This window comes from Corynebacterium sp. HMSC28B08, from assembly GCF_001806865.1.
In the GTDB taxonomy this organism is placed as follows: domain Bacteria; phylum Actinomycetota; class Actinomycetes; order Mycobacteriales; family Mycobacteriaceae; genus Corynebacterium; species Corynebacterium auriscanis.
Map to the genome: position 1 here is coordinate 1 of NZ_KV786165.1, position 57,671 is coordinate 57,671.

Genomic DNA, 57,671 nt, shown 5'->3' on the forward strand with positions numbered 1-57,671 from the left:
CGCCCCCGCCATGCTAGCCCAGCCCCCGCCATGCTAGCCCACCCTCTCTGAGGCACTCAGCCTAGCCGCTCTGAGGCGCTAGCCTAGCCCCCGCCATGCTAGCCCCCCCTCTCTGAGGTGCTAACTCACCCGCTCTGAGATGCTAGCCCGCCCGCTCTGAGGTGCTGATAAATTTCTGAGGAATTCTTCTAAGAAACTATTGACTGGTTCGTACAGTCGTTCTAATATCGGGGTAGCAAAGGGAACGAAACGGGGGAAACGTGAGTAATCACAAAGACTTCAACGACCATCAAGATTCACCGCCACAACAGCATTCCACCTCAACCAACGCACCATACGGTAAATCCGCAGCTCAGTCCGGGCCCACCCCAGAGGGGAAACATCAAAGCCAAGAACCCATTCCTGAAATGGATAATTTCGAACAAAATAGCGTCCCGCCAGGGAGTGGCCTGTCTGACGAACCTCCCCATGGACGACTACCCGAGCCACCGGATGAGGAGCTGCCCGAAGAGCTCGCTCTCATCCTGGAGCAGCTGGAACCGCAGTGGCGTCATCCAGAAGCCTCATGGCGTGTAGACGACCCAAGCGATCCTGTCAGCCTGGCTTCCAAGACCATCAATGCACTTCACGTTTACCTCGCCTATCTGACATTGCCCCGCATGGAGGACCTGATTGACGACCACACCACCCGCGTTCACGCGCGGACGGGTTTGACGGCGTGGAAAGCCGAACAGATCGCGATGGTTGGACTGACCCTCACGAATTTCCCTCGGTTCGCCCACCTAGTCAGTGGTGGCGCGTTTCATTTCCAGCTGGTATTCCGCCTTTGCGAGCACCTATCCATTGTTAAAACCAACCATCGGAAACTGGTGGATCATGCGGTGGTCAAACTGCTGGAACCGACGGTGCCTAATCAAGCGATGCGCTCCCTCAAATGGATCGATGACACATTCGCGCGCCTCATGGAGTTCATCGACCCCTTAGCGGTCCCAGTCCCGAAAGACACCCCTGACACGGATGCCGGCACTGATACCGGCACTGATGGTGATGCGGATGCCGGCGCTGATGCTGACACTGATAACACCGGCATCAACCCCGATGACGTCCCACCCATGGATGAGGATACCTACCACGATGGTGTGAGTTCCTTTAGCTACGACAACCGCGACCCGAACTACACCACCTTCACTCTCACCGTCGATGCCATCACCGGCGTCGAACTACTCAAAGCCATCAACAACGCCGCCACCACCAATAACACCACCCAAGGCCAAGCCTTCCTCGGGCTGCTACGCGGCCAGACCACCGCATCGATCACCCTCAACCTCTACAAAAACACCTTCGGCCTGCCACTGGACGACGTCTTCGGCGAAGGTCACTGGCTCACCACCGCCGCCTCCGCCGCCTGGCTCGACCGCATCACCCACCTCGCCGGCGCCGGCACCAGCGACAACAACGGCTACCAACCATCCGCCCGCACCGCTGCCATGGTCGCCGGACGAGACGGACACTGCCGATTCCCCGGCTGCACCATCCCCGCCCACCGATGCCAAATCGACCACGTCCACCGCTACGACCACACCAACCCCACCACGTCGGGGCCGACGTCCACCGACAATTTGCACTTGCTGTGCGCTAAGCACCACCGGTTGAAAACCGCCGGAAACTGGGATGTAACCCTCCACCCCGACGGCACAGAAACCTGGACCAGCCACGGAGACGGCCACACCATCACCACCACCAGCGACGGCCCCCTCGGCCGCGAAACATTCCAACACAAAGCCACACGAAGGGTGGCGGTGGTGAGGAGCTACAACGAGGAAAGACTAGAACAGGAACGGATAAGAAGGCAGGAGAGCGAACGGCACGAAGACCCGCCCTTCTAGTTGAGTAGGCCTATTTCTGTGTGCTTCGGCACGAGGGAATAGAATTGTTCTCTGAACCACAGCCCATCCTGGAAAGGGATCCCCGTGAACGTTGATCAAACAGTCAAGGAATACTACGACCAGATTCTGCAGCGAAACGCGGGCGAGCCTGAGTTTCATCAGGCTGTCGCAGAAGTGCTTCAAAGTTTGAAGTATGTTCTCCACAAGGACAGCACATACGGGGAGTATGGCCTCATCGAGCGCATGTGTGAGCCCGAGCGCCAGATCATCTTCCGTGTGCCGTGGATCGATGACCAAGGAAATGTCCGCGTTAACCGCGGTTTCCGCGTGCAGTTCAACTCTGTGCTGGGCCCATACAAGGGTGGCCTGCGTTTCCACCCCAGCGTGAACCTTGGCATCATCAAGTTTCTGGGTTTCGAGCAAATCTTCAAGAACTCACTAACCGGCCTGCCCATCGGCGGCGGCAAGGGTGGCTCCGACTTTGACCCCAAAGGTAAGTCGGACCGGGAGATTATGGCGTTCTGCCAATCCTTCATGACCGAGTTGCAACGACACATTGGCGACAAGGTGGACGTCCCGGCTGGCGATATTGGCGTTGGCTCTCGGGAGATCGGCTTTCTGTTCGGGCAATACCGACGCATCAACGGTCGTCACGAAAACGGTGTCCTTACGGGCAAGGGCCTCAACTGGGGTGGCTCCCTCGTGCGTACCGAGGCCACAGGCTACGGTTGCGTTTACTTCACCCAGGAGATGATGGCTGCCCGTGGCAAGCGACTGGACGGCGCTCGCGTGATCGTTTCCGGTTCCGGCAACGTGGCCATCTATGCCATTGAAAAAGCCCAGGAACTGGGTGCCACGGTCGTGGCGTTCTCGGATTCCTCGGGATATGTTTACTGCCCTGAGGGGGTGGACGTGGAATTGCTGCGCGAGGTCAAGGAAGTTCAGCGTGGCCGCGTATCGGATTACGCGAACGCCATCGACCACGCAGAGTTCCGCGAAAACGGCAACATCTGGGAAGTGGAGGCCGAGGTGGCCCTCCCATGTGCCACCCAGAACGAACTGGACGGTGAATCCGCTAAGATTCTCGCCGACAACGGTTGCATGTTCGTCGCCGAGGGCGCCAACATGCCTTGTACTCCAGAGGCCATTGAAGTCTTCCGTAAACGCAAGATGAGCTTCGCCCCAGGTAAAGCCGCCAATGCCGGTGGCGTGGCCACGTCTGCACTGGAAATGCAGCAGAATGCATCCCGCGATTCTTGGAGCTTTGAGTACACCGACAAGCGTCTGCGCAACATCATGCGCAACATCTTTAAAGTCACTGCCGAGACCGCAGAAGAGTTTGACCAGCCAGGTAACTACGCGGCGGGCGCGAACATCGCCGGTTTCCGCAAGGTAGCGGATGCCATGCTGGCTCAGGGCGTGATCTAACATCGATACCCAGTTGCAGATCGGGCGCGTTATCAAGCCCCACGGCGTACGTGGCGAATTGGTGGTAGAAGCAACGACGGACCACCCCGAGTTGCGTTTCGCAGTTGGCACCGAGCTGACGGGAAAGCAAGCGGGAAAGACCCGAACTCTTACCATCGCCAAGGTGCGCCCACACCAGGGTCGCCTGCTGGTGACTTTTGAGGAGATCGCCGATCGCACCGAAGCGGAAACCCTCCGTGGCCTGCGATTCTTCGCAGACCCAGTGGAAGATCTAGACGAGGAGGCCTTTTACGACCACCAACTAGAGGGCCTCCGCGTGCTGAACTGTGGCAACGTGGACGCGGAAACCGCCAACGCCCGCGCCTACGAAGGCGCGCAACCGGAACCCCTGGATATCGGCGAGGTCACAGGCGTGCTCCACACACCTGCAGGCACCACATTGGAAGTAACCATCGACGCGGACACCCCATTGCCGACTGCTGGGCTTACGGTACTCGTCCCCTTCCGCCACGCTATCGTGCCCATCGTTGATTTGGATAACGACGCCCTCGTCATCACCCCACCCGACGGCCTCTTGGAGCTAATGTGACAACTGGTCCCGCCTCGCAGGTAAAACCGACCATGCGAATCGATGTGGTAACGATCTTCCCCGAATACCTCGATCCCTTCCGCCATGCCCTCCTCGGCAAAGCGATAGAAAACGGGATCTTGCAAGTCGGCGTGCATAACCTGCGCCAGTGGACCCATGATGTGCATCAAGCAGTGGACTCCACTCCCTGTGGCGGGGGCCCCGGCATGGTCATGAAGCCGGATGTGTGGGGGCCAGCGCTGGACGACGTTGCCGCGGGGACGGGCCCAGCGGCCGCGACTGCAGACCTCGTGAGTGCCACGCCGCATAAGGGTGCGGTGACAGCGGGGGGCGTCGAATTAAAAAGGCCAGAAGCCCCACAAGGCGATAAACCCCTGCTTGTCGTACCCACACCGGCCGGGGCGCAGTTCACACAGGAGATGGCGGCGCGATGGTCTCAGGAGCGTCACGTGGTTTTTGCGTGCGGTCGCTACGAGGGGATCGACCAGCGCGTGGTGGAGGATGCAGAAAACCGCTACCGGGTGGAGGAAGTGAGTATCGGCGATTACGTGCTGATCGGGGGAGAAGTCGCTGTGCTGGTGATGGCTGAGGCGATGGTGCGACTCATTCCCGGAGTGCTGGGCAACCGCGCTAGCCACGAGGAAGACAGCTTCCAAGACGGTCTGCTGGAAGGCCCTAGTTACACCCGGCCCCGAGAGTGGCGGGGGCTGGAGGTCCCAGAGGTCCTGTTTAGTGGAAACCACGCCAAGATCGAGCAGTGGCGCCGGGAGCAGTCCCTGCTGCGGACACGGCAAAGGCGACCGGAGTTGCTGGACCAAGTGGAGCTCAGCACATCCGATCGCCAAGTCTTGGGCTGGGATTAACCCCGCATTCTAGTGGTCAGCCCCGGGGATCGCTTGAATGTGATCGCGGACGGCCTCACCTTCGGCGTACAAAGGCATATCCTTACCCGCCTGGTAGAACGGCACGTTAATCGGATCCAGTGGTTGCTTGCCCTGAATCAGATCGGCGGCCTTCTCGGCGAGCATCATCACTGGCGCGTAGATATTGCCGTTGGTGATGATTGGCATCGCGGAGGCATCCACCACGTGCAGCCCTTCAACACCGTGGACCTGCATCGTCTCGGGGTCGACAACCGCCATGTCGTCATCGGCTGCGCCCATCTTTGCGGTGCAGGAAGGGTGCAGAGCGGTTTCGGCATCGTTGCGGACCCACTCCAGAATCTCCTCGTCGGTCTCCACGGATGGGCCGGGGGAGATCTCGCCGTCTGTGTATTCCTTCATGGCTGGGGTATCCAGCAAGCGACGGGATACGCGCACGGCCTCTACCCACTCGCGACGATCTTGGTCGGTTGCGAGGTAGTTGAAGATGATCTCCGGCTTTTCCTTCGGATCAGCGGACTTGATGTGCACGTGTCCCTGCGTATCGGAGTACATCGGGCCCACGTGGAACTGGAATCCGTGCTCACCTTCCGGTTGGGAACCGTCGTAGCGGATCGCCATTGGCAGGAAGTGGAACATGAGGTTCGGGTAGGCCTCTTTCTCGTTGGAACGCGCGAAGCCACCGGCCTCGAAGTGCGAGGATGCTACCGGTCCCTTCTTCGTTAGCAGCCACTGCAAGCCGATCTTTGGGCGATTGATCATCTTGTAGTACGGCTGGGAGCTCACAGGCTGGGTGCAGTTGTACTGCACGTACACCTCAAGGTGGTCCTGAAGGTTGGCGCCCACGCCTGGCAGGTGCTTCTTTACCTCGACGCCGGCCCGCTCCAGCACGGTTCGGTCGCCGATGCCGGACAGCTGCAGTAGCTGTGGGGTATTGAAGGCACCACCGCTGAGGATGATCTTGTCGGCGTAGACGCGGTGCTTCTTGCCCTTCCACTCGTACTCCACGCCTGTGGCTTTAGCGGCACCGGTGGCAGCGTTGGTCTCGACGAGAACCTTGGTGACGAAAGCACGCGTGCGGACGTCCAGGTTCTTGCGGTTCAAGATGGGGTGCAGGTAGGCGCGGGCCGCAGACATGCGCTTGCCGTGGAAGATGTTGCGGTCGAAAGGAGCGAAACCCTCCTGGCGGTAGCCGTTCACATCGTTAGTCAGGTTGTAGCCCGCCTGTTGTGCGGAGCGGAAGAATGCCTGAAAAAGTGGGCTGGTCGCGGGGCCGCGCGTCAGCTTTAGGGGACCGTTGTGGCCGCGGCGTGGATCGTTTGGATCAGCGGCGAGTGCGGTTTCCATCTTGTTGAAGTACGGCAATACGTGGGCGTAATCCCACTTCTCCAATCCTGGAAGCTTGCCCCACTTCTCGTAGTCCATCGGGTTACCCCGTTGGAAGATCATGCCGTTGACGGAACTGGATCCACCCAACACCTTGCCGCGGGCGTGGTAGATGCGGCGACCGTTCATCTCTGGTTCTGGCTCGGACTCGTAGGCCCAGTCGTAGTACTTGTTACCGATGGGAAAGGAGAAGGCGGCGGGCATGTGGATGAACAAATCCCACAACGAATCGGGGCGGCCTGCCTCCAACACCATGACGTCTTCACTGCCGGATTCGGTCAGGCGGTTCGCCATAACGGAGCCAGCGGAACCGCCACCAACGATGACGTAGTCGCGCTTGCGGTCTTCGACGATTTCGCCGGTTGTGTCATTCTTCTTGAAATTAAAAAAACCCATTTATCCCTCTCTGCAAAACAAAAAAGCCGATAGGCAGATGCCTATATTTTGACATAGGTAGCATAGGGTGTGCAAAGTGGCTTTATAAGGTAAACGATAATATGGCATATGTCTCATCTATGTGTACTATCTGTATTTGCCTAATAAGTGACGAGAAGTGAAACAGAGCGAGTACGAGGGTCGAATGAGTGAAACAGGAGATAAACTCGAAGTATTGGTGGGATCATTCAATACTCAAGAAAAAGATGCCTATCACGGCAAAGAAATAACACCACCACGAGCGAATATTCCGGTCTTTGCTATATCGGCCCTCATCATCCTCTTGGTCGCCGGGTGGGCTCTCATCGCTCGCGAAGGCGCAGCCGAACAATTGGGGGCAGTGACGGGCTGGATCTCTACCAACCTCGGCTGGTTCTACATCCTCACAGCCACCGTCGTGGTGGTATTCGTGTTGGTTGTTGCGCTGTCCAAGGCCGGTGGTGTGCGCATGGGGCCCGATCACTCTAAGCCTCAGTTCCGTTTGTTTTCTTGGTCCGCCATGCTCTTCGCCGCTGGTATCGGCGTGGACCTCATGTTTTTCGCCGTGGCGGAACCCGTGCAACAGTACCTGGCCCCACCAGAGGTGGAGCCCGAATCCCTGCAGGCTGCCAAGGATGCCGTCGTGTGGGCCCTGTTCCACTACGGCTTCACTGGCTGGGCAATGTATGCGCTCATGGGCATGGCTTTTGGCTACTACGCCTATCGCTTGAACATGCCGTTGGCCATCCGCAGTGCCCTGTACCCGCTCATCGGTAAGCGCGTGCACGGCCCGGTGGGGGATGCAGTTGATATCGCGGCGGTGCTGGGCACCGTCTTCGGTATCGCCGCGTCCTTGGGCATCGGCGTGGTTCAGCTGAACTACGGTATCCACCTCGTATTCGGCGTGGAAGAAGGGCCCATCGGGCAGATTGTCCTAGTCATCGTCAGTGTCCTGGTCGCCACCTTGTCGGCTGTATCTGGCGTCGACAAAGGAATTAAAAGGCTGAGTGAGCTCAACGTGTTGCTCGCCATCGGCCTGGTGGCGTACATCGTCGTGACTGGAAAAACGGCCTACCTGTTCAATGGTTTTGTCATGAACATCGGCGACTACGTGTCCCAGTTCCCAGGCATGACCATGAACACTTTCGCCTTCGCCGAGGATTCCGCAGCGGTTTCCGAATGGATGGGCGCATGGACGCTGTTTTTCTGGGCATGGTGGGTGGCTTGGGCACCATTCGTGGGCCTGTTCCTGGCGCGCATCTCCCGTGGCCGTACCCTGCGGCAGTTCGTTTTCGGCACGCTTACTATTCCGTTCTTGTTCATCCTGGCCTGGATGAGCTTCTTCGGCAACACCGCGTTGGATCGCCTGCGTGGTGGCGATACGGCCTTCGGCGAAGCAGTCATGGCTAAACCCGAGCAAGGATTCTACGAGCTGTTGGCCCAGAACCCCGGCGGTACCTTCCTGGTTGGCCTGGCCACCCTCGTAGGCCTGTTGCTGTACATCACCTCGGCTGATTCCGGTGCGCTGGTGACCGCCAACTTCACTTCGCGAATCACGGATAGCCAACAGGACGGGCCCGTGTGGGCGCGCGTGTTCTGGTCAGTACTTATCGCGATCCTCACCATCGTGATGCTTCGCATCGATGGCGTAGCGACCGTACAAGCCGCGACCATCGTGATGGGCTTGCCATTCACGATCGTGATGTACATGATCATGATGGGATTGATCCGATCGTTGCGCCTAGAGGTCTACCAGGCCGACGCCCGGGCCGTCTCCATCCACTCCGCCATGTCTGGGCGTACCGATACTGCAACTCCGGTGTCCAATATGGGTTGGCGCAAGCGCCTTAGCCGGGCATCCACGTGGCCAAGTGCTCGCTCTGCCAACCAGTTCCTCACTTCGGTGGCCAAGCCGGCATTGGAAAAGGTCGCGAACGAGTTGCAATCTGAGGGTCTCGACGCCTCCCTGGTCATCGCCGATGTTCCCGATCAGGAAGTTGGTCAGATCGACCTCACGGTCAAGCTGGGGGAGGAGCAGGACTTCCGGTACCAGATCTACCCCACGGAGTGCCCCGTGCCTTCCTTCACAAAGAACACCGCCGGAGGGGAGAAATACTATCGGATGGAGATCTATGACCTCACCGGATCGATGGGTTACGACGTGTACGGATACACCCAGGAGCAGCTGATCAACAACGTCATCGACCTGTATGAGCGGCACTTGGAATTCATCCACATGCAACGTGATCTGCCCGGCACCTCCGATATGTCCGGCGGTGCAGATCCGATACGCACCTGGGAAGTCGAGTAGAAAGGGAAAACATGACCCAGAAGTTTTTCGATCCAACCACAGCCAAATTCCTTGACGGTGCATTCACCAACGGCACCGATCAGCCCGCCACCTGCTACATCGACGGGAAGTGGCAACCAGCCACCAGCGGCAACACACGCACCATCATTTGCCCTGCGGACGGCACCGAAGTGGGTAAGGTCTCTGAGGCCAGTGAAGAAGACACCAACCGTGCTATCGCCGCGGCTCGCAAGGCTTTTGACTCCGGCGTATGGTCTAACGTGCCCGCCGTGGAGCGTGGCAAGCTGCTGCTGCGCGTGGCCGAACTGATCCGGGAGAACAAAGACGAATTCGCCCGCGCCGAATCCGCGGATACAGGCAAGCGCATCGTCGAGTCCGGGCTGGACATGGATGACATCGCCAACTCTTTTGAATACTTCGGCACCTTGTCCCAGCATGCCGCAGGCCGGGTCGTGGATCCAGGGGACGCGAACGTTCGCTCCCGCATTGAGGCCGAGCCCGTGGGAGTGTGCGGACTCATCACGCCGTGGAACTACCCGCTGCTGCAAGTCGCATGGAAGGTCGCCCCGGCCCTCGCCGCGGGAAATACGTTCGTGCTCAAGCAAGCAGAGCTCACACCTCACACCGCGATGATGCTCATGGGCGTTCTGGCTGAGGCCGGTCTGCCCAGCGGTGTAGCCAACCTCATCACCGGAGCCGGCGCTGATTGTGGTAACCCACTGTCCACCAACCCAGACGTGGATATGGTGAGCTTCACCGGTGGATTGGTCACCGGTAAAATCATCGCCAAGAACGCAGCAGAAACAGTCAAGCGCGTTGCTTTGGAACTTGGCGGCAAGAACCCCAATGTGATCTTCGCCGATGCGGACTTCGACGCTGCGGTGGATAACGCACTCAATGCAGCGTTCGTCCACTCCGGTCAGGTATGTTCCGCTGGCGCGCGCCTGGTTGTGGAAGAATCCATCCACGACAAGTTCGTCGAGGAACTGGCCCGCCGCGCCAAGCTGATCAAGCTGGGTGGCCCGCAAGACGATGCCGCGGAGACCGGGCCGCTGATCAGCGCGGAGCACCGGGAGAAGGTGGCGTCGTATGTGGAAAAGGCAAAGCAACAGGGGGCAAAGGTTCTCAGTGGTGGTCGCATTCCTACCGCAGAGGACAACGAATCGGATCACGCGACCGGGCAGACTGATCTGACCGAGGGCATGTTTTACCTGCCGACCATCCTAGATGGCTGCGATCAATCCATGGACTGCGTTCACGACGAGGCCTTCGGGCCCACTGTCACCGTGGAGACGTTCCGCTCCGAAGAAGAAGCCATCGCGATCGGTAACGATACCGAGTATGGCTTAGCTGGCGCTGTGTGGACCACTGACGCCGGAAAGGCAGAGCGGATCGCTGCGAAGCTCCGACACGGAACCATCTGGATCAATGACTTCCACCCCTACCTGCCCCAGGCGGAATGGGGAGGTATGAAGCAGTCGGGTAACGGGCGCGAGCTGGGGCCCACTGGTTTGGCTGAATACCAGGAATTCAAACACGTCTACACTAACATTGCGCCGGCGGTTACTGGGTGGTTCAAGGGGTAATAGAGGCCAGCTCTACAATATGGGGAATGACCGATAGCATCGCTAGCATCATTGCCCGTGAACTTGGGGTGGAGACCTCCCGTGTGGAGGCCACCATTGCCTTGCTCGACGAAGGCAACACAGTTCCCTTTATCGCCCGCTACCGCAAGGAAGTCACGGGCGGACTCGATGACAGCCAACTGCGTACGCTAGAAACCCGCCTGAACTACCTGCGGGAACTAGCGGAGCGGAAGCAAGTTGTGCTCGCGGCCATTGAAGATCAGGGCAAACTCACGGAGGAGTTAAAACAGCGGATTCTAGGCGTCGAGGCAAAAGCACGCCTAGAAGACCTGTACCTTCCCTACAAAACAACGAGACGCACCAAGGCCACGATTGCGCGCGAGGCCGAGCTGGAGCCGCTGGCGGAGCAACTGCTGAGTGGTACCGATACCGCTCCGGCGGAGCTGGCAGCCGGTTACGTCACGGAAGGATTTGACGACGCTAAAGCGGTTCTCGCGGGGGCCCGAGCCATTGTGGTGGAAAACCTAGCGACGAACGCTGATCTGGTGGGGGAGATCCGCGAAGAGTACTTCAAGCGGGGGCGCGTGGAATCAGCAGTCGTGGAAGGGCAGGAGAGCGCGGGGGCAAAGTATCGCGATTACTTCGAATTCGACGAGCCCTTTGAGAAGCTACCGAGCCACCGGATTCTGGCACTGCTGCGCGGGGAATCCGAAGGGGTTTTGCGGGTGAACTTCGCCGCAGGTGACGACGATAGCTTCTACGAGGGACTCATCGCGGAACGGGCTGGTTTGCAACCACAAGGAGATGCTGCCGATAAGTTCCGCGCCGAGTGCGCCCGCTTTGGGTGGCGTACCAAGCTGGCAGTGAGTTCCGCGGTGGATGTGCGGATGCGGTTAAAGGAGAGGGCCGACCAAGCAGCCGTGGACGTGTTTTCCCGGAACCTACGCGACTTGCTGCTGGCCGCGCCCGCTGGTCAGCGCGCCACCCTGGGTTTGGACCCGGGGTACCGCAACGGTGTGAAGTGCGCGGTGGTTGATGCGACGGGCAAGGTGCTGGACACGATCGTGGTGTACCCGCACACCGGCGCGGGCAGATGGGATGAATCCCGCGCAGCGTTGGCCCAACTGGTGGCCAAGCACAAGGTGGAACTGCTGGCGGTCGGCAATGGAACCGCCAGCCGCGAGACGGAGAAACTGGCGCGCGAGGTCTCGGACCTCATTGCCCAAGCTGGCGGTGAAAAACCACAGGCCGTCATCGTGAGTGAATCTGGCGCCAGTGTGTACTCCGCTAGCGAGGTGGCCGCGAGGGAATTCCCCGACATGGATGTATCACTTCGTGGCGCGGTCTCTATCGCGCGACGTTTGCAGGATCCGCTGGCAGAGTTGGTCAAAATCGACCCCAAGTCCATCGGAGTGGGCCAGTACCAACACGATGTAAATCAAGCCCTGCTGGCCCAAGGCCTGGATTCCGTGGTGGAATCAGCCGTGAACTCCGTAGGCGTGGACCTGAACTCCGCCAGCGCCCAGCTGCTCGGCCGCGTGGCCGGTGTGAGCAGCACCGTGGCGGACAATATCGTGGCATATCGCGACGAAAACGGCGCGTTTACGTCCCGCAAGGAATTGCTCAAAGTGCCTCGGTTGGGGCCAAAGGCGTTTGAACAGGCCGCGGGATTCTTGCGCATCCGGGGTGGTGCGGACCCACTGGATGCCTCCGCCGTGCACCCCGAGGCTTACCCGCTGGTGCGCGACATCGTGGAACGTACGGGAGTGGCCATCGAGGACTTGGTGGGCAACTCGACGGTGCTGTCGAAGCTGAAGCCAGTGGATCTGGCGACCGAGCAATACGGTGTGCCAACAGTTACCGATGTTCTAGCGGAACTCCTTAAGCCCGGTCGCGATCCGCGCCCTACCTTCAAAACAGCCAACCTCGCAGATGGTGTGGAAAAGATCAGTGACCTCAAGGTGGGCATGGTGCTGGAGGGCACGGTCACCAATGTGGCGGCATTCGGTGCGTTCGTGGATATTGGTGTACATCAGGACGGGCTGGTGCACGTCTCTGCCATGAGCCACAAATTCGTGCGTGATCCGCATGACGTCGTTAGCTCCGGCCAAGTGGTTAAGGTGAAAGTAATGGAGGTCGATGAAGCTCGGCAGCGCGTGGGCCTATCGCTACGCTTGGATGATGAACCGGGTGGGCGTCACAAGAAGAAAGCCCCCACGCCAGCCCCGGCGGCCCGCGGCGGTATGGCTGCAGCGCTCAAGCGCGCGGGATTTGGTGGATCCTAGAAACGATGCCATACTATTCGGGTTAAACCTGTTGTGGGTACGAACCCGTAGGCGCACCAATAGGAGTGAAAAGCCGCGTGGGTCCTCTATCCAGACGAACGTAAGGATTACACATCCATGAATATTCTTGACAAGGTCGATGCAGCATTCCTGCGAGACGACATCCCAGAATTCCGCGCCGGTGACACCCTTGACGTGCACGTCAAGGTTATCGAGGGCTCCAAGTCTCGTGTCCAGGTCTTCCGCGGTGTAGTTATCCGTCGCCAGAACTCCGGTGTACGTGAGACCTTCACTGTCCGCAAGATCTCCTTCGGCATCGCCGTGGAGCGCACCTTCCCAGTGCACTCTCCGAACATCGATCACATCGACGTTCTATCCCGCGGTAAGGTTCGCCGTGCGAAGCTGTACTACCTGCGCAACCTGCGCGGCAAGGCAGCCAAGATCAAGGAAAAGCGCTAAACAATCATCGCTTAATTCGCTTGAATGCAACCCCAGCCCACTGTTGCTCCCCACGCCGGGAGCCAAGGGCTGGGGTTTTTGCTGTGAATGGTATCCTCAACAACCGTGTCACATGAATCTGAAGCTGCCCCAGCGAAGCCCGAGAAGCAAAAAAAGACCTACCCATGGTGGGTAGAAATGCCGATCATCATCGTCGTGACGATGCTGTTACTAGGCGCCTTTAACACCTTTGTCGGGCGTATGTACCTCATCCCGTCGGAATCGATGGAACCCACCTTGCATGGCTGCGCAGGTTGCACGCCTGACCGTATCTTCGTGAATAAGCTGGCCTACCGTGGCGATAAGCAACCCGAGGCCGGTGACGTGATCGTGTTCGTGGGGACGGATTCGTGGAACGAGACTTATACCTCCAAGCGCAGCTCCAATGCCGTGGTGGGTGGACTGCAGACTGCTGGGGAAAAGATCGGCCTGCTGGCTCCAGATGAAAACACTCTAGTCAAGCGCGTGATCGCCACGGAGGGGCAGACCGTGCAGTGCCGCAAGGGTGACCCGGGGATTATGGTCAATGGCAAAAAGATCGACGATTCCTACACTATGAACCCGCCGGTCAACCCGATTGATACCACTCGGGGTTCCCGCGAATGCCAGGGCAACTACTTTGGCCCCATCACCATTCCGGATAACTCCCTGTGGATGATGGGGGACAACCGCACGAACTCCTTCGATTCCCGCGGTCACATTGGGGATCAGTACCAGGGCACGATTCCGGTGGATAACGTCGTGGGCCGAGTGGAATCTATCGTCTTACCGTTCAGCCGGATCGGTGGCGTGGATAGTCTGCCCATCCAGCAGTAGACCACCCCACCGGTAATATCACCATGGATATGGAGGCGGAGCTCACCGCTGCCGGCCTGGGGCCCGTAGCGGGCGTGGATGAAGCTGGTCGGGGCGCGTGTTGCGGTCCCATCAGCATTGCGGCGTGCATCCTGCCGGAGGGGGACTTGCCCGAGCTGACGCGACTCACGGATTCCAAAAAGCTCACGGAAAAGCGGCGTGAGGAACTTTTTGGCGTCATTAAAAAAGTAGCCACGGCCTACGCCATCGTGCACATTCCGGCAGAAGAAATCGACAAGCTGGGCATTCAGCACGCCAATGTGTCCGGTATGCGGCGGGCAGTGGCGAAGCTGGATGTGATTCCGGGGTATGTGCTGACGGACGCGATGCGCGTGCCAGGGCTAGCTCAGCCGCATTTGCCGGTACTGAAGGGCGATCAGATGGCGCGGTGCATTAGTGCTGCGAGTGTGCTGGCCAAAGTTAGTCGCGACCGGTTAATGAGGGAGATTGATCAGCAGTATCCCGGTTATGGTTTAGCAGGTCACAAAGGTTATGGCACGAAGGCTCACATGGACGCGGTGAGTCTACACGGTGGCACCCCATATCACCGCTACACTTACTCAAATGTGGCCGCAGCACAGGCGGTGTGGCTGAACAATGGTGGTTAAATACTGGTGGTTAAACATCGAGGCGAGGAAGGGCTGATCTGAGCGTGAGCGCTGAGGAACTGGACGACTACGAAGCTAATGTTGAGCTGTCCATGTACCGCGAGTATCGCGACGTGGTGAGCCAATTTTCCTATGTGGTGGAAACCGAACGCCGGTTTTACCTCGCCAATGCTGTGGAGCTGATCCCCCGCAATTCCGGCGGGGAGGTTTACTACGAGGTGCGGATGTCCGACGCGTGGGTGTGGGACATGTACCGCCCCGCCCGTTTCGTACGCTACGTGCGGGTTATCACCTACAAGGATGTCAACATCGAGGAGCTGGACAAGCCCGAGCTGAACTTCCCTGAGTAGGTAAATTTACAGGTTTTTCGTTGTCCACAGGTTGTAGCTTATTCACAACCTCGTGGGTGTTTGCGGCCGTGGGTGCCTTTTTTATCTCGACGCCACGCTGTGCCCCGCTACGTTATTGATGGAAACACTAGTAACGCGCAAGGGGGAAAGATGGCACACTCACGAGCAGTGGGGGCCGCGGGGGAACAGCAAGCGGTGCACTACTTGGAGAAACAGGGATATCAACTGTTGCAGCGCAATTACCACTGTCGCGTTGGGGAGTTGGATGCGATTGCTAGAGCACCCGGTGGGGAAGTGGTGTTCATCGAAATCAAATGGCGCGCCCATGAGTGTGATGGGGGTGGGTTAGCTGCCGTCAACCGGGCGAAGTTGCAGCGTATGCGCGTGGCCGCTACGCATTGGATGGCGGAAAAACCCCAGTGGACAAAAGAGGCGACTGGGCTGCGCTTCGATGTCATCGATGTAGGGCCTCACGGGGTACGCGAGCACGTCCAGGGGGTGTGGTGACATGAGTGTGGGAACCAGTTACTCCATGGCTCTGGAAGGCATGGAAGGACGGTTGGTCACCGTGGAGTGCGACGTGAGCCGCGGATTGCCGGGAATCAGCGTGGTTGGATTGGGCGATGCAGCGGTGCTGCAGGCTAAAGAGCGTATTCGCGCGGCGTTGGGGAATTCTGGCATCAACTGGCCGGGTTCACGAACCGTCATGAGTTTGTCCCCGGCTTCACTGCCGAAGGCGGGCGCGGGGTATGACCTGGCGATGGTTCTGGCAATGCTGGCTGCGAAAGGTTGCACGACAGGGACTAAGCAACGCTTGGGCTCGGCGGTGATTGTGGGGGAACTAGGGCTGGAGGGCGATGTCCGCCCCGTCGATGGCGTGCTGGCCATTGTGTTGAGCGCAATGAAGCAAGGCTTCGGCACCATTGTGATTCCACAAGGGAATGCCGAGGAGGCCGCGCGCGTGAGCAAGGTTATGTCCGCGACTACGGAAGTGGTGTGCGTGGAGCACCTGAAAGATGCCATTGAATGGATGCACGGGGCGCAACTGCCCGCCGCCGCCATGGTGGCCCCTCTGCAGGACACGCAGATGAGGCACTCGCGCGTGGACTTGGCGGACGTGGTGGGCCAACCGGAGGCCAAGCGCGCCGTGGAAATCGCCGCTGCCGGCGGGCATGCACTCATGTTCACCGGGCCGCCGGGCTCCGGAAAATCCATGCTGGCAGGCTGCATTCCGGGCATCCTGCCGCCCATGACAACCATGGAGCAGGTTGAGGCTGCTGCGGTGCACTCTGTGGCGGGTTCGAAAGGAAACCCCGGTGCGATTTGGGCGGGGCAGCGACCATTCGTGGCTCCACACCACACGGTGACGCATGCCGCTTTGATCGGAGGTGGCAATACCCCACGGCCGGGTGCAGTTTCTTTGGCCCACCACGGGGTGTTGTTCATCGACGAAGTCGCCGAAGCCAAGGCCAGTGTCCTCGATGGTCTGCGCGTGCCGATGGAGACTCGATCCGTGGAGCTTGTACGCCAGCGCCACATCGTGCGCTACCCAGCCCACTTCCAATTGATCCTCGCTGCCAACCCCTGCCCGTGTGGCGCGGAATTCGCTGCAGAATGCACGTGCCCAGGCGCGGTCAGGGCACGCTATCAGGCCAAACTTTCGGGTCCATTGCGTGACCGCATCGACATCTTTGCTCGGACCCGCACGACCACCAGCGCCACGCTGACTGCAGAAACCCCGGAGACCACATCTGCGGTGGCTGAGCGCGTGGCTGAGGCCCGGCAGCGGGCCCTTGCTCGTTGGGGGCAGGTAAACGCCGCAGTTCCCGGCAAACTCCTGCGCGCGCAACACCCCGCCACCGATGAGGCCATGCTGGTGTTACAGGATATGCTGCGTACGAAAACTCTCACTCAGCGGGGTGTGGATCGTGCTCTACGGGTGGCCTGGACCCTGGCCGATTGGTCCGGCTGCCCCAAACCCGGCTTAGAACAAGTCTGCGATGCGGTAGACATGTATCGCGATGGAGCGGAAGTGCACGCATGACCAGCCGACAGATGGCGTGGATATATCTGCGCCGAGTTATTGAAGCCAGCCGGACAGAGGTCCTCGAACTGCTGTGGGACGGCGCTGATTCACCCGACCCCGAAAAGCTCGCCCACCGCATACGCACGCGCGATGCCACGTTGCCCGAAACGCTCCTTTCCATCACCGAACAGCGCTGGGATTGCACACCCGAACGGGATGCCGAACTAGCTAAGGCGCGAGGCTACCGCCTGGTTACGCCGGACGACGATGAATGGCCCAGCACCATGGATGCGGCCTTTGCGCGAATGGGTAACGCCGGCGCGGAGATGGAGGCCAACGTCAGAGGCCAGTCGGCTCCACCATTTGCACTGTGGGTCGCAGGGCCCAATCGATTGGATACCAGTGTGCAACGGGCGGTCACTGTCGTAGGGACCAGGGCGGCGTCGAATTATGGAAAAGAAGTGACTAAAAGTATCGCCACGCAGCTGGCGCAAGACAATGTAACCGTGGTGTCCGGCGGGGCAATGGGGATCGATACGTATGCACATACCGCGGCGCTGCATGCCGGTGGCACGACCGTCGCGGTGATGGCATGCGGATTGGACGTGGATTATCCCCGTGCAAATTCGCATCTGTTTCGCCACATTGAGCGCTCCGGCTTGCGCGTGAGTGAATACGCACCGGGAACCGCGCCCGCGCGGCATCGATTTCTCACCCGCAACCGGCTGGTGGCCTCCTTAGGACAGGTGGCGGTGATGGTGGAAGCCGCACTGCGCTCCGGTGCCATTAACACGATGAACTGGGCCGAGGCCATGGTTATACCCAACCTGGTGGTGCCGGGGCAGATCACCCACGTGAACGCGCAAGGCTGTCTGGTCCGCGCACAACAAAACCGCGCGGAGTTGCTGCGCAGGTACGAAGACATCCTGGTACTCCTAGACCCGCTTGGAGACCAACTGGAACTGGGCTTGCCCACCACGGAGAAAATGCTGAGCTGGGAACAAACCGCGGTCTTCGATGCGTGCGGGGAAGGGGGCGGGGAACTCGCGGACATCGTGGGTAACACCGGGATGGCCGCCCAACCGGTGATTCGGGCGCTGCGGGCCTTAGAAACAGCCGGGCTCATCACCCGGGTGGGCGCTAAGTGGAGGCGGGTGGAATAGATCCCTACAATTCCTAGGCATGACCGCCACACCACCCACCCTGTCACAGGCTCTCGATGCCTATGAGGAACACCTGCAATACGTGGTGGGGCGCTCCTCGAATACCATTACCGCCTATCGCAAGGACCTCGCAGCGGCACTCGAGGGATTAGAGGAGATCAGTGAGTTCACGCTCAACCACGCTCGCGATGTGTTGGGCTGGTCGCTAGATGCAGGTCACAGCCGAGCCAGTATGGCCCGCATGGTATCCAGCCTCAAGGGGTTCGGTGCATTCCTCGCCCACAAAGGCTGGGTGGCTGCCAACCCGGTAGCGGCCCTGCGCGCGCCCAAACTGGAACGCACCCTGCCGCGGGTATTGCGCGCCGACCAAGCCACGCGGGTTTTGGATCTGGCCCGGGAGCGCGCCACCAGTGAACCCGATAATCCCATCGCCACACGGGACTGGGCCATGGCCGAAGTGCTTTTCGCCACCGGCATGCGTGTATCCGAACTAACCGGCGCTGACGTGGACGATGTGGACTTCACCAACAACGTTGTGCGCGTGCTGGGTAAAGGTAACAAGCAACGCGTGGTTCCATTCGGGCCCACCGCGCGCAATGCCCTCGAACAGTGGCTGAGCCGCAGGGAAGAAATCAGGCGGGGTGACATCAGTCGCGACAGGAGCGCACTTTTCCTCGGCACGCGCGGCGGACGGATCAACCAACGCCAAGTGCGCACAGTGATAAACAACATGACGGGCTCCACTGATGTGCCCCGCCTGTCCCCCCACGGATTGCGCCACTCCACGGCAACCGCGGTCCTCGAAGGCGGAGCTGACCTGCGTGTGGTCCAAGAGATGCTGGGCCACGCCAGCATGCAAACAACCCAGATCTACACACACGTGGGTACCGAGCGCCTCAAAGCGGTGTTCAATCAGGCACACCCGCGGGCTGGGAACCCTCCGGAATAAGTCGCACCACTGCTGGGCCCAGCAGCTCCATGGGATCCACATAAACCCACTGCGTGCTCCCACCGCCCGGTACTTTCGCTCCCCAGGACAGTCCCGGATCGCGCCGGGCCGTCTGCGGTAGTTTGTTCGTATCCGCCAGCGTTCCAATCACCTGGCCCCGTCGGACCTTGGTTCCTGCGCGCACAACCGCCCGCACTGGCTCATATGTGGTGCGCACCCCACTGTGGTGATCCACGCTGACCACGGGCGTTCCCGCCACCACACCGGCGAACGTAACTATTCCGGTCGCGCTGGCTACCACCTTGTCGCCTGGCAGGGCCTTAATATCGACGCCCCGGTGTCCCGGCCTCCAGTTCTGCTCTGGAATATCGGCGGGTTTGAGCACGAAGGTGGCTGGATCGGCGCTCACCGGGATACCCGCCACAGGCACCCGGTGAATCCGAACCAGCGGCGGGGCAGTTCTGTGTGGCGCGGTTTCTGCGACCCCCGCATGCGCTGCGAGGAAAAGCGAACAAAGAATGGCACTGATACGAGTCCTCATAGGACTCATGGTTCAGCGTGGCGTCGGAATAGAATAGGTACACAAGCGGTGAGACGAAAAAGCTGTGGAAATAGGCGCAATTGTCCACAAGACAAAAAGAAAAAATTTGCGGTGCGCAAAGTTGTATCCTGCGTGGGGCAGGCGGTAAGCTGATGGGCGCAGTATGTCCGGCGACGGGCTGTAGGAGGCTAAACCTCCAACAACCGGTGCCAACGCGAACGGCACTGTTCGGCCGCTGGGCTGCTGACTACGCGTAGATGTTCGCACCCCGACACATCACGGCTCAACCTGCTACGGTCCCGCACCACAACAACGAGTGTGGGTGTCAAGGCTGGCCACAGCTATAACGGGGAAATCTGCCAGGACGAGGCATAAGCCACGGGGTACAATCCGTGTCGAGTGCGTCGTAAGAAAACCGTCAAAACCCAAACTTTCGAAAGCGAGGAAGGGACGGCAGCTACAGCACAAAAGCCGTCCCTGTAACACTATGGCTGTTGTTACAATGCGCGAACTGCTGGACGCTGGTGTGCACTTCGGTCACCAGACCCGTCGTTGGAACCCGAAGATGAAGCGCTTCATCTTCACCGACCGCAACGGCATTTACATCATCGACCTGCAGCAAACCCTAACCTTCATCGACGAGGCTTACGAGTTCGTCAAGGAGACCGTTGCCCACGGTGGCAACATCCTCTACGTCGGTACCAAGAAGCAGGCACAGGAAGCCGTTGCTACCGAGGCTGAGCGCGTCGGTATGCCATACGTCAACCACCGCTGGCTCGGCGGTATGCTGACCAACTTCCAGACCGTTGCTAAGCGTCTGCACCGCCTGAAGGAACTGCAGGCTATGGACGCAGCAGAGGACGGCTACAAGGGCCGTACGAAGAAGGAAATCCTGATGCTGACCCGCGAGCGCAACAAGCTGGAGCGCGTTCTCGGCGGTATCGCAGACATGAACAAGGTTCCTTCCGCTCTGTGGATCGTGGACACCAACAAGGAGCACATCGCGGTTGCCGAGGCTCAGAAGCTGCGCATCCCAGTTGTGGCTGTCTTGGACACCAACTGTGACCCAGATGTTGTTGACTTCCCAATCCCAGGCAACGATGACTCCATCGGTTCCGCTGCTCTGCTCACCCGCGTAATCTCCTCCGCAGTTGAGGAAGGCCGCAAGGCTCGCGCTGAGCGTCAGGAAGCAGCCGCTAAGGAAGCAGCGGGGGATGCCCCAGCTGCGGAAGAAGCTCCCGCAGCTGATGAGGCTCCGGCAGCTGAGGCCGAGGCGCAGACCGACAACGCTTAAAAAGCATGGGCGTTAATTGTCACCTAGGCTGAATAACAGTCGCATAAGATGACAAACGCATTAGAAACTTCCACCCGAAGGAGGATCGCCCAACATGGCGAACTACACCGCTGCAGACGTTAAGAAGCTCCGCGAGATTACCGGCGCAGGCATGATGGACTGCAAGAAGGCTCTCGAGGAAGCCGCTGGCGACTTCGATAAGGCTATCGAGATTCTGCGCATCAAGGGTGCTAAGGACGTGGGCAAGCGCGCTGAGCGCTCCGCTTCTGAGGGCCTGATTGCCGTTTCTGGCAACACCATGATCGAGGTCAACGCTGAGACCGACTTCGTGGCCAAGAACCAAGAGTTCATTGACTTCGCCAACAAGGTCGCCGAGGCTGCGGCTGAGGCCAAGGCTAACTCCCGTGAGGAGCTAGAGGCGGTTCAGGTCGATGGTCAGTCCGCAGCCGACGCTCTTCAGCAGCTCTCCGCCAAGATTGGTGAGAAGCTGGAGCTGAAGCGTGCCGTTACCGTTGAAGGTGACAAGGTTGCTGTTTACCTACACCACCGTTCCGCCGACCTGCCACCGGCAGTTGGCGTACTGGTCACCTACGAAGGTGATAACGCGGACGCCGCACGTGCCGCTGCTATGCAGGTTGCCGCGTTGAAGGCTAAGTACCTGAACTCTGACGAGGTTCCAGCCGAGACCGTGGCCAAGGAGCGCGAGATTGCTGAGGCTACCGCCCGCGAAGAGGGTAAGCCGGAAAAGGCTCTGCCAAACATCATTGAAGGTCGCCTGAAGGGCTACTTCAAGGACGTTTGCTTGCTGGATCAGCCATCCGTCACCGAGTCCAAGAAGACCGTGAAGCAGGTTATGGACGAGGCCGGCGTCACCCTGACCGGCTTCGAGCGCTTCGAGGTTGGCCAGGCGTAACCCGCCGCCACCTTCTGGCTCTTTTAACTCGACGCCCAGCTCGTCCCCATATCGGGGGCTGGCTGGGCGTTTTGTTCTGCGTGGGGTTAGTCGTTACGAAGGTGGAGCAGGCGCGCTGATAAACTCGATCAACGACAAACGACGATAGACGAAGCGCGCTTGCAGCCTCGTAAAATCCCCCATCGAAGGAGAATCGTGAGCACTGACGAGACAACAACCGGGTTCAAACGTGTAATGCTGAAGTTGGGTGGAGAGATGTTCGGTGGGGGCAATGTCGGCATTGACCCGGACGTCGTGCAAAACGTGGCGCGTCAAATCGCGGAGGTATCCAAGAACGGTACGGAGGTGGCCGTCGTTATCGGTGGCGGAAACTTCTTCCGTGGGGCTCAGCTGCAGCAGCGCGGGCTGGATCGGTCTCGCTCCGACTACATGGGTATGTTGGGCACCGTGATGAACTGCCTGGCGCTGCAGGACTTCCTCGAGCAAGAGGGCGTTGATTGCCGTGTGCAGACCGCGATTCAGATGACGCAGGTGGCGGAACCATACCTGCCACTACGTGCGGACCGGCACTTGGAAAAGGGGCGCGTGGTCATTTTCGGCGCGGGCATGGGTATGCCTTACTTCTCCACGGACACCACAGCTGCACAGCGTGCTCTGGAGATCGGCTGCGACGTACTGTTGATGGCGAAGGCCGTGGATGGTGTGTACAGCGACGACCCACGCACCAACCCTGATGCGGAGCTGTTTACCAATATCACCCCTCGTGAGGTCATCGAGAAGGGGCTGCGCGTCGCCGATGCCACCGCGTTCTCCCTCTGCATGGACAACAACATGCCGATCTTGGTTTTCAACCTGCTCGCTGAGGGCAATATTGCACGGGCCGTTTCCGGTGAGCGTATTGGTACTTATGTTGGTTCCGACGCCGCGGAGCGCTAACCCCAGCCTGTCCACTGGACCCTACGACAACCGAAACTGGTAGATTTTTAATTATGATCGACGACATTCTGCTTGAATCCGAAGAGCGTATGGCAAGCTCCGTTGAGCACGCCCGTGAAGAGCTCACGACTATCCGTACCGGTCGTGCCAACCCGGCGATGTTCAACGGCATCATCGCCGAGTACTACGGGGTGCCAACCCCTATTACCCAGATGGCAACGATCAGCGTGCCTGAGCCGCGCATGTTGATCATCAAGCCCTATGAAGCATCCACGATGAATGACATCGAGAACGCCATCCGTAACTCCGACCTCGGCGTGAACCCCACCAATGACGGCCAGGTCCTGCGCGTTACGGTTCCACAGTTGACCGAGGAGCGCCGTCGAGATTTGGTGAAGGTTGCCAAGTCCAAGGGCGAGGATGCCAAGATCGCCATTCGCAACATTCGCCGCAAGGGCATGGAAGGCCTGAGCCGGATTCAGAAAGATGGCGAAGCCGGTGAAGATGAAGTCAAGGCTGCTGAGAAGGAGCTGGAGAAGGTCACCCACAACCACGTGGAACAGGTTGACGGGCTGGTAGAGCACAAGGAACAGGAGCTCATGGAGGTCTAAACCTCCATTGGTTTTTGACCTGCCGTCACCAGGCGCACGTATAGAAGGGGAATGAGAAAGGCCGTGGCCTTACCTAAGCCGAAGAATAACGCTGGGCGTAACCTGACCCAGGCGGTCTCCGTCGGAGTTCTTCTAGGGGGACTGGCCATCGGCGCACTCCTGAACCCGTTCTTGTGGTACCCCCTGGTGGCGATTGCGTTGGGCTTGGCGGTCTACGAGGTCTGGCGGCGGCTGTACGAAACTGGCTACGTGTTGAGCCTCATCGTGCTGAGCATCGGCGCGCAGGTCATGGTGTGGCTATCGTGGCCGTTCGGCACCACCGGTTTGGTCGCCGGTTATGTGACCAGCGTGCTGTTATTGATGATCACACGGCTTTTCCACCACGGCAGGCATTCCCCGCCACACAACTATGTGCGCGATGTGGCCGTGGGCGTGTTCGTTCTTACGTGGATTCCGCTCTTTGGTTCCTTCGCGGCAATGCTCTCGCGGATGGAAACCGAGACCGCCAGTGGCGTGGCCTTCATCTTGACGTTCATGGCTTGCGTGGTGGCGTCGGATGTAGGTGGGGATATATTTGGGGTGTTCTTCGGCAGTCATTCAATGGCGCCGGCGGTGAGTCCAAAGAAGTCGTGGGAGGGGTTTGCCGGGTCGGTGCTGCTATCAACCGTGGTGGGTATTGCCACTGTGACGTTGATGCTGGGGGCGCCGTTTTGGGTGGGCGTACTGCTGGGCGTGGGCCTAGCAGTGTGCGCCACCTTGGGGGACTTGGTCGAGAGTCAGTTCAAACGCGACCTGGGGATTAAAGACATGTCCGGCATGTTGCCGGGGCACGGTGGGCTGATGGATCGCCTAGACGGCATGCTGCCAGCAGCGATGATCACATGGGTGGTCCTCAATATGATCAGTGGCAGCTAGCCGCAACTAGGCGCGCTTAACTTGGCGGCGAAGCTGGATAATGCGCACGCCACCCACGAGGGCCATGATCAGGGCGCCGAGGATGGCGGAGAGCAATATGCCCACGCCGATGGGCAATTGGATAGACCAAGCGAACAATTGCAAGTCGAACTTCTCTTGGTTCTGCAAGATGAAGGTCAGCAGAATGATCAGTAGCAGCACACCGATGATCAGGGCTACCCAGGTACCACCCGCTGTAGAACCCTTGACGCGACGCTGGGGATCGCGACCGGCGGTTTCGCTAGGGGCAACGGGGGAGTCGTAGGAGTTGAAGTCCGGAGACTCGTTCAATGGAGGGGTGTTGTTCGACATATCACCTATTCAACTGCAAAAGTGACCGAAGTGCCACCGGCGTGCAATAATAGCCTGCATCATGGCTGAACCAGTGAAATTGACGTTTACCGCTCCACGCAGGGGAAAGCCGCCGGTACACCTGGCGGATATGAGCCGCGAAGAAGTCAAAAATGCAGTTGAAGAATTGGGATTGCCCAAGTTTCGTGCGGACCAGTTGGCGCGGCAGTACTACGGGCGCCTGTTGGCGAATCCCGAGGATATGACAGACTTGCCGGAGAATAAGCGCAAGCCGGTACGGGACGCGCTCTTCCCGGAGTTGATGACTCCATTGCGTCACCTCAATACCGATGATGGGGAAACGCGCAAAACGTTGTGGCGGCTGTTCGACGGAACGTTGTTGGAATCAGTTTTGATGCGCTACCCGGGCCGCGCGACCTTGTGTATTTCCTCGCAGGCAGGGTGCGGTATGGCCTGCCCATTTTGTGCTACCGGGCAGGGTGGATTGGACCGCAACCTCTCGGTGGGGGAAATGGTGGAACAGGTTCGTTTCGCCGCCGCCGCGATGCGTGATGGGGAAGTGGAAGGCGGGGAAGGGCGACTGTCCAACATCGTGTTCATGGGTATGGGCGAACCGCTGGCCAACTACAAGCGTGTAGTGGATACGGTCCGCAAGATTACTTCTCCTCCGCCATTGGGATTTGGTATCTCTCAGCGTAACGTGACCGTCTCCACAGTCGGATTGGCTCCGGCCATTCGAAAGCTGGCTGACGAAGGAATGACGGTGCGCTTGGCCGTTTCACTGCATACCCCCGATGATGAGCTACGCGACGAGTTAGTGCCGGTGAACAATCGCTGGTCAGTGGATGAGGTGCTGGATGCCGCGCGATACTACGCGGATACTTCCGGTCGGCGTGTGTCAATCGAATATGCCCTTATTCGCGATATGAATGACCAACCGTGGCGGGCCGAGCTACTGGGCAAGAAGTTGCGTGGGGCGCTGGGGTCTAAGGTGCACGTCAATGTGATACCTCTAAACCCAACCCCCGGTTCTAAGTGGGATGCCTCCCCAAAGGAAGTGCAAGACGAGTTCGTTCGCCGAGTGGAAGCCCAGGGCGTGCCGTGTACCGTGCGCGATACGAAGGGCCAAGAAATTGCGGCGGCTTGTGGGCAGCTCGCCGCTGAAGAGAATTAAGAGACTTAGGCTACCCTGAGCTGGTTTCAGCTACGCCTATCCTTGCTGGCGGGAAGGCGTGCGCTACCCATATAGTCGCTATCATGCTTGAAACCATCGCAGGTATTCCTGCGCACGCCCTTCTTGTTCATGCAGCGGTGGCCTTTCTGCCCACCACCGCCAGCACCGTATGTGCTCGGAGTTCCGGGGAGGCCATGCTTCCTCTGCTGGGTTTGTCTGAGGAAAACCCTGGTGAGGTCGGAGTCTAAAGAAATGCATAGCGTTGACGCACCACATGTTGCTGAAGCGCACAACTCGGCCATTAATTCCAAACTGAATTGGTTGCGCGCCGGTGTGCTCGGCGCCAACGATGGCATCGTCTCCACTGCCTGCATCCTGCTCGGCGTGATCGCGGCAGGTAGTAGTACTTCCGCGATTATGATTGCTGGCGTGGCAGCCGCTGTGGCGGGTGCTGTCTCCATGGCGCTAGGCGAGTACGTATCGGTATCCGCACAGCGCGACTCTGAACGCCATTTCATTCATTTGGAGAACTCCGAACTGCGGGACTACCCAGTAGAAGAACACCGCGAATTAGTGGAAATTCTGCAGGGGTATGGCGTATCCCATGACATCGCCGACCGTGCTGTGACCGACATTGAAGCAAAAGACCCACTCAAAGCTCACTTGAAGTTGGAATTGGGTATCGATAGCGAGGACCTTACGAACCCATGGGCTGCGGCGTTGTCGTCGGCCGTTGCGTTTACTTTGGGTGCGTTGCTCCCTATCCTGTCCGTGATTTTGGCGCCTGCCTCGTCCCGAGGGCTCACGGTGACTATCGTGACCTTAGCTACTTTGGTTCTCACGGGCTACGTTTCGGCGCGAATCTCCGATACCAATAGGGGACGTTCCATGCTGAGACTGCTCATTGGCGGTGCCTTAGGCCTGATCGTCACCTATGGAGTGGGTTTGTTATTCGGTACAGGAGTTGCTTAACCAAACAAGAAGTCCCTCGTCTAGAAAGGCGAGGGACTTTGGCTTTCCGGTGAAAAAACCGGGGGCCTAATTAGTTCTGAACCGTTTCGGTGCTTTTGTAGTTGTGGTTCAGTGCTGCGGACTGCTCAGGGGTGAGGTTTGCGTAAACTCCGGTGCGGTTGAGCTGATCGGCAGCCCAGTCAGGCTCGATGTGGCCGACTGGCTTGTTGCGAGCAGTCACGGTCTTCTTCACCTTGCCGCGGGAACCCATGGCCCACTTCGCGGTACCGGCGAAGACTAGAATTGCTAGGCCAATCAGCCAGATGTTCTCCACATTGCCCCGGTGGTTGCCGAAGAGCATGCCCAGCAGGAACAGGCCACCAATGAGACCGGCAAGAATGATGGAGCGCTTGGATAGCTCACTCCAGCCCCAGCCTGCGGATGGAACATCCTTGGTAGAAACGCCGTTGAACACTTCGTGCTTTACAGTGTGGTTGTCGTGCGGGTGTGCGACCGCGTGAGCGCCCGAGTGGTCGTGTGCACCGTCGTGATCGATAGCAACAGCTTCGGAAGTTGCCTTAGCGTGGGATCCCACCGTTTCCTCCTGATGTCAAAGGTAAACCATTCTGCGAGGAGCTCACGCACCGCGAGTTGGCACCTGCAGATATAACTTGAAACCATTTTGGCATATTGTGGCCACAAACACGCCATTGACTGCAGCCCTGCACCCCTAAATGTGACCATTTGGCACGTGGGTGCGCAGAAATGACTGAGCCAAACGGGAATGTCTGATTCATATGGAACAATGTTCGTTGTGAACACTCGTGTTGTAGTACTCGGAAGCACTGGATCCATAGGCACACAGGCTCTGGAGATCATTTCGGAGAACCCAGACCGGTTCCGGTTGATAGGTATCTCGGCGCACGGCAGCAAACCAGAATTACTGCTGGAGCAGGCCAAGAAGTTTAACCTGCCCGCCGATAGGGTCGCAGTGGCAAGTGATGTGGCCGCGGATTTCATCGAGGCCGAAATTGGTGGGCACACCATTCGCGGTACAGATTCTGCCCGGGAATTGGTCGAAGCCGTTGCTGATGAACTCACCGAAGATGATGTGATTCTCAACGCGTTGGTTGGTTCATTGGGTCTGGATGCCACTTTGAAGAGTCTCGAAACTCCTGCGAAGCTGGCCCTTGCCAACAAGGAATCGCTCGTCGCTGGTGGACAGTTGGTGCTGAAAAACGCCAACCCTGGGCAGCTCATTCCCGTGGATTCGGAGCACTCGGCCATTGCCCAATGCCTGCGGGCTGGCAAGGCGGACGAAGTCAATACGCTGGTTCTTACTGCCTCCGGTGGTCCTTTTCGTGGATGGACCCGCGCCCAGCTGGAACCGGTCACACCCCTGCAGGCAGCGGCCCATCCAACGTGGTCCATGGGGCAGATGAACACCTTGAATTCCGCCACCATGGTGAACAAGGGCTTGGAGCTCATTGAAGCCAGCCTGTTGTTCGGCATCCCATCCGATCGCATCGAAGTGACCGTGCACCCGCAGTCCATCGTTCACTCAATGGTCACGTTCGTGGATGGCTCGACGATTGCCCAAGCCTCCCCTCCATCGATGCGTTTGCCGATTTCCCTGGCTTTGGGATGGCCGGACCGCATCGAAGGGGCACACCGCAAGCTCGACTTCACCAAGGCCGGCACGTGGGAGTTCGAACCACTGGACGAAACAGTTTTCCCCGCAGTGGAGCTCGCGCGTCAAGCCGTTGCTACCGGTGGGGCGATGCCTGCTGTTTACAACGCGGCTAACGAGGAAGCTGCTGTGGAATTTCTGGCCGGCACTCTGTCATTCCCGCGCATCGTCGATACGGTTGCTGCGGTCATGGAAGATTGCGAGCACCTCAAATCCGAACCCGTTGATCTCGAGGAAGTTCTCGCCGCCGAACGCGAAGCCCGCAATAAGGCTCACGAGAGGATGGCTCAATGGCTTTCGCACTAGGCATCATCCTCTTCGGGCTGGGAATCGCTATCTCCATTGCCTTGCACGAAGCCGGCCATATGTATGCCGCGCGGTGGACGGGGATGCGCGTGCGCCGCTACTTCATCGGTTTTGGGCCGACCTTGTGGTCCACCACCAAGCACAGCGCGAAGCATGGGCAAACCGAGTACGGTCTCAAAGCCATCCCCCTCGGCGGTTTCTGCGATATCGCCGGCATGACCAAGCTCGACGAGATGACGGCGGAGGAGCGGCCCTACGCCATGTACGACCGCCCCGCCCGTGCGCGCATATTCGTCATGCTGGGCGGCATCATCATGAACATCATTCTGGCGCTGGGCCTGATCTACGCCGTGGCGCTGGCATGGGGACTGCCTGACCGCAGTGTGCAATTCACGCCAACCGTCGCATCTACAGCCTGTGCCGCTCCCCAACAAAATCCGGACGGCACTCTGGCAGCGTGTTCCGGCGCGGGGCCCGCGGCCGAGTCTGGGATCCAACCCGGGGACACTTTCGTGAGTATCAACGGCGAACAGGTCGCCGACTTCCCAGCGTTTTCCAAGCAAGTATCCCAACTGGGCAAAGATGCCAACGCGAATCAGGGCAAGCAACCGGGCGATACCATCACTGTTCCCGCGGAAGTCCAACGCGGAGACTCCGCCGTGCCCGTGGACTTGAAAATCCAGATCGTGGAGCGGATTAACTCCGCAGGGAACACGATGGTGGTTGGAGCGGTGGGCGTCAAAGCGAAGGTGCCGGAGTATCGAGTACAGCATTACAACCCGGCAACGGCCGTGGGTGGCACCCTGAGTTTCACGGGGATGGCAGTGAAGGAAACCGCGAGGGGTCTCGCGGAGCTGCCGCAGCGTTTTCCTGGCGTGGTGGCCAGCATTTTCGGTGGCGACCGCGCCGATGATTCCCCCATGAGCGTGGTGGGAGCCTCCCGTCTTGGTGGCGAATTGGTCAAGTACGACCAGTGGGCCAGCTTCTTCATGGCGTTGGCCAGCCTGAACCTCTTCCTCGCTGCGTTTAACCTCGTACCGCTGCCACCGCTGGACGGTGGACACATAGCTGTGGTGTTGTGGGAAAAGGTGCGGGATTTTTTCCGACGCCGAAAGGGGCTGGCTCCCGGCGGTCCCGCGGACTACACGCGCCTGATGCCGGTGACCTACGCAGCGTCATTGATACTGCTGTTATTCGGTGTGACGGTGATCGTAGCGGACGTCGTCAACCCGATCCGCCTGTTCTAGTTTCTCGCGCGTAGACTGGTCGAGAGATTTATCGTTCCTTCGAAAGGTGCTGAGGACTAACTTCATGACTGGCATTTCCCTGGGGATCCCCGACGGCCCACCACCCACCCTGGCGCCACGGCGCAAGACCCGCCAGCTAATGGTTGGGAATGTGGGCGTGGGTAGTGATTACCCAATTTCGGTACAGTCCATGACCACCACGAAAACACACGACGTTAATGCCACTTTGCAGCAGATCGCGCAGCTGACTGCGTCGGGCTGTGACATCGTGCGCGTCGCGTGTCCTAAGACCGTGGATGCGGAAGCTCTTCCGGCGATTGCGCGCAAGTCGCCGATCCCGGTGATTGCCGACATTCACTTCCAGCCCAAGTACATTTTTGCAGCTATCGATGCGGGTTGCGCGGCCGTGCGTGTGAATCCGGGCAACATCAAGGAATTCGATGGGCGAGTCAAGGAAGTCGCGAAGGCCGCCGGTGATGCGGGAGTTCCAATTCGCATCGGAGTGAACGCCGGTTCCCTGGATAAACGCATCATGGAAAAGTACGGCAAAGCCACGCCTGAGGCATTGGTTGAATCCGCGCTGTGGGAAGCCGGTTTGTTCGAAGACTGCGGATTTGGGGACATCGCTATTTCCGTGAAGCACAACGACCCAGTGATTATGGTGGAGGCCTACCGTCAGTTGGCGGAAAAGTCTGATTATCCGCTGCACCTAGGGGTGACCGAGGCCGGACCGGCATTCCAGGGCACCATTAAGTCCTCTGTGGCTTTCGGTGCGCTGCTGAGCCAAGGGATCGGCGATACCATCCGCGTATCCCTGTCAGCGGACCCCGTGGAAGAGATCAAGGTCGGCGACCAAATTCTGCAGTCGCTGAACCTCCGTCCGCGCAAGCTAGAGATCGTGTCCTGTCCATCGTGTGGTCGTGCGCAAGTGGATGTGTACAAGCTGGCCGAGGAAGTGACCGCCGGCTTGGAGGGGATGGAATTCCCACTGCGCGTGGCCGTCATGGGATGTGTCGTGAATGGCCCAGGTGAGGCCCGCGATGCGGACCTCGGGGTGGCCTCCGGCAATGGAAAGGGTCAGATTTTCGTGAAGGGTGAGGTCATTAAGACCGTGCCCGAGGACCAGATTGTGGAAACCCTCATCGAGGAAGCAATGCGCATTGCCGACGAAGAGGGCATGGAAGCGATCGAAGGCCAAAAGGCCGAGGTTCGCGTTACTAAGTAGTAGCTCCATCCACAATCGTCGCTCCATCCACAATCGTCATCGTGCGATCCAGCGATTGCAGCTGGTCTTGGTCGTGGGAGACGTACAGCGCGGGAATGCTCCGATCGTGGGCGAGGCTCTTGATCAAGGCCGTCACTTCGGTGGCGGCTTTGGTGTCCAGCGCGGCGGTGGGCTCATCGACCAGCAACAGCTCGGGATTATTCATAAATGCCCGGGCTAGATTCACTCGTGCCTGTTGACCACCGGACAGCTCGCCCGTCTTGGCTCGAGCTTTATCCCCGAGGCCCACGGCCTCCAGTAATTCCCGTGCCCTCCTCTTGTCTTCGCTCTTGTTCCCACGGAATAGCTTCCCGAGATGGCGCATCATCAGCAACTGTTCTTCGGCGGTGAGCGCGGGCAGCAAGTTCGGCTGCTGGAAAACGATTCCGAGGCTGTCCCGCCGGATTCGAGCTGCCTGCGCACCACGGGCGGCAGCCAGGTCTATCGAACCTTGCGCCGTATTGAGCACAGCGCGACCTGAGGTGGGCTCTTGCAAACACCCCACCACCGCCAACAGCGTGGACTTCCCGGAACCAGAGGGGCCGGTGATGCCGACCACTTCGCCGCCATCCACGGTGAAGCTCACGTTGCTGAGGATGCGGCGGGTCGTGGTGCCATCTTGCACATCGAGGGTGAGCCCCTCGGTCACTAGGGCTGCGTTTTGTGTAGACATATTGAACCTTCTTTCGTGAGGGGAGGGGGATGGGATTTACCCGGCCGCCAGCGCGGTACGCGGGGAGACTTTCAAAACGGGACGTATGGAAATCGTGGCTCCCAGCAGCCCGGCAGCCGCCAGGATCACTGCGGGCTGCGCCAAGGTTGTAGCGTTCAAGGTGATTGGCATTGCCGACGCCAACGCGGACCCCGCTATGAATGTGATCAAAACTCCTGCGACGATCCCGCCGGCGAGGATGACAAGGGCCTGTCCCAACGAGTCGCCAATCAACACGCGTCGCGAGGCTCCGAGGGCGGAAGAAATGGCCACCCCACGCAGGCGTTGCATAGTCCAGACGGTGAAAAATGCGCCCAGCACAAGTGCTGAGATCACGTACAGCAGTACGACCATCATGTTCAGGGAGGTCTGTTCGCCCTGATAGCTGGCAGAAGCATTCCACCGCTCCTTGCCTTTCAGCATGACGGTGCCACTGGGTGCTGCGAAATCCTCGCTCACCAAAGCCGCGGTGGACGCACTTGGGTCATCTTTGAGGTCGCGAGGGTTCACACTCAAGACTGGTTGATGATCCAAGTAAACCTCATCGGAAACTGTGACCACGGACTTCTCAGGCATCGCAGCCTGGGCATCGTTGTACAGCGCCTCGGGTACCTCGACGGTGCCGGGTTTGATCTGCGCGTCGCTGAGAAGCACGACGGTAGAAGTGCCCACCTTGGCACGGGACATGTACAGCGCTTCGCCACCAGCGGCCTCGACAGCCTGCAGCTGGTTCGGGGTCAATCGCGAAGAAGCTAGGGAGCTGGTGCCGCTATCTTGTAGCAGAAGAGCTTGATTGGACTGGGTGGCGTCGGAATTAAAACGAGCCTGCAACGCCGAGACGGATTCGAAAGACAAACCAGCAGCCAGCGATGAAAGGAAGGTGACCATGATGGTGATCATTCCGACGGTAATGGTGATCAACGCTGTGCGGCCTTTGGCGGACCGGAGTTCTCTTATTCCCTGAAACATACTTCAATGATCGTTTGACGTGCGCGTTTACACATCGGGCGCAAGGCTGGACTTTGCTTCCTACTAAAGTTGGAACAATGATCGGTAGAAGGGTCCTAGGAACGCACGAGGCGGCGCGCAGACGCGTGGATCAACTCGACCGAGTGTGGACGGCACTAGGGCATTCGCTGCACTTGCTGGTTTTCATCCTGCTGGTGGTGACAGTCGTGGTCGACGGGATGTCTTGGCAGGTCGTTGCGTTCGCGTTGGCGTACAGCTCGGGGCGCATGATCCCGCAGCGGTCGGTGTGGATCGCGCTGGTTCTGGCTACGTGGGTGCTGCTGTTCGTTCGGGGCGAGTCGGCTGTCTACTTGGTGTTTGCGTTGTTCTTTGTGGTGCTGGGGGTGTTCCGTCCGCGTTTTTCGGTGCCGTTAGTATTCGTGATGACGGGTCTGGCGGTGTACGGCATCGCACGCAATGTTGGGTGGACCGTCGGTGGGATCATCGGCCCGATCATCGGCGCACTGGTCGCGATCGCCTTGGGGTTAGGATTCCGGATGCTACGTGTGGAGGCTCAAGCGCGCGAAGAAGAATCCCACCGCGCGGGCGAAATGCAGGAACGCGCGCGAATTGCCGGGGACATTCACGACACGATCGCGCAGGGTTTGAGCTCCATCAACATGTTGTTGCATTCGATTGAAGGGCAAATCTCTTTACTCGACGCCACCACGTTGGATCCCGGAACCCGAGAGCAGCTGGGGCGCCAGATTCGCCTGGCCCAGACCACCGCGCAGGAAAACCTGCTGGAGACCCGGCGTATCATCGCGGCTTTGCAACCGAGTCCGATGATGGGGGCGGATCTGCCGGTCGCGTTGGCCCGTGTCGCTAGCTCCACCGCGATGGGGCAGGCCATCACGTTCGACGTGGACGGGGAACCGCGCAATGTCAGCGCGGCCGTGGAGCAGGAATTGGTGCGAATCGGGCAATCGCTGGTCAGCAACATCGCCCGTCATGCCAATGCCACGCGAGGGCGGGTGACACTGACTTTCCAACCAGACCAAGTGGTGCTGGATGTAGTGGATAATGGCGATGGTTTCGATGTGGCGAGTATGCATGAACTGGGGTTGCGTACGCACCGCTCCCAAGATGGGACCGTATTGGTGGATGCGGCACACCCCGGACAGCAACTGGATGCGACGGGGTTGGCGGGTGTGCTGCGCCGCGTGAAAGCAGTGGGGGGAACGATGGCGCTAGAAACCGAACCGGGTGGCGGGTGCGGTGTTGCTGTGCAGATCCCGACAGGTGGGCGCGAGTAGTCTGGAGCACCATGGCCGACCAACAATCCCCTGTGCGCGTAATTCTCGCTGACGACCATCCGGTGATCCGGGCGGGTTTGGAAGCGATGTTAGCGACGGCATCGGACATTGAGGTGGTGGCTACTGTCGATACTGCGCAGGGGGCGATCGACTACGTACGCGCTTCGCTGGCCGGGGAGCAACCTCGCGTGGATGTGGTGCTCATGGATCTGCGCTTTGCCCAGCAGGTTGGCGCTGGGGAGGCCGGGGGAGTTTATGCCACGAGGGAAATCCGGTCCATACCAGGCGCACCACAGGTGTTGGTGGTGACCAACTATTCCACGGACGGGGAAGTCGTTGGGGCGGTGTCCGCAGGTGCCGTGGGTTACTTACTAAAAGACTGCCCGCCTGCGGAGCTGACTGAGGGGATCAGGAAAGCGGCCCGTGGGCAATCCGTGATGAGCTCGCCAGTCATGGGCAAGCTCATGGAGAATATGAACCGTCCCATGGAAACCCTTACAGCCCGTGAAATCGATGTACTGCGGTTAGTGGGGCAGGGGTGGTCCAATCGGCAAATCGCCAAGGAGCTCATCTTGACGGAGGCCACTATCAAATCCCATATGGGCAGGGTTTTCACCAAGCTTGGTGTGAGCAATCGAACTGCCGCAGTTGCTGTGGCGCGGGAGCGCGGAATTCTTTAAAACGCTTGCTAGCATGACCGCATGCGACGTGCCCTCACTTCTGCCATTGCCATTTCTAGCTTGGTGTTTTCGCTGGGTGCTTGTACCCCGCGCCCAGATGTTGCCGATGCCGCCGCGGCGTCGTTCCTCGAAGCGCTAGCGGGGCACCAGGATGCAGCAAAGCAGACCGACAACCCGACAGCAGCGGGAGATGTCATCAAGAAAACATGGGATTCGTTGCAGGCCGAAGGGTTGTCGACGCAACTGCAGGACGTACACACCAATGGCGATGTGGCCACGGCGAAGTACCACATGAAGTGGGATCTCCCGGGGGATCGTGAACTTGATTACGACTCGCAGATGGTGTTGACGAAGTCGGGTGAGGCGTGGAGCGTGCGGTGGCAGCCTTCGCTATTGCACCCCGAACTCGGCACGAATCAGCACCTGGAATTGCGTACCGTGCCTGCGAAAATCGCCAGCGTAGTCGGCTCGGACGGGGCCGTTTTGCTCAAGCCGGGCACGAAGTGGCGCGTGTTCGTGGATACTACTACCACCGACGATGTGGGCGCCGTGATGCGTCGTATTGGTGCAGAACTAGACGGCGTGCGCGGGCAGTTGCCGGATGTTCCCGAGTTTGATGTGGACGAAAAAACCAAGGAAGCCCAAGCAGTGGACGGAGAGTTCTCCGCGCTCATCCTTAATGCAGAGCAGGGCAGCAAACTCAAGGACGTGCTGAACAATATCAAGGGCGTACGAATGAATGAAGAGGCCGCGTTAGTGCGCCCCGACCCAGGCTTCGCGCCGGACATCATGGCACGGGTCTCCGGACTTGTCGAAAAGGACCTGCAGGGCAAGAACGGGTGGAAGGTCGTTGTGGCTACCGCGGAGGGGGCCGAGGTGAGGGACGTGGCTACCCAGGAGGCCAGCGCTGCACCTAGCGTGAACATCAGCCTGTCCCACAAGGTGCAGAAGGCCGCACAAGAAGCCGTGAACACCCGCAAGGATGCGCAGGCCATGATGGTTGTGATGCGTCCATCTACAGGCGAGATCCTAGCCGTGGCCCAAACCCCCAAGGCCGATGAGAAGGGCGACGTGGCCCTGATGGGGCAGTACCCACCGGGGTCCACGTTCAAGATGCTGACGGCCTACGCGGGGATGGATAAGCAAGGCCTCAATCCGGATTCCATCGTGGGCTGCCCAGGCACGCAGGATATTGGCGGGCGCATTGTGACGAACTACAACTCGTTCTCCTTAGGCGATACGCCCTTGGAGAATGCCTTTGCGAAGTCCTGCAACACCACGTTCGCGGATATCTCGACCAAACTCAAGCCCGGCGAATTGCAGGATTACGCCAAAAAATTTGGGCTGGGTGTGGACTTCCAGATCGACGGATTGGATACGATCACGGGTTCAGTGCCGAAGGGCGAGGTCATGCTTGACCGCACGGAGGCGGGTTACGGCCAGGGCCACGATCTCGCCAGCCCATTCGGTATGGCCATGGTCGCTGCCACGGCCGCGGTTGGAAAGCGCCCCACCCCGTATCTCATTGCCGGCAAGGACCACAAGACCGACAGCAAAAATCAGTCCACGGACGACCTGAATCCGAAGACGGTCAAGGAGTTACGCCGACTCATGCGCGCGGTAGTGACCAACGGATCGGGCTCGGCGATATCTGGCGCGGGTGAGGTTTACGCCAAAACCGGTGAGGCCGAAATCAATGAAGGATCCCATGCTTGGTTTGCTGGCTATAGAGGCGATCTGGCCTTTGCCACCCTCGTTGTACTGGGCGGGGGATCTGAGCATGCGGTGGCGGTGACGGATACCTTCTTCAAGAATCTAGATGGAGCAAAGCCGGAGGCTCCTCGGCCTGAGCAATAGGAGGGGCGAGTACCATCGGGATACATGACTAGAGCTCCACTTATTCCCGGTAACCCAACCCCCATCCGCGATGTCCCCGCCCACATCCAGCGGCCAGAATATGCGTGGAAGGACGAGGTTCAGGAAAACGTCGGTGAGCCGTGGATTCAGACTCCCGAGACTATCGAGGCTATGCGCGAGGCGAGCCGAATTGCAGCCGAGGCCCTGCGGGAGGCTGGCCGCGCGGTGGCTCCGGGCGTCACGACAGATGAAGTAGACAGGGTGGCCCACGAGTATATGTGTGACCACGGTGCGTATCCATCCACCCTGGGATATCGGCATTTCCCCAAGTCCTCGTGCGTGAGTTTGAATGAAATCATTTGTCATGGCATTCCGGATACGACCGTGATCGAGGACGGCGATATCGTCAATATTGACGTCACCGCGTACAAAAACGGTGTGCACGGTGATACCAATGCCACGTTCCTCGCCGGCAATGTCTCTGAGGAACACCGCTTGTTGGTGGAACGCACGAAGAACTCCCTGGACCGCGCCATCAAGGCCGTCAAACCGGGCCGCGAGATCAATGTGATCGGCCGTGTGATCGAGTCTTACGCTAGGCGCTTCGGGTATAACGTTGTAGAGGATTTTACCGGCCACGGCGTGGGTACCACTTTCCACAACGGGTTGGCAGTGCTGCACTACGATAACCCGCAGAACACCACGTTGCTGGAGCCGGGCATGACCCTCACCATCGAGCCCATGATCAATTTGGGTAGCTTGGCCTACGACATTTGGGATGACGGGTGGACCGTGCAAACTCGCGACAAGCAGTGGACCGCCCAGTTTGAGCACACGTTGGTTGTCACCGATGATGGGTGTGAAGTTCTCACGATTCCCGGCGACGAGTAGTTAAACCAACTAGCATCTCCTGAGGTATGGAGGACAAAACTACTCTCGGCCCCGGCCCCGTGTCGCGCGGCCAGCATCTGCGCCAGCTCGGCCCGTTCGGAACTCTCGCTACACGCGTTGGGGCGCGCATTACGGGCAAAAAGAATCTCGGTGTGTTCGCCACCATCGGTCGCGCTCCACGGTTGTTCCGATTCTGGTTGCTCTACGGCGCCTCGATGATGCCTTTTGGCTATCTTTCCCGCCAGGAAACCGAAATGATCATTCTGCGCGTTGCTTACTTGCGTGGCAGCGCGTATGAGGCTGATCAACACCGTGCCATCGCCGCGCGGGCCGGGGTTTCTTCTTCTGATATCGACGCCCTCTTCCTCCCCGAGCACGGCATCACCGGGCGCCGGGGCCTGTTGTTGGATGCGACCGAGCAGATTGTTCGCAACCAGGGATTGACCGCCACAATGGCGCAGCGATTGCGTGAGCTTCTCAGCGAGCGCGAGCAGGTCGCGTTCGTGATGCTCGTGTGCAACTACGACGGGCTTGCTACCGCACTGGACATCATGGCGGTCCCGGTCGACGAGAATCGCTAGAACGGTGGCTGGTCGTTCGGGTTTTGTTGCATCTTTCTCCGGTTATATTCATGGACGGCCAGCGTGCGCCGAACTGCGCGGTGTTGGAAGGTCTGCCGGCCCAGCGGGCCGTTCGGAGCGGTCATCACGGTGTGGCCGTCACCGAGGCTCGTCCAGGTCTCTTTACCATCGGGATGAATAGTGACATCCCAGGCGCCCGCGGTCTTTACGTTGTGGTGCTTGGAACATAATGCATGGAGATTCTGGGTGCTCGTCGGGCCTCCTTCCGTAGGGTTGTCGTGGTTATAGCGTTGGACGTGGTCCAATTGGCATTTGTGGGCGGGTACGCTGCAGCCTGGGAAACGGCACGTGCCATCGCGCCCTTCAACGCTGGCGCGCACTAACGGGGTAGGGGCATAGCCGTTGTTGCTGGCCACACCCGGAGCTTGAACGTGGGTGACACGTTTCATCCATTCAGGGGTGGCCAACGTGCTCACCCACCCGCCAGCAGCCCAGATCTGCGAATTCGGCTCATCCACGCTGCGATAGAGGTTCAGGGTGACTTCCGCTTTGGTTTCTGCACGCACGAGCATCATCAGCGCTTCGGCCCGGGAGCAGACGCTGTCTTTACGTACGCTGTTGAGGGCTTGGATTAGCTCGAGCCCTTCGAGTTTCGGGAGCGTGAGGCGAAATTCAGTGACGTCATCGAGGTAGTCATCAATCACCAGTCGGGTGATTGGGCCCGTATCGTCATCGTCGTGGCGTGGGAGCAGGTCGTCGTCATCAGTGAGTGAATCGTTGTCATCCAAATCAATGGGGGTCGCGAGTGGATCGTAATCGTGGACAATTTTCTCCAGCCGGTTTCGGATGGTCGCTCTGGCTAGCATTGCCTGATTGGGCACAGTAGGGGACAGCGCCTGAAAAATTTTTTCCTCCATGATGTCGGGGGCTTCTTCGCTGACCGCCGATAGGCATTCCGTTACGCATCGCCACAGGTCAAGTGAATATGCGCCCGATTTTCCTAATTCGATCAGGCTAGGGAACCGTCGCAACATGTGTCCGAGGTCTACCAACGTGAGTGCACGGTATTCCGTCAAACCCAGCCGCACACACAGGCGGGTGGTGATGTCCGAAACGCACTCATCCATCGCTGGGGCACAGGCTAAAGCCAGATTGATATGCCCCCGATTCACGTCGCAGATCGCCACGCTCAATGGATCATGTGGGTCCGTGACGCGCCAGCTGGGTAGTTTGTTCGGTGTGGTGGATTCGTTGTGCATGGTTTCCCCTTGGTGATTGTGGATGATGCAGAGTCTGATTAGCAGGTGTGCTCTCGATTGAATATTCGGTGACAGGTCGTGGTGCTGACAAGCGTGTTAGTGCTTGTTCTAACGTTCGGGAACAGTATAAAAAGGGTCTCAGACACTACCTCCCGTTTGGTGCTCCAAAATCGAACATAAGCTGGGAATAGTTTTCTGCACCGCCCGGCCAGTAGCGATCCACCCAGGTAAGCTGGATAGCCAAACCCGCAAAGCTTTTGCTGAGGCACCGCCCCGACTCAGGAGCAGACCTAGAGGTACTAGCATGATGACGAATAACGATGAACCCACCCAGCCACCGCGCGCCGAAAAAATTTTTACGCCAGCTGAAATCCAGGGTTACCCACACCGCGCGGGATCAATTTCTCTCGTCGCGACCGTCGCTGCGTTGGTAGTCTTCCTGCTTGCTGCCGGGGTGACAGCCCTGAACTGGGACACCATCCCCGATCGCTTTGCAACCCATTTCAGCGGTTCCGATTTTGAACCCGACAGTTGGGCCGATAAGTCGGTCGGCAGCGTGTTCTTTGCGACATTTTTCGGCCTCGTACTAACTCTCGTCTTCGCGCTGCTGAGCTACGGGATGCTGCGGTCAGAAATCCCCGCGCGCACCGACCCAGCGTGGCGCTCCAAGTTGCGCCAACACATTATCCTACGCACGACTGCTATGTGGCTGGCTGTGATGAATCTGACGTTGGCCCTATTGTTTGCGGGTATCCAACTGTGCACCACAATTCCTGCGTTCATGGGTTGGATGCCCGCCACCATTCTGGGCGGGCTCGTCTTGGTTGTAGGTACGTCCCTCGGCATGGTGGTGGCCCTAGTCATGAAGCAACCTACCGTGGAAGCCACAGTCCAATCACTCGCGCAGTCAAACCCAGACAGAATCCCCCAGGAAGCCCCAGAAAGCACACGTGACAGTAAGTACTACAAGTGGGACATGTTTTATTACAACCCGGATGATCCCGCGATCATCGTGGAGAAGCGTTACGGGGTAGGCGTGGATTTCAACTATGCGCACTGGCAGGGCAAAGCCTTCATGGTCTTCGTTGCGTTGGTGTTGGCTGGTTCCATCGCTCTGCCTTTTTTACTTTGACTTTTTACTTTGACTTTTTACTTTGACGCCCAACGGAACCCCGCATTGAGAGCCCGCATGGCGCCCCGGTAGGCCCACGGCGCGTTGACTTGAGCCCAGCGCGCCACCGGAATGTCACCGCTGGTGTTGATCAGGTACTTACCCTTGTCCACACCCTTCAGAATTTTTTGGGCGGCCTCTGTAGGGGAAACTGCATGGCTCTGGAACAAAGCTGTCGCCTTCTCGATGCGTGGTTTGCTACGGTCCACCCCGTGAATATCGATCGTCCGGACGAGGGGAGTATCTACGGCCCCAGGTACCACCGCGTGTACGTCAACCCCGTAGGGGGCCATATCGAAACGCAGGACTTCGCACATACCCAGCACACCACCTTTGGACGCGGAATAGGCCGCGTGCCACGGAAGCCCGATGATCCCGGCAGCAGAGGAGACAAAGACGAATTTCCGCTGATAGTGGCGCTGGAATGGGCGGCGCCGCACAGGCTCAGCCGTCATGAGTAGTGGCGCGAAGGCCTCCACCATGTGCACGGATCCCATGAGATTGATATCGATCACGCGCTGCCACTTCTCATGGGGCATGAACCGCACATCACCCCAGATGGCAACCCCGGCGACGTGGTGCACGTGATCCGGCGTTCCGTGTGTGGCACAAATGTCCGTGGCCCAAGTTTTCACGGCGTGGACATCAGTCACATCCACCACGCGACTATCGGCTACCGTCCCACCGGCGGAGCGTATGGCCTTCGCGGTGTGGGCCAAGCCCGCTTCATCGCGGTCACTAATTGCGAGCGAGTATCCGCGCTGCGCGAGGAGCAAAGCCACCTCCCGTCCGATTCCCGAGGCGGCTCCCGTGACGACTGCGAACATGGCCTAAGCTCCTTGACCTTTTTGGTTAGCTAGGGGGATGTTTGGTTAGCTAGGGGATGCCCGCTGTTATCTAGGCATCGAACTCCAACCCCAGCAGGGCATTCTCTACCAATTCTGTCAAAGCCGGGTGGGGCCAGAACTGGTTTTCAGCAAAATCGCGCGCATGGATGCCGAAGGACATGGCGCTGACGAAGGATTGGATGAGAGTACTGGCTTCCGGTCCCATGATGTGGGCGCCGAGAATCTCACCCGTGGACCGATCGGCGATGACTTTGCAGAACCCAGTAGTATCCTCCATCGCCCAGCCGTAGGCGATATCCGCGTAACGCTGAACCTTGATGGTTAGTGGCCGGCCTGTGAGTCTGGCTTCTTCCTCTGTCATTCCCACGATACCGATCTGCGGATGTGTAAAGATCCCGCCCGGGATGAAGCGATGATTGACCTTTTGCAGGTCATCGGGAAAGGCAATGTTGTGTTTGACTACCCGAGATTCGTGGTTGGCTACATGCTTGAGCTCAATCTCGTTGGCGGCATCGCCCAGTGCCCACACACCCTCGGCCGTCGTGCGGCCATATTCATCGACGACGATGGTTCCACGTGCTGTAACCTCGACGCCCCCCGCTTCCACATTCAACGTATCGGAGTTGTTTTCCCGTCCCAGAGCGACCAAGATTTCATCTGCTTCTACCTGGGTGCCGTCATCCAACGTGATTTTGATTCGGCCGTCGTGGGTTTCCTCGGCGGCCTCTACGGTGCGTCCCAAATGATTAGTCCATTGCGTTTTAGCCTGCTCGGTAAAGGCCTCGGAAATGTCGTGATCGGCCATGCGAAGCAAACGCTCAAAGCGATTCACAACGGTCACCTTGGTGCCGAAGGCTGAAAACACTGCCGCAAACTCCACCGCGACGATGCCACCGCCGAGGATGATCAGTGACTCGGGGAGTTTTTCCAACCGCATGATGTCCTCGTTGGTGCGGTAACGTATACCGGATTCCTTGATGACTGGGTGGATCCATGGGCGCCGACCAGTAGCGAGAATGACATCCTTGCCCCGGATAATGGGCGCCTCAGGCCCATCGCCAATGCGCAGGGTTCGCGGTGCTACGAAGGAGGCAGCTTCTCCGTGAAAAAGGGTGATATTGGGAGTTTTATCACCAGCACGGTATTCGGCTCCGGCCTTCGATATGGGATCGATGCGCTCGCCGAATACGCGACGTTGAATGTCCTTCCAATCCACGTTCTGCAATTCGCCGGTAAGGCTTAACGCGCCTGCATGGCTGAATTCGCGGGCGACATCCGCGGTGTGGACAAACATTTTCGTGGGAATGCAACCCACATTGGAGCAGGTGCCACCAAAGACACCCTTCTCGACAATGGCCACGGTCTTGTTTCTGGTGGTGCGACCGGGAATCATGTTGCCGGATCCGGTGCCGACAATGACCATGTCGAAATCTTGGATGCTATCTTCAGAGAATTGCTGGAACAAGATGGAATTCCTTTCTTAAGAAGCCTTAGAGGCTGAAGCCTTAAAAAGTTGTTGTAAGGGGGTCGCGTGCGCTTTAAGTTAGAGCAGAAGGTGTGGTGGTTTTATTCCGAAGCCAATTGGTGGTGGCAAGGAAAGCGCGATTACGGACCGGCTGACGGGAAAGAAATACATCGTGGGTAGCCCCGGGAATCACTTCGATGTGCGCGTAAGGGGAAACCTTGGGTGCGACTTCCCACATTTGGTGGGGCATGAGGATCGGATCGTTCACGTAGGTCTCATCCGATAGTTCGCGGCCAAAGTAGTGCCCATCGCTAGTGAGGATGAGTGTGGGCAGACCCGTGGAATGCTGTCCGGAGCGCAGCTTGCGGATCTCCTGGGCCACGCTGACGAGCCACGGCACGTATTTCTTCCGGGGCAGAATCGGTTTCAATTCCAGGTTGTAATTCCATTCTCCAGCATATTCGGAGTGGAGGGAATAACCGTAGCTGGGATTAATCCCACCCGGCAAGGGCATGTGGGGAGCGATTTTCGCGAGGACAGGGAATATGCGGTTGATGATGAAGCGGGTAGGCCCATCGAATTGCAAACCGTACCAAGGGGAGTTACACACAATCGCGGCCAGGTGGCGATGAAGCACTGCGGAGCCTGAATTGGGATGGCGCGTGGCGGCGTCGAACAAACGAGTTGCCCACATGGTGACATCCAAGCCACCGGTGGAATGTCCGACGGGTACGACCTGGCGATGTGCGGCGGCGAGGAGGGCGGTGGTGATGGTGATGTCTTCGTCGTACAACGCCTGGCTGGTGACGTGGTGCCAGGTCTGCCCATCGCGCCAAGCACGACCGCACTTGCGTAGGTCGAGACCGTAGACGGCGTAACCCTGCGAGTGGAAATACCGAGCCACGTGATCTTGGAAGAAATAATCGGTCATTCCGTGGACGAATAACAGGGCGGGGCGGGAGAAGAAGTCATCCCCGGAGTCAGTGGGTCGATACCGCACCACAGCGCACCGAACAGGCGCCTCGCCATCCGGATCTGCACCCATTTCCACGTAGTGCACGCCGAAGCCTTCTCCCAGTTCATCAGGGGCGAAAACAAGGTCTGCTGCGGAACGCGAAAGGGGGGTGGCCAACACTTCGTCGGCGGTCAAAACTGAAACAGAGTCGTTGTTCACGGTTTCTACTCTAACTGTGCTGATGGACATTCATCGCGGGGCATTGTGCGGATCCCCGGTGAGCAGGCGTATGGTTGGAAAGAGTTTTAGGACTCTTCCCCGTAAGGATTGAACGAAACGTGGTTTCCAACAACACACAGACCGATACGGTCGACGTCCTTCTTGTAGGCGCCGGCGTTATTTCCAGCACACTGTCCGTTATGCTCAAGGAGCTGCAGCCCAGCTGGAGCCAGCTCATTGTGGAGCGTTTGGACGTACCAGGCGCGGAATCCTCCGACCCGTGGAACAATGCGGGTACGGGCCACTCCGCCCTGTGTGAATTGAACTACACGCCCGAAGTCAACGGCAAGGTCGATATTTCCAAGGCCGTGGGCGTGAACGAAAAATTCCAGGTATCCCGCCAGTTCTGGAGCTACCTGGTGGAAAACGGCATCCTGGGTGACCCCAGTGAATTCATCAACCGTGTTCCCCACGTCTCCTTCGCGCACGGTTTGCAGCAGGTGGATTACCTCAAGGCCCGTTACGAGGCACTGAAGGATCACCCGCTGTTCCCGAACATGCAGTTCTCCGACAGCGAGGAGAAGTTCCGTGAGTCCCTGCCTCTGATGGCAAAGGGCCGTGACTTCAACGATCCCGTGGCGATTTCTTGGTTCAACGACGGAACCGACATCAACTATGGCGCGCTGACCCGCCAGTACCTGGATGCGGTCACCTCCAAGGGCGTCGAGGTTCGCTACGGCACCGAAGTGAAGAACATTACCCGTGACGGTGCAAAGTGGAAGGTCTCCACCAAGAACCTGCACACCGGTGATACCAGCGTGATCACGGCGAATTTCGTGTTCGTGGGAGCAGGCGGTATGGCCCTGCCACTGTTGCAGAAGTCCGGGATTCCAGAGATCAAGGGCTATGGCGGTTTCCCCGTTTCCGGCCAGTGGCTGCGCTGCACTAATGAGGAGCTCGTTGAGCAGCATCAGGCCAAGGTGTACGGCAAGGCATCTGTGGGGGCACCTCCAATGTCCGTGCCACACTTGGATACCCGCGTCATCGACGGCAAGAAGGGCCTCCTGTTCGGCCCTTACGCCGGCTGGACCCCGAAGTTCCTGAAGAAGGGCTCCTTCTTGGACTTGTTCAAATCCATCCGTCCGGGCAACCTGCCGTCCTACTTGGGCGTGGGTGTCCAGGAATTGGGCTTGACAAAGTACCTCGTGGAAGAGGTGCTCAAGGATCACAAGGCCAAGATGGAAGCTCTGCGCGAGTACATGCCAACTGCTAAGGATGAGGATTGGGAGATCGTCGTGGCCGGCCAGCGCGTGCAGGTCATCAAGCCAATCGGTGCCCCCAAGTTCGGGTCCCTAGAGTTCGGCACGGCACTGGTGAACTCCTCCGATGGCTCCATCGCGGGCCTCATGGGTGCCTCTCCGGGTGCGTCCATCGCCCCAGCGGCCATGATCGAGGTGCTCGAGCGCTGCTTCGGGCAGTACATGGGCGAGTGGGCTCCTAAGTTGAAGGAAATGATTCCCTCCTACGGCGGCCGTCTTTCCCAAGATCCCGAACTGTTCCGTGAGCAATGGGACCGTTCGCAGAAGGCCCTCAAGCTGCAGGGCTAGACCGAGCTGTCTAGATTGCGGTACTCTCTTTACCCATGACCGCACAGCTAACTTCTCAGTCGGAGGCCCCAGCGGGTCGCGTGGTTCTCGTAGGGGGAGGCCCTGGAGCTTGGGACCTCATCACCGTGCGCGGCATGCATGCGTTGCAAGCTGCGGACGTTATCCTCACGGATCATTTGGGGCCTACGGATGAACTGGACAAGCTGTGCGAGGTGGCGTCGAAAGAAATAGTCGATGTGGCGAAGCTGCCGTATGGCAAGCAGGTCGCACAAGAAAAGACGAACGAATTGCTGGTGCAGCACGCGCGCGAGGGAAAGCGCGTGGTTCGTCTGAAAGGTGGGGACCCTTTCGTATTCGGACGGGGTTTCGAAGAAGTACAAGCATGTGTAGCCGCAGGTGTGCCCTGTGAAGTAATCCCCGGTGTGACCAGCGCCGTTGGTGTACCGGAATTGGCGGGCATCCCCGTCACACAGCGGGGGGTAGTTCACGCTTTCACCGTTGTCTCCGGGCATCTTCCGCCCGGGCACCCCAAGTCGCTGGTGAATTGGCGGGCGCTGGCGGCCAGTGGCGCCACGATCAGCGTAATCATGGGGGTAAAGAATGCCCGGGCGATCGCTACGGCCCTCATGGACGGTGGGCTCGCGGGAGACACTCCGGCCGCGGTGATACAAGAGGGCAGCACCCAGCGCGAGCGAGTGTTCCGCTGCCGTTTGGAGACACTGGCAGAAACCTTCGATGCGGAAAGCATCGCCTCGCCCGCGGTGTATGTGATCGGTGAAGTGGCGGGGCTTTAGACCACCAACGTGAGCTCAGTGGACTTCCCACTGGGCATTTCCACGCGCATACCCGCCTCCCCTAGGCAATCGGCGATGGCGGGGAGGGCGAGGGGCGTCGAGTCAAAAGAATCGGCGTGCGACGCCAGCTGCCGAGCAACCAACCCCTTGTAGTGTTTATTGAAGTGGCTCACCACCTTGCGCGTGCCGTCGGGCCGCTCGCTTTCCACCCTGACCGTGATGGCGCCCGGCAATTTACCCAGCTGCTGGTATGTGCCGCTGCGCAGGTCGATCACCGGGCCGCTGTGGTTTTCTTGGTACGACGCCAGCTCATCCGTGATTTGGCTTCCCCACCGGCTCTTGAGGGTGCGGTGGGCTGGGGGTAGCTTTACCGCGCCCGATAGGCGATAGTGTGGGATGTGGTCGTTGGCCATGAGCACGCCGAACAGAGCAGACCCGATGGACAGGTGTTGCCAGGCTTCGCGGGACAGACTGGCGGGATCCAGTGCATCGTAGAGCACGCCGGTGTACCGCAGGATGGCCGGTTGAGTAGGGGAGGAGAACAGCTGCCGATTGTGGCTGGCTTCGTCGCGCAGTTTTGCGGAGAGACCGAGCACGTCCATGGCTTGTTCGTCATCCATGCGAGCCAGATCATGGGCGATGTCACTGCGAGTGGCCGTAAGGCTGGGGAAGCTGAGGGAAGCAAGATCCAGGGCGGCACCATCGCCACCGAAAGACTTGGTTTCCGAAGGGGGAAGCACGATCAACATGACTTCCAAGATTAATACCCTGGCGCTGCATGTTTTGTCTGGGCCACAAGGTAGAGTTTTCAACCATGATCACCCGCATGTCTACCCTATTCCTGCGCACGCTGCGTGACGACCCAGCGGATGCAGAAGTACCCAGCCACAAGCTGCTTGTCCGTGCCGGTTACATTCGCCGGGCCGCCCCTGGTGTGTACTCGTGGCTGCCACTGGGACTGCGCGCACTGCGCAAGGTGGAAAATGTCGTCCGGAACGAGATGGATGCGATCGGCGCCCAGGAACTGAGCTTCCCCGCGCTGCTGCCGCGCGAGCCCTATGAAAAGACGGGCCGCTGGACAGAGTACGGGGATGCCCTGCTGCGTTTGCAGGATCGCAAGGGCGCTGATTACCTGCTGGGCCCTACCCACGAGGAAATGTTCACCTCCGTGGTGAAGGGCGAATACAACTCGTACAAAGATTTTCCCGTCACGCTGTATCAAATCCAAAACAAGTACCGCGACGAGGAACGTCCACGTGCGGGTATCCTGCGCGGGCGGGAGTTCATCATGAAGGATTCCTACTCCTTCGATATGGACAATGCCGGGTTGGAGGCCAGCTACCAGAAGCACCGCGGTGCCTACCAAAAGATTTTCGACACCTTGGGTGTGCAGTACGCGATTTGTGCCGCGACGTCCGGTGCAATGGGTGGTTCGGCCTCCGAAGAATTCTTGGCCGTGGCCGACAATGGCGAGGATACTTTTGTGCGCTCGACCGAGTCGGATTTTGCGGCCAATGTGGAAGCCGTGGTCACGAGGGCTCCCGCACCGCGTGCCATTGAGGGGCTCGCGGAGGCCGAAGAGCACGAGACCCCCGGTGCTACTACGATTGACGCACTGGTGACATGGGCGAACGAAGCCGGCGTAACCGTTGAAGGCAGGTCGGTAGAAGCCGCCGATACCTTGAAGTGCATCCTGGTCAAGATCACCGAGCACGGGGTGGATAAGGAAGGCAAACCACTGGGCAGCCACCTGGCGGGCGTGCTCATCCCCGGTGACCGCGAGGTTGATATGAAGCGCCTCGAGGCCTCACTGGAGCCAGCCGAGGTGGCCTTGGCCGAGGAAGAGGACTTCAAGACACACGGGTTCTTGGTCAAGGGCTTTATTGGCCCGAAAGCGCTGGCTGCCAACGGTGTTAAGCTCCTTGCCGACCCTCGTGTGGTCGAAGGTACGCAGTGGATCACCGGTGCCGACAAAGCCGATTACCACTTCACCAACATGGTGGCTGGGCGCGACTTCACCCCCGACGGGTTCATTGAAGCTGCCGAGGTGAAGGAGGGCGATCCTTCGCCGGACGGCAAGGGCACCCTCACGCTGGCTCGCGGTATCGAGATCGGCCACATTTTCCAGCTGGGTCGCAAATACACCGAAGCCTTCGATGTGCAGATCCTGGATGAAAACGGCAAGCGCGCGGTGCCGACCATGGGTTCTTACGGCATCGGCGTATCCCGCCTGGTAGCCGTGCTAGCCGAGCAGATGCACGATGAATATGGCTTGCGTTGGCCTGTGGCGGTGGCTCCGTATGAAGTCCACGTGGTCATCGCGAACAAGGATGCCGCGGCGGCTGAGGCTGCCGAAAAACTGACGGAGCAGTTATCCGTGCAGGGATTGGATGTCCTCATTGACGACCGTCCGAAGGTCTCCCCGGGCGTGAAGTTCAAGGATTCCGAGCTGCTGGGTATGCCGCTAGTTGTGGTCGTGGGCCGCGGATTCGCCGATGGCAAGGTAGAACTGCGCAACCGCCTGAGTGGCGAGAAGGTAGAAGTCGACTATGACCAAGCTATCGTCGCTGTTCAGCAGCAGCTGGGTAACTAACGAGCCAGGGGATCGGTACCCTGCGCTCGCTTGATGGCCCCTTCCAATCGGGCCATCAGGCCGCACCACCTGGCTGCGAACTCGCGTGATTCCGCGCTCTCGGTTTGCGTGACGAGGTAGTTGAGCTGACTCGTGATTGGTTGTGTGCTCTCCAGCTGGCTGCGTAAAGCTGAGTCGGAATCCTTCGGCGCTCCCTGGGGAGAGGCGTAGCTGGCCTGTGGAACTGGAGTCTGCGCGTCCGCTGCCTCCACTACTCCCAGGGCGGCCTCACGGAAATCACGCAGCCGGTCGGCAACCGCGCGCAGCGTTTCCCTATTGGTGCCCCCGTCGGCAGCAAGCGCCAATCCGCTCACGTAAATGGCGCCGTAGGTCATATCGATCGCGTCTGTGAGCGCTTTCATGCCCGAGCCCGCTGCGAACCCCTCGGCAACTGTGCGGGCATCAAGGCGCTGCGCTCCCTCTAGTTCTGCGCTGTCTTCCACCACAGCCAACATGGCATACACGTTAGTGACTAGGCCCGCGACGGTAGTGGAGCCGGTGGTGATCAGCTGCAGGGCAGCTTTGCGCAACTCTGCATCCGAGGACAACCGTGCTGCGTCCGATCGTGCTTGGTGGGGTTCCAGAGGCGGGCAGTTTTCCGGGGCGCGACCTTTGTTATCGCGCCCGCACTGCCGCGAGAGCTCCTTGGCCACGGCCTCGGCATGCCGTTCATAAACTTTCGCTGGCGCGCGAAAACCCTTTTCTTGTCTATTCGACGCCACCTCGGCCGCATCCTTGAGCGCCCAGTAGAAGTTCACTAGTCGTTCATCGGGCTGGGGGGAGGAAGCGAACACTTCCGTCAGGGAGGATCCGTCCGATGAACACGCTGGCAAGGTGAGCGTTCCGGCGGTCATGAGTCCAGCTAGCAGGAACCTGCGGCGGTTCAGCGTTCGGAAAACAGCGGGTTGTGTGGGAACTGTAGAGGAGGGCGGAACATGCTTCGACATCACAGGTCATAGTAATCTACGGTCCATGGCATTCCCGAGTAATACCCAGCTAACGACCTTACTTGAACCCCTCGTTCGCCAATATGGGCTCGTCATCGAGGATATTCAGGTGGCAAAGGCCGGTGCGAAGTCCAGCGTGAAGATTTTTGTGGATAGCGCCAGCGTGGTTCCGGCGACCTTGGCTAGCGCCCCGGCGGTCACCCCCGGCGAATTCACGGGGCCGGATTTGGACGCTGTCGAAGAACTCAGCCGGGATATATCGGAACAGTTTGATCAGGCGGAAGACCGGGGTGATGTAAATTTTGGGCCCGGTTATACGCTCGAAGTGGGATCTGCGGGGGCGTCGGCACCAATAACACAACCCCGGCATTGGGTGAAGAACATTGGGCGCCAAGTGACGCTGCCAGAAGGTGGGAAGGCGCGCGTGCTGCAGGCCGCAGATGATGGTGTGATCCTAGCCATACGCAAGGGTAAGGACCTGCGGGTTTCTCGGTACACATTGGATGAGGTCTCCGGCGCCCGCGTAGAAATCGAGTTTTCAAAGGTCCCCGAAGCGGAACAGCACTTGGTTGGGTTGCAGGCGAGCGCCTATGATGCAATGATCGAGCGTCGTTAAAAATCTGTAGAAGACTCAACGAGGAGCACACAAGTGAATATTGATATGGCTGCGCTGCGCGCGTTGGAAGCTCAAGAGGGTGTGGATTTCCGTGATCTCATCCACGGGATCAAGCGCGGATTGCTGGAATCCTATAAAGAGGCCACGCACTACCAGGGGTGGGTAGAAGTCGAGATCGACGAAGCCAGCGGCGCGGTCACTGTCTACCAAGTTGAGCGCAATGAAGAAGGGGATATCACCGGCCGGTTCGACGACACGCCCAGCGACTTTGGGCGCGCTGGCGCCATGGCGGTGCGCGATGCCATCCGTTCTCGCATTAAGGAAGCTCGCGTTCAACGCGACTACGATCAGTACGCTGACCTGCGCTACCGCGTGGTCTCGGGCGTGGTGACGCGCAACGCCATGGCTAATGACCGCGGTGTTGTCGTGGTACACCTAGGTACCGAGGCCAACGGCAAAGACGGCGAGATTTTGCCGGCCGAGCAACTGCCGGGGGAGAAGCTGGAACACGGCATGCGTGTGAAAGCGTACGTCACGGACGTGATCAAGAACGCCCGTTTTGTGCAGATCATCATGTCCCGCACCCACCCGGAATTGGTTCGCGGATTGTTCGCTCTCGAGGTGCCCGAGGTGGCCGATGGCTCCGTTGAGATCGTGTCCGTGGCGCGTGAGGCGGGCCACCGCACGAAGATCGCCGTGCGCTCCACCATCAAGGGCTTGAACGCCAAGGGCGCCTGCATCGGCCCGCGTGGGCAGCGGGTGGCTGCTATCCAGCGCGAACTGGGTGGAGAAAAGATTGACATCATTGATTACTCCGAGAACCCTGCCGTGTACGTGGGCAATGCGTTGTCGCCGTCGAAGGTGGTGCGCGTGGACGTCACCGATCCGGACGAGCAGATCGCCCGCGCGATTGTGCCGGATTATCAACTGAGTTTGGCCATCGGTAAAGAGGGCCAGAACGCGCGCTTGGCGGCTCGCTTGACGGGATGGAAGATCGATATCCGCTCCGAGACGGAGGCAGGGGAGTAAACCCACGGTCATTCCCACCGTCATTCCCACGGTCGAGGGGTGGCGGTTACCGTCCAACGGGAGTTTCGCGTTAGACTTAACAATGGTCTTGGCCACAACCGTGGCCATTGGCTGGTTAAGTGCGCCCTCTGCACAGGTGCATATCGCGAATGTTGCTGCGGTTTTCAGTACGACTGCACGCATGCCCGATGAAGTTGAGACGTGAAGGCGGAAGGCGAGCTATGAACGCGAGCAAGGCCCACGTCCCGCAGCGGACATGCATCGCCACGCGGGAAATACTTCCCGTACCTCAGTTGTTGAGGGTAGTGGCGCACGTACAGAGCTCCGGGACAGTGGCGATTGTGCCTGACCCGCGCCGCCGGTTGGGTGGCAGGGGAGCATGGATCCAACCAACGTTGGATGCCGTGAATACGGCGCACACGAGGCGGGCATTCGCTCGCGCTCTGAAGGTGTCGGCCGCGCAAGCGATCGACGTGGACCCAGTCCGTACCTACATTGAGGGTTTGCCTCGCAATGAAGCCAACCCTTAAGAGAACAGAGAAAGTACCCAAATACTGATGAGCACACGATGAAGCAGCGTCCAATGAAGTTGCATCAGCGATGAGTACCACACAGTACGGGAGCCGTACGTAGCCAGAGATCGATAACGATTGACTCCGGCCTGCGGCTCCACAAACACGAAGGAGAGTAGTGGCCGGAAAGCTACGTGTACACGAACTAGCGAAACAACTTGGGGTGACCAGCAAGGAATTGCTCGCCACGCTCAAAGAACAGGGCGAGTTCGTTAAAACGGCATCATCCACCGTCGAGGCACCTGTGGTGCGTAAAATGCGCAAACACTACGGTGTGGACGGTTCTGGATCCAAGACTGAGGGCGACGCCACCCCGTCTACCAAGACAAGCGCACCTGCTAGCACCCCTGCGGGGACCGCGCCGAAGCCAGCCGCAAAGCCTGGGCCTAAACCCGGCGCTGGAGCTGCTAAGCCCGGACCCAAGCCAGGAGTAAGCCCAGCCGTGGCGAAAGCGGCCACAACTCCAAGCAGCAGTGTTAAGCCTGGCGCAGTCGCGCCGAAGCCAACCAGCGCAAAGCCTGGTGGACCCAAGCCAACCAGTGCCAAGCCGACGAGTGCGAAGCCAGGCACCCCGAAGCCCGGTACCCCGAAGCCGGGTACACCAAAACCAGGTGGGCCAAAACCGGGGCCGAAGCCCGGTGGTCGCGCACCTCGCGTTGCCAACAACCCATTTTCCTCCGGATCGGATCGACCCGCACCACGCCCACGTGGTGGGCAAGCAGGTCCGAACGACATGCCGCGCCCCGGTGGTTCCCGTGGCGGGCAGGGCGGTCCACGTCCAGGTCAACGTTCCGGCGGTAAGCCGGGGGCCGGACGTCCGGGAGCGAAGCCAGGTGCAGGCGCGCCACGCAGTGGCGGTGCTGCAGGTTCCGAGCGTCAGGGCGGGGGCCGTCGTCCATCGCCAGCCATGATGCCGAGCCATCCGAGCCCGGGCCAGATGCCAGCCAAGTCCGGCGGGTTTGGTGGGCGCGGAGGCCGTGGTGGCTCCGGTGGCCCAGGTGGACCGGGAGGTCCAGGTGGTCCAGGAGGCCCACGCGGTGGTCGTGGCGGTCGCCGTGGCGGCACCGCTGGTGCTTTCGGTCGTCCAGGTGGCGCACCTCGTAAGGGGCGCAAGTCGAAGCGACAGAAGCGCAATGAGTACGAGGCAATGCAGGCGCCAAGCGTGGTCGGTGGCGTTAAGCTGCCAAACGGCAAGGGCCAAAAGATTCGCCTTGCCCGTGGTGCTTCTCTGGCTGATTTCGCTGAGAAAATCAATGCCGACGCTGCCGCGCTGGTCCAGGCATTGTTCAACCTCGGCGAGATGGTGACTGCTACCCAGTCCGTATCCGATGAAACCCTGCAGCTGCTAGGTGAGGAGATGGACTACAAGGTCGAGGTTGTTTCTCCAGAGGATGAGGATCGCGAGCTGCTCGAAAGCTTCGATCTGCAGTTCGGTGAGGATGAAGGTGACGATGAGGATCTGGCCCAGCGTCCTCCTGTGGTTACCGTCATGGGTCACGTTGACCACGGTAAGACTCGATTGCTGGATACCATCCGCCAGGCCAACGTCGGTGGTGGCGAGGCCGGTGGCATTACTCAGCACATCGGCGCCTACCAGGTCTCCGTGGACATGGAGGGCTCCGAGCGACTAGTGACGTTCCTGGATACTCCGGGTCACGAGGCTTTCACGGCTATGCGTGCTCGCGGTGCCAAGTCGACGGATATCGCGATTCTCGTTGTTGCGGCCGATGACGGCGTGATGCCCCAGACCGTGGAAGCGATTAACCACGCCAAGGCTGCCGACGTGCCGGTTGTGGTTGCTGTCAACAAGATCGATAAGGAAGGCGCTCAGCCTGACAAGATCCGTGGCCAGCTCACCGAGTACGACCTCATTCCAGAGGAGTACGGTGGCGACACGATGTTCGTGGACATCTCCGCAAAGCAGAACACTAACATCGATGCTCTGCTCGAGGCCGTATTGCTCACCGCCGACGCTTCGTTGGATCTGCGTGCTAATCCGGAGATGGACGCGCAGGGTGTTGCAATTGAGGCACACCTGGACCGCGGTCGTGGACCAGTGGCAACGATTCTCGTACAGCGCGGTACCCTCCGCGTGGGTGATTCGATCGTCGTTGGCGATGCGCACGGTCGTGTGCGTCGCATGATCGATGAGCACGGTAATGACGTCCAGGAGGCGGGTCCGTCCCGCCCAGTCCAGGTGCTGGGTCTGACCAGTGTCTGTGGTGCTGGCGACAACCTGCTCGTGGTCGACGAAGACCGCACAGCTCGTCAGATCGCTGACCGTCGCAACGCACGGCGTCGAAATGCTATGCAAGCGAAGAACCGCAAGCGGGTGAGCCTGGAGGATCTGGATGAGGTGCTGAAGGAGACCAGCACGCTCAACTTGATCTTGAAGGGTGATAACGCCGGTACGGTTGAGGCGCTTGAGGATGCACTGCTGAAGATTGAGATCGACGATGAGGTTGAACTCAACATTATCGACCGCGGTGTGGGCGCAGTGACCGAGACGAACGTCAACCTGGCTGCCGCATCTGATGCCGTCATCATCGGCTTTAACGTGCGCGCCGAAGGTAAGGCAACCGAGGTGGCTAACACCGAGGGTGTGGACATTCGTTACTACTCGATCATCTACAAGGCGATCGAGGAGATCGAGGCGGCGCTGAAGGGCATGCTCAAGCCGATCTACGAAGAGCGTGAAATTGGTACCGCCGAGATCCGCGCAATCTTCAAGGCTTCCGCCGTCGGTCTCATCGCAGGTTGCATGGTGGAGACCGGCAAGGTGCGCCGCAATGCCAAGGCTCGCCTAGTGCGGGATGGCTCGGTTGTAGCCGAAGAAACCACCATCGAGTCCCTGCGTCGCGAGAAGGACGATGTTACCGAGGTCGCACACGGTTACGAGTGCGGTATGGTCTTGTCCTACCCGAATATTGAGGTGGGTGACCGCATTGAGGTCTACGAAATGGTTGAGGTTCCCCGCGACTAATCGCTGACCCATTCCGCTAAGCTGGGCAGTCGGTACTTTGATTACCGACGCCCAGCTTTGCCCGTTTACAACCCGCATCTGGGACTGAAGTTGTTATTGAAAGAGATTTGAGGAGTCCGATTCATGGTTGATCACGCCCGCGCAGCTCGTATGGCAAAGCGAATCCAGCAGATTGTGGCTACCGCTATCGAGCGGGAAATTAAGGACCCGCGCTTAGAGTTTGTCACGGTGACAGATGCTCGGATGACCGGTGATTTGCACGATGCCACCGTGTTTTACACCGTGCGTGGCCAGCGGCTAGAGGATGAACCGGATTGGGATTCCGCCGAGCGGGCACTGACTAAGGCCCGGGGGCAGCTGCGCAAGATCGTCGGTGAACAATTGGGCGTGCGGTTTACCCCCACGCTGTCCTTTGAGGTGGATACGGTGCCGGAGGCCAGTGCACACTTGGAGGAGGTGTTGGCGAAGGCCCGCGCGCGAGATGAGGCCATTCGTAAAGCAGCCGAGGGCGCACAGCCCGCCGGTGAGGCCAACCCTTATCGCGACCCGGCCGAGGCCACTGCCGACGACATCGATTCGCAGTGGTAGAGACCCAAAGAAGCGCGGGGGATCCGCAGATCGACGCATCCCCTGGCGCGATTATTGGGCTGGCATGGCCCGCGCTCGTGGTGCTGGCAGCTACACCGCTGTATCTTCTTTTCGACACCGCAGTGGTGGGGCGGCTGGGCGCTACGGACTTAGCTGCGTTGGCAGCCGGAGCGACTGTGTTGGGTACCATCACCACACAGCTGACATTCCTGTCTTACGGCACTACCGCGCGAGCTGCCCGGCATTTCGGGGCCGGGGAGACGCGCGCGGCGATTTATGAAGGATTGCAGGCCACGTGGGTGGCCATTGTGGTGGGGGCTATCTTGGCCACCACGGTGTTTGTGAGCGCTCCGTCGATCATGTCATGGTTGAGTTCGGATCCAACGGTGGCTGCCCACGCGACCGGTTGGATGCGCGTGACGTGCTTGTCCGTGATTCCGGCCCTTGTCGTGATGGCCGGCAACGGGTGGTTGCGTGGTATTTCCAATACCCGCTTGCCGTTGTATTTCACTTTGGCCGGAGTACTACCCATGGCCGTGACCGTGCCCTTTGCCGTGGGCCGGTGGGGCTTGGTGGGTTCAGCCTACGCGAACGTGCTGGGTGAGACGATTGTGGCGCTCTGTTTCATCGGTGCTCTCATCGTGCACTGGCGTGCAGAAGGGGATGACCGACCAGTGGGGCCACGGTGGGACGTGATTGTGAAGCAATTGGTGATGGGACGCGACTTGGTGGCCCGGTCACTGTCGTTCCAGATCGCCTTTATTTCGGCAGCCGCGGTGGCCGGTCATATGGGTGCCAACCAACTGGCTGGCCATCAGGTAATGCTGCAGCTATGGAACTTCCTCACCTTGGTGTTGGATTCCGTCGCGATTGCCGCGCAGGCGCTGGTGGGTAAGGCGCTGGGCGCGAAAGCCTTCGAAAGCGCCCGTGCAGTGGGTGTGACCGTGTTGCGCTTTTCCATTGCCTCCGCTGTGTTGTTGGCCATTGGACTAACTCTTGGCGCGGGCTTCATTCCTCGTATCTTCACGTCGGACCCGGGAGTGTTGGAACAGATGCGGTGGCCGTGGTGGATTTTGGTAGCCCTGGTCGTCTTAGGAGGTGTGGTCTTCGCCTTTGATGGTGTGTTGCTGGGCGCGGGCGATGCGGCATTCCTGCGTACCTGGTCAATCGCCTCTGTTCTGTTGGGATACCTCCCGCTAGTGTGGTTGAGTTACGCCTTCGGCTGGGGGTTGACTGGCGTGTGGTTAGGCCTGCTGGCGATGATTTCTATTCGGATGGTCGCGGTGACTGTGCGCTTCCGCGGGAATGCGTGGATGGTGGCGTGAGTTTGCCTGCGTACTGGGCAAGTGTGGGGAAGCCAACAGCAAGTGAGCGCCCTCAAAAAAATTTTGGCCTTGTCACAGTAATTGACGGCGTGTCACAGTAATTAACATTAATACCGGCAGTCACAGTAGTTTTGGTGTTAAAGTGATCGGGGATGTTGCCGTGCGCCGCTGTTGGTCAGGTTTACGCACGAGAAAGGAATCGTCATGCGAACCCTCTGGGCCGTTAGCGATCTTCACGTGCGTGCCCCCGGCAACTGGGAGTTGTTTG

The 57,671-nt window shown here is 59.2% G+C and carries 54 protein-coding genes (1 of these 54 running past the window's edge); 42 read left to right on the forward strand and 12 right to left on the reverse strand.

Annotated features, from left to right (window positions below):
- Positions 1–260 precede the first annotated feature (260 nt).
- The 4 genes from HMPREF3098_RS04645 to trmD all read left to right on the forward strand — a co-directional run bounded on the left by HMPREF3098_RS04645 (position 261) and on the right by trmD (position 4,766).
- Entirely contained in the window at positions 261–1,886 is a 1,626-nt protein-coding gene (locus HMPREF3098_RS04645; protein ID WP_070434186.1) for an HNH endonuclease signature motif containing protein, read from the forward strand.
- 84 nt (positions 1,887–1,970) lie between these two features.
- Entirely contained in the window at positions 1,971–3,314 is a 1,344-nt protein-coding gene (gene gdhA, locus HMPREF3098_RS04650; protein ID WP_070434187.1) for an NADP-specific glutamate dehydrogenase, read from the forward strand.
- Between the two features lies 1 nt (position 3,315).
- Entirely contained in the window at positions 3,316–3,903 is a 588-nt protein-coding gene (rimM, locus tag HMPREF3098_RS04655) for a ribosome maturation factor RimM (RefSeq protein ID WP_070434188.1), read from the forward strand.
- A gap of 32 nt (positions 3,904–3,935) precedes the next feature.
- Positions 3,936–4,766, forward strand: a complete 831-nt coding sequence (trmD, locus tag HMPREF3098_RS04660; protein WP_070434189.1) for a tRNA (guanosine(37)-N1)-methyltransferase TrmD — start codon at positions 3,936–3,938, stop codon at positions 4,764–4,766.
- A 9-nt stretch (positions 4,767–4,775) separates the two neighbouring features.
- On the opposite strand, the gene betA is transcribed toward trmD, so the two are convergent.
- Positions 4,776–6,566 carry a choline dehydrogenase gene (betA, locus tag HMPREF3098_RS04665; protein WP_070434190.1) on the reverse strand — a complete coding sequence of 597 codons (1,791 nt, stop codon included), beginning with the start codon at positions 6,564–6,566 and terminating at the stop codon, positions 4,776–4,778.
- A 184-nt stretch (positions 6,567–6,750) separates the two neighbouring features.
- Here betA and betT point away from each other — a divergent pair, with 184 nt between their 5' ends.
- The 11 genes from betT to HMPREF3098_RS04720 all read left to right on the forward strand — a co-directional run bounded on the left by betT (position 6,751) and on the right by HMPREF3098_RS04720 (position 19,215).
- Positions 6,751–8,895, forward strand: a complete 2,145-nt coding sequence (gene betT / locus HMPREF3098_RS04670) for a choline BCCT transporter BetT (protein WP_070434191.1) — start codon at positions 6,751–6,753, stop codon at positions 8,893–8,895.
- An 11-nt stretch (positions 8,896–8,906) separates the two neighbouring features.
- Entirely contained in the window at positions 8,907–10,481 is a 1,575-nt protein-coding gene (locus tag HMPREF3098_RS04675) for an aldehyde dehydrogenase family protein (RefSeq protein ID WP_070434192.1), read from the forward strand.
- A 26-nt stretch (positions 10,482–10,507) separates the two neighbouring features.
- The gene (locus tag HMPREF3098_RS04680; protein WP_070434193.1) at positions 10,508–12,766 is read left to right on the forward strand and encodes a Tex family protein; all 2,259 of its coding nucleotides are present in this window, start codon (positions 10,508–10,510) and stop codon (positions 12,764–12,766) included.
- A gap of 117 nt (positions 12,767–12,883) precedes the next feature.
- Positions 12,884–13,225, forward strand: coding sequence for a 50S ribosomal protein L19 (gene rplS, locus HMPREF3098_RS04685; RefSeq protein ID WP_035112784.1), 342 nt, complete (start codon positions 12,884–12,886; stop codon positions 13,223–13,225).
- Between the two features lie 87 nt (positions 13,226–13,312).
- Positions 13,313–14,080: a signal peptidase I gene (gene lepB / locus HMPREF3098_RS04690; protein ID WP_070434194.1), complete on the forward strand. Its 768-nt coding sequence runs from the start codon at positions 13,313–13,315 to the stop codon at positions 14,078–14,080.
- Between the two features lie 29 nt (positions 14,081–14,109).
- Positions 14,110–14,727: a ribonuclease HII gene (locus HMPREF3098_RS04695; protein ID WP_035112786.1), complete on the forward strand. Its 618-nt coding sequence runs from the start codon at positions 14,110–14,112 to the stop codon at positions 14,725–14,727.
- Between the two features lie 44 nt (positions 14,728–14,771).
- Positions 14,772–15,077, forward strand: a complete 306-nt coding sequence (locus HMPREF3098_RS04700; protein ID WP_013888641.1) for a DUF2469 domain-containing protein — start codon at positions 14,772–14,774, stop codon at positions 15,075–15,077.
- Between the two features lie 150 nt (positions 15,078–15,227).
- A complete protein-coding gene (locus tag HMPREF3098_RS04705) occupies positions 15,228–15,584 on the forward strand; it encodes a YraN family protein (RefSeq protein ID WP_070434195.1) in 357 nt (118 codons plus the stop codon).
- Position 15,585: 1 nt separating this feature from the next.
- A complete protein-coding gene (locus HMPREF3098_RS04710) occupies positions 15,586–17,121 on the forward strand; it encodes a YifB family Mg chelatase-like AAA ATPase (protein WP_070434196.1) in 1,536 nt (511 codons plus the stop codon).
- Positions 17,118–18,266: a DNA-processing protein DprA gene (gene dprA / locus HMPREF3098_RS04715; RefSeq protein WP_070434197.1), complete on the forward strand. Its 1,149-nt coding sequence runs from the start codon at positions 17,118–17,120 to the stop codon at positions 18,264–18,266. The genes HMPREF3098_RS04710 and dprA overlap by 4 nt, the downstream gene beginning before the upstream one ends.
- A 19-nt stretch (positions 18,267–18,285) precedes the next feature.
- Positions 18,286–19,215, forward strand: coding sequence for a tyrosine recombinase XerC (locus tag HMPREF3098_RS04720; protein ID WP_070434198.1), 930 nt, complete (start codon positions 18,286–18,288; stop codon positions 19,213–19,215).
- Here HMPREF3098_RS04720 and HMPREF3098_RS04725 read toward each other — a convergent pair.
- Positions 19,175–19,624, reverse strand: a complete 450-nt coding sequence (locus HMPREF3098_RS04725; protein WP_246815848.1) for a M23 family metallopeptidase — start codon at positions 19,622–19,624, stop codon at positions 19,175–19,177. The genes HMPREF3098_RS04720 and HMPREF3098_RS04725 overlap by 41 nt on opposite strands.
- Before the next feature lie 619 nt (positions 19,625–20,243).
- On the opposite strand from HMPREF3098_RS04725, the gene rpsB reads away from it, so the two are divergent.
- From rpsB to HMPREF3098_RS04750, 5 genes are all read left to right on the forward strand, one after another.
- A complete protein-coding gene (gene rpsB / locus HMPREF3098_RS04730; protein WP_070434200.1) occupies positions 20,244–21,050 on the forward strand; it encodes a 30S ribosomal protein S2 in 807 nt (268 codons plus the stop codon).
- A 94-nt stretch (positions 21,051–21,144) separates the two neighbouring features.
- Positions 21,145–21,963: a translation elongation factor Ts gene (tsf, locus tag HMPREF3098_RS04735; RefSeq protein ID WP_070434201.1), complete on the forward strand. Its 819-nt coding sequence runs from the start codon at positions 21,145–21,147 to the stop codon at positions 21,961–21,963.
- Positions 21,964–22,197: 234 nt separating this feature from the next.
- Positions 22,198–22,899, forward strand: coding sequence for a UMP kinase (pyrH, locus tag HMPREF3098_RS04740; protein ID WP_070434306.1), 702 nt, complete (start codon positions 22,198–22,200; stop codon positions 22,897–22,899).
- A gap of 53 nt (positions 22,900–22,952) precedes the next feature.
- Positions 22,953–23,510, forward strand: coding sequence for a ribosome recycling factor (gene frr / locus HMPREF3098_RS04745; protein ID WP_035112801.1), 558 nt, complete (start codon positions 22,953–22,955; stop codon positions 23,508–23,510).
- A 51-nt stretch (positions 23,511–23,561) separates the two neighbouring features.
- Entirely contained in the window at positions 23,562–24,425 is an 864-nt protein-coding gene (locus tag HMPREF3098_RS04750) for a phosphatidate cytidylyltransferase (RefSeq protein WP_070434202.1), read from the forward strand.
- A gap of 6 nt (positions 24,426–24,431) precedes the next feature.
- Here the strand turns inward: HMPREF3098_RS04750 and HMPREF3098_RS04755 are convergent, their stop codons facing one another.
- Positions 24,432–24,785 (reverse strand): LapA family protein, encoded by a 354-nt coding sequence (locus tag HMPREF3098_RS04755; protein ID WP_371440958.1) that lies wholly within the window; start codon positions 24,783–24,785, stop codon positions 24,432–24,434.
- Between the two features lie 52 nt (positions 24,786–24,837).
- Here HMPREF3098_RS04755 and rlmN point away from each other — a divergent pair, with 52 nt between their 5' ends.
- From rlmN to HMPREF3098_RS04765, 3 genes are all read left to right on the forward strand, one after another.
- Positions 24,838–25,950: a dual-specificity RNA methyltransferase RlmN gene (rlmN, locus tag HMPREF3098_RS04760; protein WP_070434204.1), complete on the forward strand. Its 1,113-nt coding sequence runs from the start codon at positions 24,838–24,840 to the stop codon at positions 25,948–25,950.
- Positions 25,951–26,033: 83 nt separating this feature from the next.
- On the forward strand, positions 26,034–26,198 hold the full coding sequence (locus tag HMPREF3098_RS11515) for a hypothetical protein (protein WP_156963324.1): 165 nt from the start codon (positions 26,034–26,036) through the stop codon (positions 26,196–26,198).
- Between the two features lie 4 nt (positions 26,199–26,202).
- Positions 26,203–26,922: a VIT1/CCC1 transporter family protein gene (locus tag HMPREF3098_RS04765; RefSeq protein WP_070434205.1), complete on the forward strand. Its 720-nt coding sequence runs from the start codon at positions 26,203–26,205 to the stop codon at positions 26,920–26,922.
- Positions 26,923–26,992: 70 nt separating this feature from the next.
- On the opposite strand, the gene HMPREF3098_RS04770 is transcribed toward HMPREF3098_RS04765, so the two are convergent.
- The gene (locus tag HMPREF3098_RS04770; RefSeq protein ID WP_083284108.1) at positions 26,993–27,496 is read right to left on the reverse strand and encodes a DUF2631 domain-containing protein; all 504 of its coding nucleotides are present in this window, start codon (positions 27,494–27,496) and stop codon (positions 26,993–26,995) included.
- 210 nt (positions 27,497–27,706) lie between these two features.
- On the opposite strand from HMPREF3098_RS04770, the gene dxr reads away from it, so the two are divergent.
- The 3 genes from dxr (at position 27,707) to ispG (ending at position 31,369) form a co-directional block, all read left to right on the forward strand.
- Entirely contained in the window at positions 27,707–28,897 is a 1,191-nt protein-coding gene (gene dxr / locus HMPREF3098_RS04775) for a 1-deoxy-D-xylulose-5-phosphate reductoisomerase (RefSeq protein ID WP_070434206.1), read from the forward strand.
- Positions 28,882–30,144, forward strand: a complete 1,263-nt coding sequence (locus HMPREF3098_RS04780) for a M50 family metallopeptidase (RefSeq protein ID WP_070434207.1) — start codon at positions 28,882–28,884, stop codon at positions 30,142–30,144. The genes dxr and HMPREF3098_RS04780 overlap by 16 nt, the downstream gene beginning before the upstream one ends.
- 64 nt (positions 30,145–30,208) lie before the next feature.
- Positions 30,209–31,369: a flavodoxin-dependent (E)-4-hydroxy-3-methylbut-2-enyl-diphosphate synthase gene (gene ispG / locus HMPREF3098_RS04785; RefSeq protein ID WP_070434208.1), complete on the forward strand. Its 1,161-nt coding sequence runs from the start codon at positions 30,209–30,211 to the stop codon at positions 31,367–31,369.
- Here the strand turns inward: ispG and HMPREF3098_RS04790 are convergent.
- Positions 31,362–32,081, reverse strand: a complete 720-nt coding sequence (locus tag HMPREF3098_RS04790) for an ABC transporter ATP-binding protein (protein ID WP_070434209.1) — start codon at positions 32,079–32,081, stop codon at positions 31,362–31,364. The two genes, ispG and HMPREF3098_RS04790, sit on opposite strands and share 8 nt — an antisense overlap.
- A 36-nt stretch (positions 32,082–32,117) precedes the next feature.
- A complete protein-coding gene (locus tag HMPREF3098_RS04795; RefSeq protein WP_070434210.1) occupies positions 32,118–33,089 on the reverse strand; it encodes an FtsX-like permease family protein in 972 nt (323 codons plus the stop codon).
- Between the two features lie 77 nt (positions 33,090–33,166).
- Here HMPREF3098_RS04795 and HMPREF3098_RS04800 point away from each other — a divergent pair, with 77 nt between their 5' ends.
- From HMPREF3098_RS04800 to HMPREF3098_RS04820, 5 genes are read left to right on the forward strand one after another with little or no spacing between them, the layout of a single operon-like run.
- On the forward strand, positions 33,167–34,384 hold the full coding sequence (locus tag HMPREF3098_RS04800) for a sensor histidine kinase (RefSeq protein WP_083284110.1): 1,218 nt from the start codon (positions 33,167–33,169) through the stop codon (positions 34,382–34,384).
- Between the two features lie 11 nt (positions 34,385–34,395).
- A complete protein-coding gene (locus HMPREF3098_RS04805; RefSeq protein ID WP_070434212.1) occupies positions 34,396–35,064 on the forward strand; it encodes a LuxR C-terminal-related transcriptional regulator in 669 nt (222 codons plus the stop codon).
- A gap of 21 nt (positions 35,065–35,085) precedes the next feature.
- Positions 35,086–36,921: a penicillin-binding transpeptidase domain-containing protein gene (locus HMPREF3098_RS04810; RefSeq protein ID WP_070434213.1), complete on the forward strand. Its 1,836-nt coding sequence runs from the start codon at positions 35,086–35,088 to the stop codon at positions 36,919–36,921.
- 24 nt (positions 36,922–36,945) lie between these two features.
- Entirely contained in the window at positions 36,946–37,812 is an 867-nt protein-coding gene (map, locus tag HMPREF3098_RS04815; protein WP_070434214.1) for a type I methionyl aminopeptidase, read from the forward strand.
- A 26-nt stretch (positions 37,813–37,838) separates the two neighbouring features.
- Entirely contained in the window at positions 37,839–38,393 is a 555-nt protein-coding gene (locus tag HMPREF3098_RS04820) for a carboxymuconolactone decarboxylase family protein (RefSeq protein ID WP_070434215.1), read from the forward strand.
- Here HMPREF3098_RS04820 and HMPREF3098_RS04825 read toward each other — a convergent pair.
- Positions 38,390–39,652, reverse strand: coding sequence for an HNH endonuclease signature motif containing protein (locus tag HMPREF3098_RS04825; RefSeq protein WP_070434216.1), 1,263 nt, complete (start codon positions 39,650–39,652; stop codon positions 38,390–38,392). The two genes, HMPREF3098_RS04820 and HMPREF3098_RS04825, sit on opposite strands and share 4 nt — an antisense overlap.
- 304 nt (positions 39,653–39,956) lie before the next feature.
- Between HMPREF3098_RS04825 and HMPREF3098_RS04830 the strand changes: the two genes are divergently transcribed.
- Entirely contained in the window at positions 39,957–40,784 is an 828-nt protein-coding gene (locus tag HMPREF3098_RS04830) for a DUF5808 domain-containing protein (protein WP_070434217.1), read from the forward strand.
- A 17-nt stretch (positions 40,785–40,801) separates the two neighbouring features.
- On the opposite strand, the gene HMPREF3098_RS04835 is transcribed toward HMPREF3098_RS04830, so the two are convergent.
- The 3 genes from HMPREF3098_RS04835 to HMPREF3098_RS04845 all read right to left on the reverse strand — a co-directional run bounded on the left by HMPREF3098_RS04835 (position 40,802) and on the right by HMPREF3098_RS04845 (position 44,310).
- Positions 40,802–41,650 (reverse strand): SDR family oxidoreductase, encoded by an 849-nt coding sequence (locus HMPREF3098_RS04835; RefSeq protein WP_070434218.1) that lies wholly within the window; start codon positions 41,648–41,650, stop codon positions 40,802–40,804.
- A 70-nt stretch (positions 41,651–41,720) separates the two neighbouring features.
- On the reverse strand, positions 41,721–43,094 hold the full coding sequence (gene mtr, locus HMPREF3098_RS04840) for a mycothione reductase (RefSeq protein ID WP_052094706.1): 1,374 nt from the start codon (positions 43,092–43,094) through the stop codon (positions 41,721–41,723).
- Positions 43,095–43,209: 115 nt separating this feature from the next.
- Complete coding sequence (locus tag HMPREF3098_RS04845; protein ID WP_246815849.1) at positions 43,210–44,310, reverse strand: alpha/beta hydrolase; 1,101 nt, start codon at positions 44,308–44,310, stop codon at positions 43,210–43,212.
- A gap of 119 nt (positions 44,311–44,429) precedes the next feature.
- Between HMPREF3098_RS04845 and mqo the strand changes: the two genes are divergently transcribed.
- Positions 44,430–45,917 (forward strand): malate dehydrogenase (quinone), encoded by a 1,488-nt coding sequence (gene mqo, locus HMPREF3098_RS04850; protein ID WP_035112832.1) that lies wholly within the window; start codon positions 44,430–44,432, stop codon positions 45,915–45,917.
- Positions 45,918–45,952: 35 nt separating this feature from the next.
- A complete protein-coding gene (gene cobA / locus HMPREF3098_RS04855) occupies positions 45,953–46,711 on the forward strand; it encodes a uroporphyrinogen-III C-methyltransferase (RefSeq protein WP_070434220.1) in 759 nt (252 codons plus the stop codon).
- On the opposite strand, the gene yaaA is transcribed toward cobA, so the two are convergent.
- Positions 46,708–47,460 carry a peroxide stress protein YaaA gene (yaaA, locus tag HMPREF3098_RS04860; protein ID WP_070434221.1) on the reverse strand — a complete coding sequence of 251 codons (753 nt, stop codon included), beginning with the start codon at positions 47,458–47,460 and terminating at the stop codon, positions 46,708–46,710. The genes cobA and yaaA overlap by 4 nt on opposite strands.
- A 65-nt stretch (positions 47,461–47,525) precedes the next feature.
- Between yaaA and HMPREF3098_RS04865 the strand changes: the two genes are divergently transcribed.
- Positions 47,526–49,304: a proline--tRNA ligase gene (locus HMPREF3098_RS04865; RefSeq protein ID WP_070434222.1), complete on the forward strand. Its 1,779-nt coding sequence runs from the start codon at positions 47,526–47,528 to the stop codon at positions 49,302–49,304.
- On the opposite strand, the gene HMPREF3098_RS04870 is transcribed toward HMPREF3098_RS04865, so the two are convergent.
- The gene (locus HMPREF3098_RS04870; protein WP_035112835.1) at positions 49,301–50,197 is read right to left on the reverse strand and encodes a DUF4439 domain-containing protein; all 897 of its coding nucleotides are present in this window, start codon (positions 50,195–50,197) and stop codon (positions 49,301–49,303) included. The genes HMPREF3098_RS04865 and HMPREF3098_RS04870 overlap by 4 nt on opposite strands.
- 118 nt (positions 50,198–50,315) lie before the next feature.
- On the opposite strand from HMPREF3098_RS04870, the gene rimP reads away from it, so the two are divergent.
- The 7 genes from rimP to HMPREF3098_RS04905 all read left to right on the forward strand — a co-directional run.
- Positions 50,316–50,906: a ribosome maturation factor RimP gene (gene rimP, locus HMPREF3098_RS04875; protein WP_035112837.1), complete on the forward strand. Its 591-nt coding sequence runs from the start codon at positions 50,316–50,318 to the stop codon at positions 50,904–50,906.
- A gap of 33 nt (positions 50,907–50,939) precedes the next feature.
- Complete coding sequence (gene nusA / locus HMPREF3098_RS04880) at positions 50,940–51,935, forward strand: transcription termination factor NusA (RefSeq protein WP_035112840.1); 996 nt, start codon at positions 50,940–50,942, stop codon at positions 51,933–51,935.
- A 221-nt stretch (positions 51,936–52,156) separates the two neighbouring features.
- Positions 52,157–52,465 (forward strand): YlxR family protein, encoded by a 309-nt coding sequence (locus HMPREF3098_RS04885; RefSeq protein ID WP_035112843.1) that lies wholly within the window; start codon positions 52,157–52,159, stop codon positions 52,463–52,465.
- 160 nt (positions 52,466–52,625) lie between these two features.
- A complete protein-coding gene (gene infB, locus HMPREF3098_RS04890; RefSeq protein ID WP_070434223.1) occupies positions 52,626–55,490 on the forward strand; it encodes a translation initiation factor IF-2 in 2,865 nt (954 codons plus the stop codon).
- A 123-nt stretch (positions 55,491–55,613) separates the two neighbouring features.
- The gene (gene rbfA, locus HMPREF3098_RS04895; protein ID WP_035112846.1) at positions 55,614–56,078 is read left to right on the forward strand and encodes a 30S ribosome-binding factor RbfA; all 465 of its coding nucleotides are present in this window, start codon (positions 55,614–55,616) and stop codon (positions 56,076–56,078) included.
- Positions 56,072–57,403 (forward strand): MATE family efflux transporter, encoded by a 1,332-nt coding sequence (locus HMPREF3098_RS04900; RefSeq protein ID WP_235700630.1) that lies wholly within the window; start codon positions 56,072–56,074, stop codon positions 57,401–57,403. Before rbfA ends, HMPREF3098_RS04900 begins: the two co-directional genes overlap by 7 nt.
- 204 nt (positions 57,404–57,607) lie before the next feature.
- Positions 57,608–57,671, forward strand: the beginning of a protein-coding gene (locus HMPREF3098_RS04905) for a metallophosphoesterase family protein (protein WP_070434224.1). Its footprint extends 755 nt past the window's final position; 64 of the gene's 819 nt are visible here — the first part of the coding sequence; it begins with the start codon at positions 57,608–57,610; the stop codon falls past the right edge of the window.

Bases quoted from the DNA above. Each gene is read 5' to 3' on its own strand.
- trmD (WP_070434189.1), top strand. From the start codon at position 3,936: ATGCGAATCGATGTGGTAACGATCTTCCCCGAATACCTCGATCCCTTC.
- betA (WP_070434190.1), bottom strand. From the start codon at position 6,566: ATGGGTTTTTTTAATTTCAAGAAGAATGACACAACCGGCGAAATCGTC.
- betT (WP_070434191.1), top strand. From the start codon at position 6,751: ATGAGTGAAACAGGAGATAAACTCGAAGTATTGGTGGGATCATTCAAT.
- HMPREF3098_RS04675 (WP_070434192.1), top strand. From the start codon at position 8,907: ATGACCCAGAAGTTTTTCGATCCAACCACAGCCAAATTCCTTGACGGT.
- HMPREF3098_RS04680 (WP_070434193.1), top strand. From the start codon at position 10,508: ATGACCGATAGCATCGCTAGCATCATTGCCCGTGAACTTGGGGTGGAG.
- rplS (WP_035112784.1), top strand. From the start codon at position 12,884: ATGAATATTCTTGACAAGGTCGATGCAGCATTCCTGCGAGACGACATC.
- lepB (WP_070434194.1), top strand. From the start codon at position 13,313: ATGGTATCCTCAACAACCGTGTCACATGAATCTGAAGCTGCCCCAGCG.
- HMPREF3098_RS04695 (WP_035112786.1), top strand. From the start codon at position 14,110: ATGGAGGCGGAGCTCACCGCTGCCGGCCTGGGGCCCGTAGCGGGCGTG.
- HMPREF3098_RS04705 (WP_070434195.1), top strand. From the start codon at position 15,228: ATGGCACACTCACGAGCAGTGGGGGCCGCGGGGGAACAGCAAGCGGTG.
- HMPREF3098_RS04710 (WP_070434196.1), top strand. From the start codon at position 15,586: ATGAGTGTGGGAACCAGTTACTCCATGGCTCTGGAAGGCATGGAAGGA.
- dprA (WP_070434197.1), top strand. From the start codon at position 17,118: ATGACCAGCCGACAGATGGCGTGGATATATCTGCGCCGAGTTATTGAA.
- HMPREF3098_RS04720 (WP_070434198.1), top strand. From the start codon at position 18,286: ATGACCGCCACACCACCCACCCTGTCACAGGCTCTCGATGCCTATGAG.
- rpsB (WP_070434200.1), top strand. From the start codon at position 20,244: ATGGCTGTTGTTACAATGCGCGAACTGCTGGACGCTGGTGTGCACTTC.
- tsf (WP_070434201.1), top strand. From the start codon at position 21,145: ATGGCGAACTACACCGCTGCAGACGTTAAGAAGCTCCGCGAGATTACC.
- pyrH (WP_070434306.1), top strand. From the start codon at position 22,198: ATGCTGAAGTTGGGTGGAGAGATGTTCGGTGGGGGCAATGTCGGCATT.
- frr (WP_035112801.1), top strand. From the start codon at position 22,953: ATGATCGACGACATTCTGCTTGAATCCGAAGAGCGTATGGCAAGCTCC.
- HMPREF3098_RS04750 (WP_070434202.1), top strand. From the start codon at position 23,562: ATGAGAAAGGCCGTGGCCTTACCTAAGCCGAAGAATAACGCTGGGCGT.
- rlmN (WP_070434204.1), top strand. From the start codon at position 24,838: ATGGCTGAACCAGTGAAATTGACGTTTACCGCTCCACGCAGGGGAAAG.
- HMPREF3098_RS11515 (WP_156963324.1), top strand. From the start codon at position 26,034: ATGCTTGAAACCATCGCAGGTATTCCTGCGCACGCCCTTCTTGTTCAT.
- HMPREF3098_RS04765 (WP_070434205.1), top strand. From the start codon at position 26,203: ATGCATAGCGTTGACGCACCACATGTTGCTGAAGCGCACAACTCGGCC.
- dxr (WP_070434206.1), top strand. From the start codon at position 27,707: ATGTTCGTTGTGAACACTCGTGTTGTAGTACTCGGAAGCACTGGATCC.
- HMPREF3098_RS04780 (WP_070434207.1), top strand. From the start codon at position 28,882: ATGGCTTTCGCACTAGGCATCATCCTCTTCGGGCTGGGAATCGCTATC.
- ispG (WP_070434208.1), top strand. From the start codon at position 30,209: ATGACTGGCATTTCCCTGGGGATCCCCGACGGCCCACCACCCACCCTG.
- HMPREF3098_RS04790 (WP_070434209.1), bottom strand. From the start codon at position 32,081: ATGTCTACACAAAACGCAGCCCTAGTGACCGAGGGGCTCACCCTCGAT.
- HMPREF3098_RS04795 (WP_070434210.1), bottom strand. From the start codon at position 33,089: ATGTTTCAGGGAATAAGAGAACTCCGGTCCGCCAAAGGCCGCACAGCG.
- HMPREF3098_RS04800 (WP_083284110.1), top strand. From the start codon at position 33,167: ATGATCGGTAGAAGGGTCCTAGGAACGCACGAGGCGGCGCGCAGACGC.
- HMPREF3098_RS04805 (WP_070434212.1), top strand. From the start codon at position 34,396: ATGGCCGACCAACAATCCCCTGTGCGCGTAATTCTCGCTGACGACCAT.
- HMPREF3098_RS04810 (WP_070434213.1), top strand. From the start codon at position 35,086: ATGCGACGTGCCCTCACTTCTGCCATTGCCATTTCTAGCTTGGTGTTT.
- map (WP_070434214.1), top strand. From the start codon at position 36,946: ATGACTAGAGCTCCACTTATTCCCGGTAACCCAACCCCCATCCGCGAT.
- HMPREF3098_RS04820 (WP_070434215.1), top strand. From the start codon at position 37,839: ATGGAGGACAAAACTACTCTCGGCCCCGGCCCCGTGTCGCGCGGCCAG.
- HMPREF3098_RS04825 (WP_070434216.1), bottom strand. From the start codon at position 39,652: ATGCACAACGAATCCACCACACCGAACAAACTACCCAGCTGGCGCGTC.
- HMPREF3098_RS04830 (WP_070434217.1), top strand. From the start codon at position 39,957: ATGATGACGAATAACGATGAACCCACCCAGCCACCGCGCGCCGAAAAA.
- HMPREF3098_RS04835 (WP_070434218.1), bottom strand. From the start codon at position 41,650: ATGTTCGCAGTCGTCACGGGAGCCGCCTCGGGAATCGGACGGGAGGTG.
- mtr (WP_052094706.1), bottom strand. From the start codon at position 43,094: ATGGTCATTGTCGGCACCGGATCCGGCAACATGATTCCCGGTCGCACC.
- cobA (WP_070434220.1), top strand. From the start codon at position 45,953: ATGACCGCACAGCTAACTTCTCAGTCGGAGGCCCCAGCGGGTCGCGTG.
- yaaA (WP_070434221.1), bottom strand. From the start codon at position 47,460: ATGTTGATCGTGCTTCCCCCTTCGGAAACCAAGTCTTTCGGTGGCGAT.
- HMPREF3098_RS04865 (WP_070434222.1), top strand. From the start codon at position 47,526: ATGATCACCCGCATGTCTACCCTATTCCTGCGCACGCTGCGTGACGAC.
- HMPREF3098_RS04870 (WP_035112835.1), bottom strand. From the start codon at position 50,197: ATGACCGCCGGAACGCTCACCTTGCCAGCGTGTTCATCGGACGGATCC.
- rimP (WP_035112837.1), top strand. From the start codon at position 50,316: ATGGCATTCCCGAGTAATACCCAGCTAACGACCTTACTTGAACCCCTC.
- HMPREF3098_RS04885 (WP_035112843.1), top strand. From the start codon at position 52,157: ATGAACGCGAGCAAGGCCCACGTCCCGCAGCGGACATGCATCGCCACG.
- rbfA (WP_035112846.1), top strand. From the start codon at position 55,614: ATGGTTGATCACGCCCGCGCAGCTCGTATGGCAAAGCGAATCCAGCAG.